The organism is Agrobacterium tumefaciens (genome assembly GCF_031801495.1).
Lineage (GTDB): Bacteria > Pseudomonadota > Alphaproteobacteria > Rhizobiales > Rhizobiaceae > Agrobacterium > Agrobacterium tumefaciens_K.
Map to the genome: position 1 here is coordinate 1,073,940 of NZ_JAOEGC010000002.1, position 54,892 is coordinate 1,128,831.

At 57.7% G+C, this 54,892-nt stretch carries 59 protein-coding genes and 5 tRNA genes (2 of these 64 only partly in view); 34 read left to right on the top strand and 30 right to left on the bottom strand.

All coding sequences use genetic code 11. The features are described 5' to 3' along the window. The 3 genes from N7578_RS14655 to N7578_RS14665 all read right to left on the bottom strand — a co-directional run. Nucleotides 1-194: the start of a bifunctional 2',3'-cyclic-nucleotide 2'-phosphodiesterase/3'-nucleotidase gene (locus N7578_RS14655; protein WP_311111034.1), read on the bottom strand. It extends 1,795 nt beyond the left edge of the window; 194 of the gene's 1,989 nt are visible here — the first part of the coding sequence; the start codon lies at nt 192-194; its stop codon lies beyond the left edge, outside the window. A gap of 263 nt (nt 195-457) precedes the next feature. After that, entirely contained in the window at nt 458-793 is a 336-nt protein-coding gene (locus N7578_RS14660; protein WP_311111035.1) for a PilZ domain-containing protein, read from the bottom strand. A 97-nt stretch (nt 794-890) separates the two neighbouring features. Continuing rightward, the gene (locus tag N7578_RS14665) at nt 891-1,358 is read right to left on the bottom strand and encodes a DUF1203 domain-containing protein (protein ID WP_311111036.1); all 468 of its coding nucleotides are present in this window, start codon (nt 1,356-1,358) and stop codon (nt 891-893) included. Nucleotides 1,359-1,516: 158 nt separating this feature from the next. On the opposite strand from N7578_RS14665, the gene N7578_RS14670 reads away from it, so the two are divergent. Continuing rightward, nucleotides 1,517-2,404, top strand: a complete 888-nt coding sequence (locus N7578_RS14670; RefSeq protein ID WP_311111037.1) for a DUF4344 domain-containing metallopeptidase — start codon at nt 1,517-1,519, stop codon at nt 2,402-2,404. 48 nt (nt 2,405-2,452) lie between these two features. Further along, nucleotides 2,453-3,100, top strand: coding sequence for a dihydrofolate reductase family protein (locus N7578_RS14675; RefSeq protein ID WP_311111038.1), 648 nt, complete (start codon nt 2,453-2,455; stop codon nt 3,098-3,100). Nucleotides 3,101-3,149: 49 nt separating this feature from the next. On the opposite strand, the gene sseA is transcribed toward N7578_RS14675, so the two are convergent. From sseA to N7578_RS14695, 4 genes are all read right to left on the bottom strand, one after another. After that, nucleotides 3,150-4,571 (bottom strand): 3-mercaptopyruvate sulfurtransferase, encoded by a 1,422-nt coding sequence (gene sseA / locus N7578_RS14680; protein ID WP_311111039.1) that lies wholly within the window; start codon nt 4,569-4,571, stop codon nt 3,150-3,152. A gap of 16 nt (nt 4,572-4,587) precedes the next feature. Next, nucleotides 4,588-5,325, bottom strand: a complete 738-nt coding sequence (locus N7578_RS14685) for an alanyl-tRNA editing protein (protein WP_311111040.1) — start codon at nt 5,323-5,325, stop codon at nt 4,588-4,590. Between the two features lie 12 nt (nt 5,326-5,337). After that, the gene (locus N7578_RS14690; protein ID WP_311111041.1) at nt 5,338-6,375 is read right to left on the bottom strand and encodes a cysteine synthase A; all 1,038 of its coding nucleotides are present in this window, start codon (nt 6,373-6,375) and stop codon (nt 5,338-5,340) included. A gap of 121 nt (nt 6,376-6,496) precedes the next feature. Beyond that, a complete protein-coding gene (locus N7578_RS14695; protein WP_311111042.1) occupies nt 6,497-7,945 on the bottom strand; it encodes a deoxyribodipyrimidine photo-lyase in 1,449 nt (482 codons plus the stop codon). A gap of 188 nt (nt 7,946-8,133) precedes the next feature. On the opposite strand from N7578_RS14695, the gene N7578_RS14700 reads away from it, so the two are divergent. The 4 genes from N7578_RS14700 (at nt 8,134) to N7578_RS14715 (ending at nt 10,183) form a co-directional block, all read left to right on the top strand. Beyond that, the gene (locus N7578_RS14700; protein WP_311111043.1) at nt 8,134-8,400 is read left to right on the top strand and encodes a DUF982 domain-containing protein; all 267 of its coding nucleotides are present in this window, start codon (nt 8,134-8,136) and stop codon (nt 8,398-8,400) included. Between the two features lie 141 nt (nt 8,401-8,541). Further along, on the top strand, nt 8,542-9,096 hold the full coding sequence (locus tag N7578_RS14705) for a methylated-DNA--[protein]-cysteine S-methyltransferase (protein WP_311111044.1): 555 nt from the start codon (nt 8,542-8,544) through the stop codon (nt 9,094-9,096). A gap of 111 nt (nt 9,097-9,207) precedes the next feature. Continuing rightward, nucleotides 9,208-9,651 (top strand): TIGR02594 family protein, encoded by a 444-nt coding sequence (locus N7578_RS14710; protein WP_311111045.1) that lies wholly within the window; start codon nt 9,208-9,210, stop codon nt 9,649-9,651. 202 nt (nt 9,652-9,853) lie between these two features. Next, nucleotides 9,854-10,183, top strand: coding sequence for a DUF2934 domain-containing protein (locus N7578_RS14715; protein WP_311111046.1), 330 nt, complete (start codon nt 9,854-9,856; stop codon nt 10,181-10,183). An 84-nt stretch (nt 10,184-10,267) separates the two neighbouring features. Here N7578_RS14715 and N7578_RS14720 read toward each other — a convergent pair. Further along, nucleotides 10,268-10,342: transfer RNA gene (locus N7578_RS14720), tRNA-Asn, on the bottom strand. A gap of 180 nt (nt 10,343-10,522) precedes the next feature. On the opposite strand from N7578_RS14720, the gene N7578_RS14725 reads away from it, so the two are divergent. Then, nucleotides 10,523-10,816 (top strand): hypothetical protein, encoded by a 294-nt coding sequence (locus N7578_RS14725; protein WP_311111047.1) that lies wholly within the window; start codon nt 10,523-10,525, stop codon nt 10,814-10,816. Here N7578_RS14725 and N7578_RS14730 read toward each other — a convergent pair. Continuing rightward, complete coding sequence (locus N7578_RS14730; protein ID WP_311111048.1) at nt 10,802-11,446, bottom strand: exopolysaccharide biosynthesis protein; 645 nt, start codon at nt 11,444-11,446, stop codon at nt 10,802-10,804. The two genes, N7578_RS14725 and N7578_RS14730, sit on opposite strands and share 15 nt — an antisense overlap. A gap of 471 nt (nt 11,447-11,917) precedes the next feature. On the opposite strand from N7578_RS14730, the gene N7578_RS14735 reads away from it, so the two are divergent. Further along, entirely contained in the window at nt 11,918-12,505 is a 588-nt protein-coding gene (locus tag N7578_RS14735) for a YqaA family protein (protein ID WP_311111049.1), read from the top strand. Nucleotides 12,506-12,722: 217 nt separating this feature from the next. Continuing rightward, nucleotides 12,723-13,310, top strand: coding sequence for a dual specificity protein phosphatase family protein (locus N7578_RS14740; RefSeq protein ID WP_422646706.1), 588 nt, complete (start codon nt 12,723-12,725; stop codon nt 13,308-13,310). Nucleotides 13,311-13,387: 77 nt separating this feature from the next. Here N7578_RS14740 and N7578_RS14745 read toward each other — a convergent pair. Beyond that, nucleotides 13,388-13,464, bottom strand: a tRNA-Pro gene (locus tag N7578_RS14745). Between the two features lie 281 nt (nt 13,465-13,745). Here N7578_RS14745 and N7578_RS14750 point away from each other — a divergent pair. The 3 genes from N7578_RS14750 (at nt 13,746) to N7578_RS14760 (ending at nt 15,046) form a co-directional block, all read left to right on the top strand. After that, on the top strand, nt 13,746-14,069 hold the full coding sequence (locus N7578_RS14750) for a helix-turn-helix transcriptional regulator (protein WP_311111050.1): 324 nt from the start codon (nt 13,746-13,748) through the stop codon (nt 14,067-14,069). Between the two features lies 1 nt (nt 14,070). Then, entirely contained in the window at nt 14,071-14,331 is a 261-nt protein-coding gene (locus tag N7578_RS14755) for a hypothetical protein (protein ID WP_311111051.1), read from the top strand. A 178-nt stretch (nt 14,332-14,509) separates the two neighbouring features. Then, complete coding sequence (locus N7578_RS14760) at nt 14,510-15,046, top strand: DUF1269 domain-containing protein (protein ID WP_311111052.1); 537 nt, start codon at nt 14,510-14,512, stop codon at nt 15,044-15,046. A 56-nt stretch (nt 15,047-15,102) separates the two neighbouring features. Here N7578_RS14760 and N7578_RS14765 read toward each other — a convergent pair whose 3' ends face one another. The 6 genes from N7578_RS14765 to uppC all read right to left on the bottom strand — a co-directional run bounded on the left by N7578_RS14765 (nt 15,103) and on the right by uppC (nt 20,774). Beyond that, nucleotides 15,103-15,738, bottom strand: coding sequence for a hypothetical protein (locus N7578_RS14765; RefSeq protein ID WP_311111053.1), 636 nt, complete (start codon nt 15,736-15,738; stop codon nt 15,103-15,105). A 165-nt stretch (nt 15,739-15,903) separates the two neighbouring features. Next, nucleotides 15,904-16,053, bottom strand: a complete 150-nt coding sequence (locus N7578_RS14770) for a hypothetical protein (protein WP_311111054.1) — start codon at nt 16,051-16,053, stop codon at nt 15,904-15,906. Nucleotides 16,054-16,116: 63 nt separating this feature from the next. Then, nucleotides 16,117-17,376 (bottom strand): polysaccharide biosynthesis O-antigen ligase family protein UppF, encoded by a 1,260-nt coding sequence (uppF, locus tag N7578_RS14775; RefSeq protein ID WP_311111055.1) that lies wholly within the window; start codon nt 17,374-17,376, stop codon nt 16,117-16,119. Then, entirely contained in the window at nt 17,373-18,929 is a 1,557-nt protein-coding gene (gene uppE, locus N7578_RS14780; protein WP_311111056.1) for a polysaccharide biosynthesis glycosyltransferase UppE, read from the bottom strand. The genes uppF and uppE overlap by 4 nt, the downstream gene beginning before the upstream one ends. 118 nt (nt 18,930-19,047) lie before the next feature. Next, nucleotides 19,048-20,184: a polysaccharide biosynthesis type 4 glycosyltransferase UppD gene (gene uppD, locus N7578_RS14785; RefSeq protein ID WP_311111057.1), complete on the bottom strand. Its 1,137-nt coding sequence runs from the start codon at nt 20,182-20,184 to the stop codon at nt 19,048-19,050. A 17-nt stretch (nt 20,185-20,201) separates the two neighbouring features. Next, nucleotides 20,202-20,774, bottom strand: a complete 573-nt coding sequence (gene uppC / locus N7578_RS14790) for a polysaccharide export protein UppC (RefSeq protein WP_311112517.1) — start codon at nt 20,772-20,774, stop codon at nt 20,202-20,204. A gap of 221 nt (nt 20,775-20,995) precedes the next feature. Between uppC and N7578_RS14795 the strand changes: the two genes are divergently transcribed. Continuing rightward, nucleotides 20,996-23,266: an exopolysaccharide transport family protein gene (locus tag N7578_RS14795; RefSeq protein WP_311111058.1), complete on the top strand. Its 2,271-nt coding sequence runs from the start codon at nt 20,996-20,998 to the stop codon at nt 23,264-23,266. A 39-nt stretch (nt 23,267-23,305) separates the two neighbouring features. Here N7578_RS14795 and N7578_RS14800 read toward each other — a convergent pair whose 3' ends face one another. Both N7578_RS14800 and N7578_RS14805 read right to left on the bottom strand, forming a co-directional pair. Further along, nucleotides 23,306-24,562, bottom strand: coding sequence for a GNAT family N-acetyltransferase (locus N7578_RS14800; protein ID WP_311111059.1), 1,257 nt, complete (start codon nt 24,560-24,562; stop codon nt 23,306-23,308). Nucleotides 24,563-24,663: 101 nt separating this feature from the next. Further along, nucleotides 24,664-24,876 (bottom strand): DUF2842 domain-containing protein, encoded by a 213-nt coding sequence (locus tag N7578_RS14805; protein WP_311112518.1) that lies wholly within the window; start codon nt 24,874-24,876, stop codon nt 24,664-24,666. A 129-nt stretch (nt 24,877-25,005) separates the two neighbouring features. Here N7578_RS14805 and N7578_RS14810 point away from each other — a divergent pair, with 129 nt between their 5' ends. Next, complete coding sequence (locus N7578_RS14810; RefSeq protein WP_311111060.1) at nt 25,006-26,124, top strand: COX15/CtaA family protein; 1,119 nt, start codon at nt 25,006-25,008, stop codon at nt 26,122-26,124. Here the strand turns inward: N7578_RS14810 and N7578_RS14815 are convergent. The 5 genes from N7578_RS14815 to rplM all read right to left on the bottom strand — a co-directional run bounded on the left by N7578_RS14815 (nt 26,114) and on the right by rplM (nt 29,968). After that, the gene (locus N7578_RS14815) at nt 26,114-26,929 is read right to left on the bottom strand and encodes an aminoglycoside phosphotransferase family protein (protein WP_311111061.1); all 816 of its coding nucleotides are present in this window, start codon (nt 26,927-26,929) and stop codon (nt 26,114-26,116) included. The two genes, N7578_RS14810 and N7578_RS14815, sit on opposite strands and share 11 nt — an antisense overlap. 50 nt (nt 26,930-26,979) lie before the next feature. Further along, entirely contained in the window at nt 26,980-27,906 is a 927-nt protein-coding gene (gene argC / locus N7578_RS14820; protein ID WP_311111062.1) for an N-acetyl-gamma-glutamyl-phosphate reductase, read from the bottom strand. 51 nt (nt 27,907-27,957) lie between these two features. Continuing rightward, complete coding sequence (speB, locus tag N7578_RS14825) at nt 27,958-28,911, bottom strand: agmatinase (protein ID WP_311111063.1); 954 nt, start codon at nt 28,909-28,911, stop codon at nt 27,958-27,960. Between the two features lie 122 nt (nt 28,912-29,033). Further along, nucleotides 29,034-29,501, bottom strand: coding sequence for a 30S ribosomal protein S9 (gene rpsI / locus N7578_RS14830; protein WP_311111064.1), 468 nt, complete (start codon nt 29,499-29,501; stop codon nt 29,034-29,036). 2 nt (nt 29,502-29,503) lie between these two features. Next, complete coding sequence (gene rplM / locus N7578_RS14835) at nt 29,504-29,968, bottom strand: 50S ribosomal protein L13 (RefSeq protein WP_311111065.1); 465 nt, start codon at nt 29,966-29,968, stop codon at nt 29,504-29,506. Between rplM and N7578_RS14840 the strand changes: the two genes are divergently transcribed. Next, on the top strand, nt 29,967-30,161 hold the full coding sequence (locus N7578_RS14840) for a hypothetical protein (protein WP_311111066.1): 195 nt from the start codon (nt 29,967-29,969) through the stop codon (nt 30,159-30,161). The genes rplM and N7578_RS14840 overlap by 2 nt on opposite strands. A 51-nt stretch (nt 30,162-30,212) precedes the next feature. Here N7578_RS14840 and N7578_RS14845 read toward each other — a convergent pair whose 3' ends face one another. After that, a complete protein-coding gene (locus N7578_RS14845) occupies nt 30,213-31,049 on the bottom strand; it encodes an EamA family transporter (RefSeq protein WP_311111067.1) in 837 nt (278 codons plus the stop codon). 834 nt (nt 31,050-31,883) lie between these two features. On the opposite strand from N7578_RS14845, the gene N7578_RS14850 reads away from it, so the two are divergent. The 3 genes from N7578_RS14850 to N7578_RS14860 all read left to right on the top strand — a co-directional run bounded on the left by N7578_RS14850 (nt 31,884) and on the right by N7578_RS14860 (nt 34,061). Next, entirely contained in the window at nt 31,884-32,318 is a 435-nt protein-coding gene (locus N7578_RS14850) for a CoA-binding protein (RefSeq protein ID WP_311111068.1), read from the top strand. 84 nt (nt 32,319-32,402) lie between these two features. Further along, nucleotides 32,403-33,686 carry an O-acetylhomoserine aminocarboxypropyltransferase gene (locus tag N7578_RS14855; RefSeq protein WP_311111069.1) on the top strand — a complete coding sequence of 428 codons (1,284 nt, stop codon included), beginning with the start codon at nt 32,403-32,405 and terminating at the stop codon, nt 33,684-33,686. A gap of 18 nt (nt 33,687-33,704) precedes the next feature. After that, nucleotides 33,705-34,061: a cupin domain-containing protein gene (locus N7578_RS14860; protein ID WP_311111070.1), complete on the top strand. Its 357-nt coding sequence runs from the start codon at nt 33,705-33,707 to the stop codon at nt 34,059-34,061. A 27-nt stretch (nt 34,062-34,088) separates the two neighbouring features. Here the strand turns inward: N7578_RS14860 and N7578_RS14865 are convergent, their stop codons facing one another. Together N7578_RS14865 and N7578_RS14870 are read right to left on the bottom strand one after the other, a co-directional pair. Then, on the bottom strand, nt 34,089-34,790 hold the full coding sequence (locus tag N7578_RS14865; protein ID WP_311111071.1) for an LrgB family protein: 702 nt from the start codon (nt 34,788-34,790) through the stop codon (nt 34,089-34,091). Further along, nucleotides 34,777-35,190 carry a CidA/LrgA family protein gene (locus N7578_RS14870; protein ID WP_311111072.1) on the bottom strand — a complete coding sequence of 138 codons (414 nt, stop codon included), beginning with the start codon at nt 35,188-35,190 and terminating at the stop codon, nt 34,777-34,779. Before N7578_RS14870 ends, N7578_RS14865 begins: the two co-directional genes overlap by 14 nt. 107 nt (nt 35,191-35,297) lie before the next feature. Here N7578_RS14870 and N7578_RS14875 point away from each other — a divergent pair, with 107 nt between their 5' ends. Further along, the gene (locus N7578_RS14875; protein ID WP_311111073.1) at nt 35,298-36,179 is read left to right on the top strand and encodes a LysR family transcriptional regulator; all 882 of its coding nucleotides are present in this window, start codon (nt 35,298-35,300) and stop codon (nt 36,177-36,179) included. A gap of 10 nt (nt 36,180-36,189) precedes the next feature. Here the strand turns inward: N7578_RS14875 and N7578_RS14880 are convergent, their stop codons facing one another. Continuing rightward, nucleotides 36,190-37,437, bottom strand: a complete 1,248-nt coding sequence (locus N7578_RS14880; protein ID WP_311111074.1) for a cytochrome P450 — start codon at nt 37,435-37,437, stop codon at nt 36,190-36,192. Nucleotides 37,438-37,528: 91 nt separating this feature from the next. Beyond that, nucleotides 37,529-38,776, bottom strand: a complete 1,248-nt coding sequence (locus N7578_RS14885) for a GGDEF domain-containing protein (RefSeq protein ID WP_311111075.1) — start codon at nt 38,774-38,776, stop codon at nt 37,529-37,531. Between the two features lie 456 nt (nt 38,777-39,232). Between N7578_RS14885 and clpP the strand changes: the two genes are divergently transcribed. The 5 genes from clpP to N7578_RS14910 all read left to right on the top strand — a co-directional run bounded on the left by clpP (nt 39,233) and on the right by N7578_RS14910 (nt 47,538). Then, entirely contained in the window at nt 39,233-39,865 is a 633-nt protein-coding gene (clpP, locus tag N7578_RS14890) for an ATP-dependent Clp endopeptidase proteolytic subunit ClpP (protein ID WP_311111076.1), read from the top strand. Between the two features lie 292 nt (nt 39,866-40,157). Further along, a complete protein-coding gene (clpX, locus tag N7578_RS14895) occupies nt 40,158-41,435 on the top strand; it encodes an ATP-dependent Clp protease ATP-binding subunit ClpX (protein ID WP_311111077.1) in 1,278 nt (425 codons plus the stop codon). A 725-nt stretch (nt 41,436-42,160) separates the two neighbouring features. Continuing rightward, the gene (gene lon, locus N7578_RS14900) at nt 42,161-44,578 is read left to right on the top strand and encodes an endopeptidase La (protein WP_311111078.1); all 2,418 of its coding nucleotides are present in this window, start codon (nt 42,161-42,163) and stop codon (nt 44,576-44,578) included. Between the two features lie 204 nt (nt 44,579-44,782). Continuing rightward, nucleotides 44,783-45,058, top strand: coding sequence for a DNA-binding protein HupB (gene hupB, locus N7578_RS14905; protein WP_138795572.1), 276 nt, complete (start codon nt 44,783-44,785; stop codon nt 45,056-45,058). 281 nt (nt 45,059-45,339) lie between these two features. Beyond that, complete coding sequence (locus N7578_RS14910) at nt 45,340-47,538, top strand: esterase-like activity of phytase family protein (protein WP_311111079.1); 2,199 nt, start codon at nt 45,340-45,342, stop codon at nt 47,536-47,538. Between the two features lie 276 nt (nt 47,539-47,814). On the opposite strand, the gene N7578_RS14915 is transcribed toward N7578_RS14910, so the two are convergent. Further along, the gene (locus tag N7578_RS14915) at nt 47,815-47,940 is read right to left on the bottom strand and encodes a hypothetical protein (RefSeq protein WP_311112592.1); all 126 of its coding nucleotides are present in this window, start codon (nt 47,938-47,940) and stop codon (nt 47,815-47,817) included. 468 nt (nt 47,941-48,408) lie between these two features. Continuing rightward, nucleotides 48,409-48,484, bottom strand: a tRNA-Val gene (locus N7578_RS14920). A 450-nt stretch (nt 48,485-48,934) separates the two neighbouring features. On the opposite strand from N7578_RS14920, the gene N7578_RS14925 reads away from it, so the two are divergent. The 10 genes from N7578_RS14925 to nuoF all read left to right on the top strand — a co-directional run. Further along, nucleotides 48,935-49,011, top strand: a tRNA-Asp gene (locus tag N7578_RS14925). A 40-nt stretch (nt 49,012-49,051) separates the two neighbouring features. Next, nucleotides 49,052-49,128: transfer RNA gene (locus N7578_RS14930), tRNA-Asp, on the top strand. 431 nt (nt 49,129-49,559) lie between these two features. Beyond that, entirely contained in the window at nt 49,560-49,925 is a 366-nt protein-coding gene (locus N7578_RS14935) for an NADH-quinone oxidoreductase subunit A (protein WP_138795570.1), read from the top strand. Beyond that, nucleotides 49,916-50,500, top strand: a complete 585-nt coding sequence (locus N7578_RS14940) for an NADH-quinone oxidoreductase subunit B (protein WP_311111080.1) — start codon at nt 49,916-49,918, stop codon at nt 50,498-50,500. The genes N7578_RS14935 and N7578_RS14940 overlap by 10 nt, the downstream gene beginning before the upstream one ends. Nucleotides 50,501-50,517: 17 nt before the next feature. Further along, on the top strand, nt 50,518-51,120 hold the full coding sequence (locus N7578_RS14945) for an NADH-quinone oxidoreductase subunit C (RefSeq protein WP_311111081.1): 603 nt from the start codon (nt 50,518-50,520) through the stop codon (nt 51,118-51,120). Beyond that, nucleotides 51,117-51,545, top strand: a complete 429-nt coding sequence (locus N7578_RS14950; RefSeq protein ID WP_311111082.1) for a GFA family protein — start codon at nt 51,117-51,119, stop codon at nt 51,543-51,545. Before N7578_RS14945 ends, N7578_RS14950 begins: the two co-directional genes overlap by 4 nt. Before the next feature lie 2 nt (nt 51,546-51,547). Further along, nucleotides 51,548-52,738, top strand: a complete 1,191-nt coding sequence (locus N7578_RS14955; RefSeq protein WP_311111083.1) for an NADH-quinone oxidoreductase subunit D — start codon at nt 51,548-51,550, stop codon at nt 52,736-52,738. Beyond that, the gene (locus N7578_RS14960) at nt 52,738-52,998 is read left to right on the top strand and encodes a hypothetical protein (RefSeq protein ID WP_311111084.1); all 261 of its coding nucleotides are present in this window, start codon (nt 52,738-52,740) and stop codon (nt 52,996-52,998) included. Before N7578_RS14955 ends, N7578_RS14960 begins: the two co-directional genes overlap by 1 nt. Nucleotides 52,999-53,015: 17 nt before the next feature. After that, entirely contained in the window at nt 53,016-54,122 is a 1,107-nt protein-coding gene (nuoE, locus tag N7578_RS14965; RefSeq protein WP_311111085.1) for an NADH-quinone oxidoreductase subunit NuoE, read from the top strand. 10 nt (nt 54,123-54,132) lie between these two features. Beyond that, on the top strand, nt 54,133-54,892 hold the 5' portion of the coding sequence (nuoF, locus tag N7578_RS14970) for an NADH-quinone oxidoreductase subunit NuoF (protein ID WP_311111086.1). The gene runs 545 nt beyond the window's last position; only the first 760 of its 1,305 coding nucleotides appear in the window; its start codon is at nt 54,133-54,135; its stop codon lies off the right edge, out of view.

The following is a 54,892-nucleotide window of genomic DNA, read 5'->3' on the forward strand; positions in this document are numbered from 1 at the left end:
TTGGGCTTGTCGGCATAATAGTCATAGGGGAAGACGTGAACATGGATGTCCGTCGTTTCCATGATGCGCAGATGCGCCTGATTGCCTGAGGCGCGCGCCGCGAAGGGGTGCAGCACGACCAGTGCGGAGGAGGCTGCGATGCCCCCGAGCAGCGAGCGTCTGGTGATTGGATGGAGGGCAAGGTGCGACGACATGGGAACTCCTTCAGTGGAAGCGTGCATTGTCATGAAAATGACAACCTAGAAGCAATCGCAGAGGAGTCCATCACCAAAATGACAGGGCGGTGACAGTTGGTGGTTTTTTCAACCGTTTGATAAATTTTTTCTCGATTGGCCTTGGATTTTGCGGACCAGCGATGAGGATCGACATATTTGCGACACTACGGACGCACGACTGCCGGTCGTCCCGTTACGGGCCGGAAACGGGACGATTTTTTGCGCTTGTCTGCCTGACATTCCTAGCGGGCCAGGGTCGGTTTGACCTCTTCGTGGAAGAAACGGAAGTACGAGGAAAGCTGTGCCAGCGTGTTGGTCGAAAGTTTCAGCTGAAGCCCCAGACGGTTCATGTGCTGCCATTGAACGATGCCCTCGATATAACCGAGGTCTTCGCTCTCGACTTTCACCCGGCTACCCTTTTGGGCTGAGAACGCGCCCTCCAGTTCCAGCGCCATGCCGGTTTCCGAAAGATCGATCACGCGTGCCTTGATCGAATGATTGACATAGCGCACCGTAGCATAGATCCGTGTTCTGCTACGCTGCGCGCCACGCGTCGGCATGTTGAGGTTGTTCGCCATTTTCTGCTCACGCAATTGTTGTCGATTGTCCTAAGCTGGCACACAAAGCTTGAACCCCGTTTAGCACTATCCTTAAAATTGCAGTGAATTCGCGAATTCACGCGGCGTCGATGCGGCACTGGTAGCAGTTGTTGCGGGCGGAACGGACGTGCACATAGGCCACGTCGTCGCGCTGCAGAAGCTCGCTTGCACGCGAGACGATATTGCCCGTCGTAGTCACGGCACCGGTACCGTAGACGATGCGCTCGTCCTTGCCATATCCGCGAACGATGTAGTCCGGACTGTCGAGCATGGGCGGCAGGGCATCCGTTTCGGGGTAACGCGTGCAGGCATCCGCATGTAAAAACACCGGCCCGGTTTCCGCGTAGGGCTGAAGCGATGTGAAAGGCCTGTAGGCGAGGATCAGCATGCTGTCACCTTCGCCGATCTGGCCGAGGCAATGGCGGCAGGGCATTCCGCCAGGCGACACAACTCTTTCCGGGGCGTTGCCGTAGGCATCGCGCTCCCCATGCCGAAAAGCGGCGGCTTCTTGTTCTGACATGGCGGTGAAAACGACGTCGGTCATTATGGGCTCCTGTGCGTTAGGCGTTGCTACTTTGTCGCTATCGTCCCGAAACGAGCCACTATCCACCCGATTCTTGCGAGGGGACGCAACCACCCCATTGCGAGATGCGTTGGCTTGGGGAATCACTTGTGCTTCTCGATTCCGGAAGGTCTGATTTCATGTTCCGTCGTTTTCTGGTTGCCGTGCCGATGGCATTCGTCTCGCTGACGGCTCCGATGCAGGCGCAGGCGCAATTCGCGTCCGGCCTGGATGGCCTGTCTGACGACCAGCTCCAGCAGGCCGTCAACTTCGTCATCGGAAACGCGATCTTCTCGCTCTATCATGAGAGCGCCAGGATGCTGATTTCCGATTTTGGCGCGGCGGTTACACAGAGCACGCAGGAGCCCGCTGACCAGCTGGCCGGAACGATGATCCTCCAGGCAAATGAGGAATGGCTCGATACGGCGCTCGTGAATGCGACGGACAGCTGGTATCTGGCCCGTGAAGCGGAAACGCTGCCCTTGCACGATCAACCCGTCCATTCCGCCCTCGTGCCGAACAAGTCACGCGACCGTGACATGGCCTGCCTGATGGTCGGTCGCGACAAGGACGGTTACGGTGATCTCGCTGCCATGATGGGGCTTGAAGGCGACGAATTCGAAAAATGCGAGGCTTCCTATCCCTCAGTTGCTTCTGCGTGGGAAAATTTCCTTCGCGGATATCAGGCAGAGAAGCCGGTCGGCAAATTCACGATCAGCTATCAGCCTGCGCGTGATCCGGCGCTGGAATCCTATGCGATCATGATCCGGGAATCGAAGGTTCTCGATCTCATCAGCCGCGGTTTTGGCAATTACGCCTTGAATGGCGACGTCAAGCTGACGGCAAAATCCTGCGGGCGACCGGATGTCTACTGGTCGGCGGAAAATCGGGAGATCACCTATTGCTATGAACTTGGAAAGTTCCAGGCCGAACTGATCTCCGCTCACCTTTCCGAGGTTGGAAGCGAGAAGGAAAGCGAAACCGGACAGGAAATCCCGACAGCCGTGAATCTGGGACAGGAATTGTAACCGTACCAAACTCTGCTACCTTTTTATTGAGATCATGAGGAGGAGCAGATGTCTCGGCTGATTGTTCGCAGTTTTTCCATCTCGCTGGACGGGTACGGCGCAGGCCCGGAACAAAGCCTTGAAAGTCCCCTCGGCGTAAACGGCGAAACACTCCATAACTGGGCTTTCAGCACCCGGACATTTCGAAAGATGTTCGGTCAGGATGGCGGTTCAACCGGCATAGACGATGAATTTGCGGCTGGCGGTTTCGAGAATATCGGCGCGTGGATATTGGGGCGAAACATGTTCGGCCCCGTCCGCGGTCCATGGCCGGACGAAGACTGGAAGGGCTGGTGGGGTGAAGAGCCGCCTTATCATGTCCCGGTCTTCGTTCTGACGAACCATCCTCGTGCGTCTTTCGACATGAAGGGCGGCACGACGTTTCATTTCATCACCCATGGTATCGACGAGGCACTCGACGCGGCCAAGGCCGCGGCAGGTGGTAAAGATGTCAGATTGGGTGGCGGTGTGTCGACAATACGCCAGTATATGCAGGCGCAGCTGATCGATGACCTGCATCTCGCGCAGTCACCGGTGTTTCTGGGCAAGGGTGAGAACCTGTTCGCAGGACTCGATCTTCCCGCGCTCGGGTATCAGTGCCGTGAGACGGTGCGCGGCGAAAACGCCACGCACCTGATGGTCAGGAAAGCCGTATAGGGCATTATGCCCGTACCGTTGGTGTGCCCAAGCTGGGCCAGCGCCTCGTTCAGCTCTTTCTCGATATTTCAAGAAGTTCGGTTTCGGTCAGTGGCTCGACCCAGGCTTCATAGGTTCCAACCGGCGAGAAGCCCATCATCTGGTACAGTTGCAGGGCGCGCGGATGATCGAGTGTATTTGTCGTGACCGTCACGCGCTTCGGGTTGTCCTGCCATGCGGCATACAGTGCTTGCAGCAGGAACCACTTGCCGACACCAGCGCCGATCGCCTCTTCCAGAAGACCGAAATAGGAAAGTTCGGTCACATCCTCGTCGACCTTGTGCAGCTCGAAGAAACCGGCGGGCGCACCGTTCATGTAAAGCACGGTCACGCTGTTGGCCGGATCCCGCAGGACGGCGGAAAGGGCAGCATCGCTCATACGCATGCGCTTTTGCCAGTGCCAGCGCTTGCCGACCCGCCAGTACAGATAGCGGTAGAAGTGCAGGGGAATGTTGTTGACGCGCATCAACGCCGTCTGGATGTTGACCGGGATCGGCAGGCTCACCTTCGGCGGCGCTGTCATTTCCAGCTGCGTCACATGCGCTTTCAGTGGGCCGTGCGACACGGTCGGTACGGCGTCGGCGGCCCCGGTCACGATTGGCGTATCCTGAAGCCCGCCCCATTCCGACCATGAGCCGTCATAGAGCGAGTTGTCCGAATGGCCGAGCGACTCGAGAGCGAGCGTGATGACCGCCGCGGTCACGCCGGAGCCGCAGCTCGTGACAACCGGCTTCGACAGGTCGATACCGGCATCACCGATCATCTTGCGAAGGGTGGCAAGATCCTTGAAGTGTCCGTTCTCGGAAAAGGCTGTGGCAGGCAGGCTGCGCGCACCCGGCATATGGCCGGAGCGCATACCGGCGCGTGGTTCGGCCTCATCGCCGGTAAAGCGGCCCGCGCCGCGTGCATCGGCGATCTGCTTCTCACCGCTGTCGACGATACTGCGCATGGTGGACAGAGACGTTACGCGGGTTTCATCGAAATGCGGTGTGAAGGTTGCGGCCGCAATCTCGGGCGTCCCCGTTTCAAGCGGACGACCTTCGCGCTTCCAGCCATCCAGACCGCCATCGAGGACGTAGGCTTGCCGTACGCCCATGACACGCAGCATCCACCACACGCGCGGCGCGGAAAAAAATCCGGGTCCATCGTAAACAACGATGGTGTCATGCTCGCTCAGGCCCAGCTCGCCAGCCTGTTCGGCAAAAAATTCCGGCGAGGGCAGGGAGTGCGGCAGGCCGGTGGTGTGGTCGGCGATCTTGTCCTGATCGAAGAACACGGCACCCGGCAGATGCCCGGCGACGAATTCCTCCGCTCCGTTACGCTTATGCGCAGGCAGATACCAGGAAGCGTCAACGATGCGGAAACCCGGCGTGCCGAGCTGTGCCTCTACCCAATCCGCAGAGACGACGAAGCGGCTTTTGTCCGTATTCACGATAATTCTCCTGACATCAGGCCATAGTCGCAGGCGTACCGAAGCGAATGCGGAAACGCCTGTTCTCCTTGCCCTTCTTTTCGATCTTGGCGATGTGGATATCGCCGACTTCCTGTGTTTCCGAAACATGCGTGCCGCCGCAGGGCTGGCTGTCGATGCTGGATGCTTCGCCGATGCAGACAAGGCTTACACGGCCGAGGCCAACGGGCGGGCGCACGTTTTTGGATTTGACGATGCCGGGATTGGCCAGAAGCTCCTCATCGGTGATCCACTGCAGGAACACCGGGTGATTGGCCTTAACCAGCTCCATCAGCTTGGCCGTTACATCGTCCTTGTCAATCGTTTCCGACATGTCGAAATCGACGCGCGACTCGTCCTCACCGACGGCGGCGCCGGTGATGGGCCACTGGCAGACGACGGACAGCAGATGGCAGGCGGTGTGCATGCGCATCAGCTTGTAGCGGCGCGGCCAGTCCACATGCAGCGTGAGTTTTTCGCCGACAGCGGGCGACGCCTGGCCATCCAGCGGCACATGGATGATGACGTTCTTGTCCGCTCCGTGTTTGGTGACACCCAGCTCGATCTTCGAGCCATCGGCGCGTTCAAGAACGCCGGTGTCGCCGGGCTGGCCGCCCGACGTGGCGTAAAAGCATGTCTGGTCTAGTTCTATGCCGCCATCTTCATGCACCACCGTAACGATCGCTTCTGCAGTTGAAAGATAGAAATCGTCACGAAACAGGGCATTCACAGGCATCTCGGCAAGTCCTCAAACGGTTTCATACGGAACCGCTATATCGACCTTCTCCGTCAGCCAGCCCGGAAGGGGAAGCCCCTTGGAGCGCAGGAAATCCGGATTGAAGAGCTTCGACTGGTAGCGGTTGCCGTAGTCGCAAAGAATGGTCACGATTGTATGCCCCGGACCGAGTTCGCGGGCAAGGCGAATTGCACCGGCGATGTTGATGCCGCTGGAGCCACCAAGGCACAGGCCTTCCTTCGTCACCAGATCGAACACGACCGGCAAAGCTTCCGCATCTGGAATACGATAGGAAAAGTCCGGGCGGAAACCTTCGAGGTTCGCCGTGATGCGCCCCTGACCGATACCTTCTGTGATGGACGAGCCTTCTGATTTCAGCGCGCCATTCGTGTAATATTCGTAGAGGGCGGCGCCGTCCGGATCGGCAAGGCCGATCTTGATATCGGGATTGAAGTCGCGAAGACCATCCGCTACGCCCGCGAGCGTGCCGCCGGAACCGACCGCGCAGATGAAGCCATCCACCTTGCCATCCGTCTGGTCCCAGATCTCGGGTGCAGTCGTCTCGATGTGCGCCTGTCGGTTGGCGATGTTGTCGAACTGGTTGGCCCAGATCGCGCCGTTGGGATCGGTCGCCGCAAGCTGCTTCGCAAGACGCCCGGAAACCTTCACGTAGTTGTTCGGATTGGAATAAGGAACGGCCGGAACTTCGACCAGCTTGGCGCCGAGCAGTTTCAGCGCGTCCTTCTTTTCCTGGCTCTGGGTTTCAGGGATGACGATGACCGTCCTGTATCCGAGGGCGTTGGCCACCAGTGCCAGACCGATACCGGTGTTGCCCGCCGTTCCCTCGACGATCGTCCCGCCCGGCCGCAATTGCCCACGGCGCTCCGCGTCACGGATGATGTAGAGCGCGGCGCGATCCTTCACCGACTGTCCGGGATTGAGAAACTCTGCCTTGCCGAGAATTTCGCAGCCCGTCGCTTCGGACGCGGCCTTGAGACGGATGAGCGGCGTGTTGCCGATGGCGGTGAGCGCAGAGGAATGAATGGTCATGGCGAGCCTTCTTGTCTGAGCGGAAACTAGGAGCCGTTATGTCCCGTTACAACCGCATCGTGACAAGAAATTATCTTCCCGGCTTTGCATTCGCCACGCAAAATTTTGCCGATCCCCGTTTTTATGCATCTTTCTTGAGGTTGGAATAGGCGTCTAACGCCCGCTGCCGTGCAAACTGGTGGTCGACGATGGGTTCCGGGTAGTTTGCGCCGAGCCGTATACCTGCTTTTTCGAGAACCTCCTTCGGCGCGGCGAAGGGCTTGTGGATGTATTTGCGGTCCAGTTTCTGAAGTTCGGGTACGAAGGTCCGAACATAGTCGCCATCCGCGTCGAATTTTTCGCCCTGTAGAATTGGGTTGAAGATGCGAAAGAACGGCGAGGCATCCGCGCCTGATCCTGCCACCCATTGCCAGTTGGCGGCATTCGATGCCGGGTCGGCATCCAACAGCGTATCGCGGAACCATTTTTCGCCCTTCCGCCAGTCGATCAGCAGGTGCTTGATGAGAAAGGACGCCGTAATCATCCGCACGCGGTTGTGCATGATGCCGTGTTTCCACAATTGCCGCATGCCCGCATCGACAATCGGGTAGCCCGTCATGCCGCGCGTCCACGCATCGAAGGACTTTTCGTCGTTTCGCCAGGGAAAAGGATCGAAGCTGTCGTTCCAGTTCTTCTCGTCCAGCGCCGGAAAATGAAACAGCAGATGATAGCAGAATTCGCGCCAGACGATCTCCTTGCGAAAGCGGCTGATATCCTGCGACGCGATATGGCTGGAAAGCCCTTTCGTCGCATGCCAGACCGCAGCGGGCGATATTTCGCCGAGTGCAAGGTGGGGAGATAGCAAAGAGGTAGCGTCTCTGGCCGGAAAATCACGACCCTCCTCATAGCCTTTCAGGGCGCCGTCGATGAAATCGTCGAGTTTCTCTCGTGCGCTTGCCTCGCCCGGCACCCAGATCTCCGAAAAGTCCTTCGCCCAATTCGGTCGGGTGGGCAGAAGTTTCCAGTCGGCCAGTTTTTCCGTTTTCGGCCATGTGTCCGGTGCCGCGAGCTTGTTCGGCGCGTCCAGTGGCGGGCGAGGTTCCTCGCTGCCCTCGATGGCGCGCCAGAATGGCGTGTACACGCGGTAGGGGCCTCCGCCTTTGGTCTTTACTCGCGATGGCTCGTGGATCAGGTGTCCGGCAAAACTCCGCACGGATAGACCCTCTTTCTGAAATGCCTCTTTCAGCTTGCTGTCCGTCGCGATGCCCTCCGGATCGTAGCGACGGTTCCAGTAAACTGTGTCCGCGCCCGTTTCGGAAATGATCGAGCGGAGAACATCCCCGGCATCGCCGATGCGTAGAAGGAGGCTGCTACCGCATTTTTCAAGCGAACCGGACAGGGCCGCCAGCGAATGATGCAGCCACCATTCCTGCGCACCGCCCAGCGGACCAGCCGATCCGGCTTCGACCTCACGGATGTAGACCGGGATCACCGGGCCACCGTGATCCTGTGCCGCGTGCATGGCGTGATTGTCGGAGAGCCTGAGATCTCTGCGGAACCAGACAATGACGGGAGAGGTTGTAGTCGACATGAAAGAACCCGGTTCACGTTCAATTCAACGAGTGTTGAAACGCTTTGTTCCGCAAATTGGCTAGAATGAAAAGATGGGGCAGATGGTTTCTCAATGGTTATTTTTTCGACATTGAAACCGCAGGCGAAGGGAACCAACTGGAGGAGCCGGCGTTTGTCGCGGGTTAATAGAGCATGGAAGTGCAATCAATGTTGCTAAATGACGTCAAGTGGGAAAAGCCCGTTACCATTTCCCTCCAGAACGGTTCACCCCGGATTTTCAACGGTGTTTACGAAGCCTTCGATTTCCTGCAGCATGAATGGACCGAGCGCAACGGACAGGCCTATGAGCAGGCCATCAGGCTGTGTCGCGCATCTCTCCTTGGAAGCGTGGACGGCGAAATCGCTAGAACAGCATTCGTGGCCGCCAGCAGACAGGCGGAATGCCTGATGGAAGATCGCCAGATCGCCTCCTGATTTCTGTACGAAAAGCCGTTCGAACCGGGCCGTCCGCGATGCTGCGGATGGCTTTTTTGTTGGAGCTGGCGCAAAACGGGTTGAAAATGTGGTCGACCGAAGCGACCCTTGCCAGATACAACAGGTGATCGGCACGTTACGATGCAAAACCAGGGTTATATCGTTTTTCCCACCGTGCTTGGACACTGTGGTCTGGCGTGGGGTGTAAAAGGGATCAGACGTCTGCAATTGCCCAGCGCAGATGCCGCCGAGACCGAGCGGTTGCTGGTGCGCCGCGTGCCTTCCCTTTCGGTTGCTGCCCCGGATGCCGAGCTGCGGTCGATCATCGACAGGATCGTGCGTTATTTCGCAGGTGAAGCGATGGACTTTTCGAAAATGCCCGTCGATGTGCCTGATGCAGAACCTTTCCATCGCGACGTTTACGAGGCCGTGCGTCTGATTGGTTGGGGCAGCACGACCACCTATGGGGCAATAGCCAGAGCACTGGGAAGCGGTCCTGAGAAGGCTCGCGACGTGGGGCAGGCCATGGCGAAAAATCCGGTGCCGCTCATCATTCCCTGCCATCGGGTTCTGGCCGCCGGAGGCAGGTTGGGCGGCTTTTCCGCCCCCGGCGGTGCAACAACGAAATTGCGGATGCTGGCGCTGGAAAATGCCGGACGAACCGCGGACGATGAGGCGCAAGGCAGCCTGTTTTGAAGAAACGACAGATTCGCTTCGTATAGAGCGTCCAAATTTTCGCCAATATCTCGTCAAATTGTCGTTGAATTGTCACAATACATGGGCGCCCTCTAACAAAGGGCGATAAATTTGAAAGTATCCGCGTTATTTCTGGCCGCTGTAGTGTCTTTAACAGCGGCGGCGTCAGCCTCTGCCGGAATGTTGAACCAGGCAGAGAAATATTCGGGTCTGCACGAGACCAAGAACAACAAGAGCCTGAAGAACATTCTGGGCGCCAACCCTCGCGTCACGCCGTGGTGTGGTCTTTTCCTGCACGCGGTCGCCAGCAAGGCAGGGCGGCAGTCTCCGAAATCCTACGGCTTTGCAAAATCCTGGACGTCTTTCGGTTATGCCGTGCCGGTAGGACAGGCGAAACCCGGTGATGTTGTCGTTATCCGCAACGGACGCGGTTATCACGCCGGTATCCTGAAAAGCATGAGCGGCAAGACGGCCAAGATTCTCGGCGGCAACCAGTCGGGTCGGGTGCAGGTTTCGAATTTCAGCCGCAAATCCATCGTTTCGGTTCGTCGTTAGTTTTTCCCGGACATCCTCCGGTGTTCTGACGGAATTTTCAAAAAGGCGGGTTTCCCGCCTTTTTTGTTGCCATGAACTCCATGCGTGAGCCGGAAGCGCACTCCATTCATCAGCGAAACGTAACTGCCTGCCAGAACAGAGGAACAAATGTCATCTTTCTCTGTTTTGTTGTCATATGGACAGTCACAAAGGGAGGTTGGTTATGACGGTTGATCGTGAAGGCGCAATACGCGCGAAAGCTCACGCCCTTTGGGAAAAGGAAGGCAGGCCAGAAGGAGCGCATGAGCGGCACTGGGCGGAAGCCGAGCGCGAAGTCGCGACGGAAACCGCGCTCAAACCCGTAAGGAAGCCCACTGAGCGCAAGCCGAAGTCGCCAGCCGTCAAATCGCTCCAGGATGAGCAAAAAGCATCTGCTGCGGATCAGACCGACGAACTGACGGAAGCTCTCGAAGAAAGTTTCCCCGCAAGCGATCCGCCAGCGGTGACGAATACGACGGTCGCAACGAAGCGCCCGAAAAGGAAGACGAGATAGGACTGGGAGAACAATAGCCTGTCATATGGCTAAGCAATCGTCAGTGTCAGCGGTATCGTTTGGAAATTCTCTTTAAGAGAAAAATGGCTCCCCGGGCCGGATTCGAACCGGCGACCTGTCGATTAACAGTCGAATGCTCTACCGCTGAGCTACCAGGGAACGTTGGCGCCGCTCTTTGCTGCGGCGTTGGCGGGGTAATACAAATGCTTTGCCGATTTGCCAAGCGGTTTTTTCAAAAAAAAAAGCATTCTTCTTGTTTTATCGCTCTAGAGCCCCGATTTTCAGGGCTTGTAGCGTGTAAAAAATTATCCACAGGGTGGATGAAAAGGGCAGCAGGAAATGAAATTCGGAGTCGATCCCAGAACAGGTCGCCTAAATCTCGGCAAATGGAGCGTTGCGATGCCCCGTTCCCGCACAGGCAGGATCGCGACAGGCTCGGTTCTGATCGTTTGTGGAACGCTTGGCTTTTTGCCGATCCTCGGATTCTGGATGATTCCGCTCGGACTCGTCGTGTTGTCTCACGACCTGCCAGTCGTACGCCGTCACAGGCGGCGTGTGACCGTTTGGTGGGCATCGCGGCAGAAGCGCCGCGATGATGCCGGCAAGAGGGACAGCGGATCAGCCGCCGAATGAGCTGGTGATGCCCTGACCGGCCCAGAAGGCGGCGTAGGCCAGAGCGGCAAAATAAATCGAGGTCAACACCAGGAAGAGATAACCGCCGATGACGGTCAGACCGTCACGCTGGATCATGCCTGCGGACAGAAGCAGGATCGCAACGCCGGGCAGGGTATTGGAAAAGGGGATAAAGCCGAGCGGCATCATCAACAGTACGCCCGATGTCATCAGCGCCAGACCGTTGATCCTGTTTGCGACGAGGCCGGTTGTCAGTACCGGAACGCGTGGCCGGATGAACCGGTCGAGTTTCGAAACGATTGCAACGCCCTTCTGAAGTGCTGGAACCAGCTTGGCGGTTTCCATCTGCCTGTCGAGGATTTTCTTCGGGAGCCACGGCAACCGGTTGAGCGTGATGGCAAGGCTCACAAGAATGATGGCCGCACCGAAGACCGTGCTGACGCCGGGAATGGATACGGGAATGAGAAAGGGCAGGGACGCGATCGCACAGATTAGCAAAAGCCCTTGCTCACCAATCGCTTCCATCAGTTCGCGCAGGGTGATCGTTTTGCCCCGAACCCTTCCGATCAGCTTTTCCAAGGTGCTGCTGAGTTTCTCGGACGTATCGGTAAATGCGAATTCATTCGTCATGCGGACTTCCCGGAAGTTGTTTTACTCCCGGAACTCATAGCATTCATGGGCCTGCATGCCTATCACCGATGGAAATCGGGCCTATGCGGAATGTGCCCGCAGCCTAGTGGGAAACCCAGTTGCTGTATGCGCCTGCCAGAAGCACGATAAACAGGATGACAAGGATGACCGGATTGATCGACGTAATGAAGCTCATATATTCCATGATGCGTTCCTCCAACTTCCTCCGGGAAATATTTTACAATAAAATCTGATATTTAGCTACCTTAAGTCGATATTTTTGCGGTGCGACACCCGTTTGCCGTTATTATCTGGAATCGTTTTATTTTAGCCGTTTCCGCATTGCGGAAATTCACCCGCCCATTTGCCGTGGTCTTGCATTGTCTCTATGCAAGGCGTGTAAGGCGCCAGAGAAACGCGCGCTCGCTCCACATGGCTCCCTGCCAAACAGATCTATTCCGGGATACCGAAATGCTCAAAAATCTTTACGCATGGACGATGGCTCTTGCGGCGCGCAAAACGGCTGTCTGGTGGCTCGCGGTGGTCGCATTCGTGGAAAGCTCCGTCTTCGTGGTTCCCGCCGATGTGCTGTTTCTGCCGATGGTGCTGGCGAAGCCGAAAAGGGCGATGTTCTACGCTCTGGTTGCCACGGCCGCTTCGGTTCTCGGGGGCATTGCCGGATGGTTCCTGGGGCATTACGCCTTCGAAAGCCTGGCCCGGCCCATTCTGGAGTTTTACGGCAAGCTCGACAGTTTCGAACATCTCAAGAACTCGGTCGACTATGAAACGATTGTTCTCCTGCTGGTGACGTCTGGTCTGGCGCATCTGCCGCCGATCAAGGTCGTGACGATTTTGTCGGGAGCGGCGAATATCAGCCTGGGTCTTTTTGTCTTTTCGGCCATCGTGGCGCGTGGTGCGCGCTTTTTCATACTCGCTGGCCTGCTGCAGAAATACGGCGAGCCGATCCGTCATTTCATCGAGAAACGCCTCACCGTGATCACCGCTGCCGCCGCCGGCGCGATGATCGCCATGTACGCCGCCTATATCTTCGTTCGGTGACATCGCCCGGCGTCGAGTGTTTGCATAGTCTTCCTGAGTCTTGCTGGACCACTTTCAGTCTGATGTCAGAAATCGTGAATATCCGCTGCCTTGACGAGCGCATTCGTGGCCCGAAAGCCCATTCCGGCTTTATTCCCACGATGCGCTGATTGAAAGAGATGGGGCATCGTTCATCTGTTCTCATGGACGCCCGCCCCTCTAACGAGGAAGCGTTGTCATGCGACGAATTTTCAAGGGCTGCTGTTGGGCTGTGGCGACACTCGTGCTTTCTGTGAGCCTGTACCTTTTCGGCATCCAGTATTTCGGCAACTTCCATGAGGTCGTGCCGGGACAGCTCTACCGTTCCAGCCAGCCGCAGACATCGCAACTGGACAGCTACGTCAAGCGATACGGAATAAGAACCGTCATCAACCTGCGCGGCGCCAATCCTGCGCAGGGCTGGTACCGGGACGAAACGTCCGAATCGACCAGGCTGGGTGTGACCCACATCGATTTCCGTATGTCGGCCAATGAACAGCTCAGCATGGAAAGGGTCGACGAGCTGGTCTCGATCATGCGCGATGCGCCAAAACCCATTCTCATCCACTGCAAGGCAGGGGCGGATCGAAGCGGCTTGGCCTCCGCTCTCTATCTAGCCCGCGTTATGGGCGCTGGCGAGGAAGTCGCCGAAAGCCAGCTGTCACTCCGCTTCGGCCACATAAGTCTGCCTCACCTGTCAAAGGCTTACGCCATGGATGAAACCTGGGAAACCGTTGAACAACGCTTGATACCACAAGACTGGATGTTTGCGTGGAAGGAGCCTTGAGAACAGGTGACTGACGCCGGACAAAACAGCTTAGGAAATTTTATCAATCACCAATGTGGGGGAAGTGATTGAAAGAATGGTCGGAGCGACAGGACTTGAACCTGCGACCCCTTGACCCCCAGTCAAGTGCGCTACCGGGCTGCGCTACGCTCCGAACCTGAAAAAGGGCTTTATATATATGGCGTTTGGAGGGCAAGCAGAAAATGACCTTTTTCGCTAAAAAGGAAGAAAGTGCGTGGAAATGCAGAATTGAAATGAAAAGGTGTGCCCGAGTGGTGCGGAGGATTTATTGGCACTTTGATCCCAGTTCCCATGCCCTTGCGAACCGCTGATGTCGAGCCGAGCGTATGTCTTGCCATTGATTGTGGTGGGGTGTGGACAGCGCCACACAGAATGCACTTTCTGGTTATTCTTCAAAAATTGCAGTAGCCTCTGATGATGCTGACACCTGAGCAATGCCGAGCCGCCAGAGCCCTCCTTGATTGGTCGCAACAGAAACTTGCCGACACGTCGAAGATCGCAGTTGTTACTGTTCATGCCTTTGAAGCCGGCCAGTCAACGCCAGACCAGGCCATCACGGCTCTAATGCAGGTACTTCAGGCGGGTGGTATCTCATTTATCGATGACAATGCGACGAGTGCCGCTGGAGGCCCCGGCGTGCGTCTTCTGAAATCGCCGAATCCGGAGATTGTAAGTCCCGAGACAGTGCAGTATCCCGAGCACATGGCGCCGGATGCGCCAACAGGCGCAGGAGGCTGACATGGCGAAGAAAGAGAAGATCGAACATTCCGAGTTTTCGGGTGAGTTCGAAGACGACGGTATCACGGTGCTCGTCGATATTTACCGGCCAGCCGGCACGCAGCAGGACTGGACCCTTGAGGTCATCAGCGAACAGGACGATGTGACGACCTGGGAGGAAAATTTCGCTACCGACAAGGATGCGTGGGAAGAATTCCTGGCCACCTGCGAAAAGGATGGGATTCGCAGCTTCCTCGACGGCGAGGAACCTTCCGTTCACTGAGGCTGAGGTTCGTCTCCACCACTGATATCGGAAGAGGTCAGGGCAGCCGCTGCTTTGGCCTTTTTTTGCGCCGTCTTTGCTGTCAAACGCCCGACACATCTTCTCTCCAGCATGAACGGGAACCTGCCGGAACGTGAAACGTTCAGTTGCAGGCAATCGAAACTCAGGGAGATAGCTTATGTCTGAATTGGTGGTCGTCGGTTTTGACGGGAAGGAAGAAGCGGACCGCGTTCTTCTCAAGCTCGCAGGTCTGAAAAAGGAATATCTTGTCGACCTCGAAGACGCAGTCGTTGTCGTTCGTGACGAAGTTGGCAAGGTGCATCTGAAGCAGAGCGTCAATCTGACGGCGCTCGGCGCTGGTTCCGGGTTTCTGTCCGGCAGTCTCTGGGGTGGCCTTGTCGGTCTGCTGTTCCTCAACCCGCTGGCGGGTTTCGCCATCGGCGGCGCGATTGGCGCGGGGACGGGCGCACTGGCCGGTTCGCTTGGCGATTATGGCATAGACGACGAATTCATCAAATCGCTGGGCGAAACCATTCCGAACGGGTCGTCCGCTTTGTTCGTGCTGATCCGCAAGGTGCAGCCGGAGAAGGTCATGGCCGAATTCGAAGGGTTGCGCGGTCGCGTTCTGAAAACGTCGCTTTCGCCTGATCAGGAAGCGCAGCTGCAGAAGGCGCTTTCGGGCAATTCGGTCGAAACACCGGCGGCCGCCGTCTGAGCCGAATAGGGAAGGCACGCCGCGACCTAAGCGGCGTGCCTTCCATTTACGTCATGTCAAACCGTAACGGTGTTTGTGTCTGCCTTGGGCCAGGTTAGATAATAATAGCGATCGCCGACGCTGCCGAAAAAGGCATTGGCGCCGGAGACGGTATCCGTATAGGCGCCGGTCGATGAGCGGACATAGCTGCCAGCCTCACGCTCAAGCCGTTGCTTCAGGAACTCGCTCCAGCCCATGGTTTCGATCTGTGTTTTCGCTTGCGTGGTGACGTCGTCCTCATCGGACGGATCCCAGGCGGTCATCTGAACGCCGTTCAGGGGATCGGAGACAGTTAGAGTTCCCTTTTCCAGCGCGGCAAGCATTTCCTTCGCCTGCACTGCCATGGTTGGGTCTTCCGCCAGCGACTCGATTTTTTTCTTCAGGCCTGCCATGAAATCCGCTGACGTGATGTCCGACGATATGGGTTTTGCTGCCTCGTCGGTGTCGGTGGTTTCTCCCGCCTGTTGCGCGAGGCGCGTCAGCAGGTTGTTCAACGTGGTGCTGGTGGAGGCGGTAGTATCGATGCCGTAGGATGAAAGCAGCTGCGTGCGCTGGTTGGATGCGCTCTCTGTCGTGTCTTCCTGTTCCTTGATGGCCTTGAGCGCCAGTTTCGTCGCGGTGAGGCGCGTGGAAAGGTCGATTGAGGAAACCATGTCTGTCTTGCGTCCTGTGCGGGCTCGACACGTTTCATGCGCATCGTTCCCATTGCGGCGGCGGTACGCCCTAGGGCTTCTCAACATAGGAAGACCGGTCACAGCGCTTGTCTGCGCCTGCAACCGGTCTAGTCAGGCAAGGTTGCCTGACGCTTGCGTGAGGGATTACTTCTGCTCCACCGAAACGCCGCCCGGACCGATATTCATTTCAATCCCCTTCGGCTTGCTTTCCTCATGCCACACATAAGCGCCAAGTCCTGCGATCACGACAATCAGTGCGCCGATGATGAGGTAAAGATTATTGGTCTGAGTCATACAAATTATCCCCGCATGATCGTGATATCGCGGGATAAACGCAGGATGCTGGCGAAAGTTCCGTTACGGCAGGCGAGCGGCGCCTGCCGGCGTTTTACGGCGTTTCAGGGTTTCACGCTTTTCAAGCGCCATGCATCCCCAAAGGATGCCGAGCAGCAGGAAGAAGTGGCGCCAGTGGTCCGTATCGATGACATTGCCGATCAGCACATGCCCAACGAAAGTTACCCACGAAATCATGAGGAACGGTTGCCATGGCCGCTCACGAAGCAGGTGCCTGAAACCAGCGGCGACCGTCCAGCAGATCATTACCACGTAGATCACGAAGCCGAACCAGCCATGCGTGGTAAGGCTCTTCAGCCAGATATTGTGTTCGGCAGCCGGAAAGATGTCATCGAACACCATCGGCCCGATGCCGAGCGGATGTTCCATCGCCATCAGGAAGCCGAGATAATGGCGGGCGAAGCGTCCGAGATGGCCGCCGTCATAGGATTGCACGGCCGAGGCGCGGTTTGAAAACAGGTCCGCGACCTGCTTGAACTGCAGCGCCACAAGGATCGCCGCAACCATGACGGCGACGGCGATCAGAAACAGCACGAGGATTTTCAGCCGGAACGCCGCAGTGCGCTCTTTGAGCAGCATGACGAAAACGAGCATGACCGTGGCAAAGAGAAACAATCCCCATGCCGCGCGCGAGAAGGACAGGAATACGCCGAGCGATAGCACCAGCAGGCCCGCAATGCGCCACGGCGCATGTATCGTCTTGCCGGTAAGCAGGCCGTAAATCAGATAGAGCGAAGGTGTCACCAGAAAGGGACCGAAGACGTTCGGATCCTGAAACGCACCCTTGGCGCGGTCGTAGAGCGTGAAGACCTCGAAGCCGGGCAGGGCGTGAAAATAGCCGAGGATGCCGAGCATCGAGGTAATCAATGCTGCGGCAAGCCAGGCGCGGAATATCAGCAGCAACCGTTGAAACTTGTCCTCGATGATCGCCGCATAGAAGACCGACGTCAGCGCGAGAAAGGTGGATACGGCAAGGTAAAGAGGTCCTTCATCCAGCTTTGCCATGGTGGTCAGCGAGAGATATCCTCCCACGTTGAAGGCCAGCAGCAGGCAAAGAAGGATGACGACCGTGCGTGACATCCGCAGTCCGAGCAGAAACCACAGCGCGACCTGACCCACCATCATCAGTTCGTATGGTGCAGGCTCCGATATCACGAAGCCGGACAGGAACACGCCGAAGGCGATAAAAAACGAGCCGATCAGCCGCATGGTCGCGAGCGGTGCGTCGAAATTCGGTGCGTGCTGGTAGTCGACCTGGGTCAATAGGCGTTTTCCGATTTGAGCAGGCGGATCGGTGTCATGAACAGGATCTTGAGATCGAAAAACAGTGACCAGTTCTCGATATAGTAGAGATCGTACTCGGTCCGGAACTTGATCTTGTCACCGTGATCGATCTCGCCACGCCAGCCATTGATCTGCGCCCAGCCGGTCACGCCGGGTTTCACCTTGTGCCGGGCAAAATAGTGTTCCACCACCTCGGTATATTTAAGGTCGCCTGTCTGAGCGTGGACGGCATGGGGGCGAGGGCCAACGAGGGACAGATCGCCTCGCAGCACATTGAACATCTGCGGCAGTTCGTCGATTGAGGTCTTGCGGATGAAACGGCCGACCGGCGTCACGCGCGGATCGTTTTTCGTCACGGCTTTCTTGGCGGTCGGATCGCTGAGCTCCGTATACATCGAGCGGAACTTCCAGACGTTGATCGTCTCGTTGTTGAAGCCGTGGCGCTTCTGCTTGAACAGGATTGGGCCCTTCGACGTCGTTTTGACGGCAATCGCGGTCCCCAGCATGAGGGGCCAGAGAAGGGCGATGGCGATCAGGCTGAAGACGATGTCGAAGATGCGCTTCCCGACCGAATCCCAATCGCGAATCGGCTTGTCCATCACGTCCAGCATCGGCACTTCACCGACATGGGAGTAGGAGCGTGGGCGGAAGCGCAGCTTGTTGGCGTGTGCGGCGATACGAATGTCCACCGGCAGCACCCACAGTTTCCGCAGCAGTTGCAGGATGCGGGCCTCCGCACTCAGCGGCAGGGCGATGATGAGCATGTCGAGCTTCGTCAGGCGCGCGAACTCCACCAGTTCAGCAAAGGTGCCGAGCTTGGGGTAACCCGCCACCACATCCGGCGAACGGCCACTGCTTTTACGGTCATCGAAGATGCCGCAGATTCGGATATCGTTGTCGGACTGCTGTTCAAGAGAGCGGATCAGATCCTTGGCCATGTCGCCGCCGCCGACGATGACGGCGCGTCGTTCCATGACTCCGTTCCGCCACCAGTGGCCGATGGCAAACCCCAGGATCGTTCGACCGGCAAAAAGTGCAATGGCGGCCAACGCATACCAGATGATGAACATTTCCCGGGAGCGTGGCTTGTCGGGAAACACGACGAGCGCGAAACCGGCAATCAGCGCGAATGACAGGATGACCGCACCCTGAACCCGGAAGAATACCTTGAATGGCGCGCGCATGGCCGGCAGCTGATAGCAGTCGCCAGCCTGCAAGAACAGGACGCAGGCCAGCGCGCCGAGCAGGCCGCCGACAAGCCAATACGCAAAACCATCCGCGCCTTCATAGGTGGCGACGCCATTGACCGCCGCAGCGATCGCCGCGAGAAGCGCGAACTCGAAAAGCCGCAGCTGTCCGATGACCATGTTCGGGGAGTGGTTTCCGGCACGGAGTTGACTGGCAACCTGCCGTGCAAGCGGATTGAGCTCGACGCTTTCGGAATGGGAAGCGTCTCTATTGTCGCGCTCGGACATTTTCTTGCGAAACGAAATCACATCGAATTCGTGTCGTTCTTCATTATCCTTGGTCATCGCCACAGCCCACACCCTTTACGAGCGTAAATCTAGTCTCAACTTGCTAAGAAACGTTTATGACGCCGTTTATCGTTACTGAATGCAGTCAGTACGTGTGCCGGCGTGGCAAGGTGTTTCAAAGCAGGGAGCGGTAGAGCTGCAGCATGTCCGCTGCCATCACGGGTGTGGAGAACCGAGCCTTGAAATTTTCGGGCTTGGGCATGACACGATCTGCCCAGACGGGATCCGTGGCATCCTGCACCATGATCTTGGCCAGCGCATTGGAATCTCCGGGGGGAACGAGCGCCTCGCTTTTTTCGCCCAGCACCTCGGGAATGCCGCCGACGCGTGAGGCGATGACGGTTTTTCCGGCCGCGAGGGCTTCCAGGACAATATAGGGCATGGCCTCGGCACGGGAGGGAACCACGACGGTTGAGGCCATTTCAAAGGCTTTTCTGGCAGGCATGGCCGCATGTATGGAGATGCGGCGGGCAAGCCCGGTGCGATCGATCATCGCGGCATATTTGTCCCGATCAGGGCCGTCGCCGACGATCACGCCCGACAGCGTTTTTCCCGTCATGCGTTCTGCCTTGGCAAAGGCGTCGATGAAGACGTCCGGTCCCTTGAGGTCACGAAGCATGCCGATATAGAGGAATTGCGCCGCTCCTTCCTTTGGCGGCGCTGCCTCGAACTCGTTTTCCTGAACGCCATTATAGATCATGGCCGTGCGGGTGCGCGGTTTGCCAACCTTGGCTTCATAGGTGTCCTGCTCAAACCGGCACACGAAACACAGTGCGTCGGTAAAGTGCTCCTGAAACCGTTCTATCCTGAGAAAGACCTGACCCTTGAGGCTGCGCCTGTCATAGTGCAGGCTGCCGCCGTGGGGCGAATAGAGGCGGGCGACGCGATACCTGTTTACCCGCAGCATCGAGCCGATCAAGCGTGCAAGCACGCCGCCCTTGGCGCTGTGCCCATGCAGAATGTCCGGCTGCAAACTTTTGATATGTTTATAGGAGCGCCACAGCGCCAGAATGTCTCCGGGGCTGATCGAGCGCCGGATCGGCAGCCTTGTCAGTCCGAGTTCGAGCATCGGCGCTATTTGCGCGAAGAGCTTGTCTTCATATGCGCCGCCTGTCGAGCTGTCGCAGACAATACCGACCTTGTGGCCTTGCCTGACATGTTCTTCGATCAAATCCCTCACGTGGCGGAAAACACCGCCAACCGGGGAGCGGAAGCAATGAATGATGCGTAGCGGAGGCCCGTCATTCGACATCGATACCGTCTCGTGCGTCAGAAGAAGCGTTCGCGAACGTAAACCGTATCACCGGCAAGGATCGGCGCGGTGATGCCTATGCGACCGGTTATCACATCCGTATTGATCTTGCGTGTGATGTCGACATCTGCCTGATTGGCGCGGGAGGTGAAGCCGCCTGCAATGGCGATGGCGTTCTGTGCGGTCATGCCGGGAACGTAGGAATATTGGCCCGGGCGGCCGACTTCACCCATGATGAAGACCGGACGGTAGCGGTCGATTTCGATTGTCACGTCAGGGTCGCGTAGATAGCCTTGCCGCAGCTTGGCGGCGATCGCGGCTTCAAGCTGCGGGAGTGTCTTTCCGCGTGCCGACACCTGTCCGACCAGCGGAAAGGCAATGTAGCCGGCCTGATCGACCGTGTATGTGTTTGTAAGGCCCGTCTGTTCGAAGACGTTGATACGCAGCCTGTCGCCGCTATCGACGTGATAGGGTTGCAGGGCAACCTCGTGGAATGCCTTCGGTGCGGGTTGATATGCCGTGCACCCCGACAGGGCCGACAGGGCGGCTAGGATGAGTGCTGTGACATGTCGTGATCCGGCGAGCGGCATTTCGTCAGGCTCCGAGTCGTTCAATGAGCACTCTTATCGGTCTGTTAGGGTTAATGGCCGGTAAACAGGGGGCGGCCAGACAGGGAAAATGGCGTTATTGCTGGTGATTTGTCCGGTTTAGTTTCCGGATTAACTGTTGTGTTACCGGCTACACTTAAACTTTGCGCCAAGTTGACGATCTATATTTGAAGAGGCGGGCTATCCCCGCATATGGAGCCCGGATGAACGGCGATCGCATGGATGACAGGGATGTGGATATAGATCTCGCCCGGCTGATGGCGGCAATATGGGAGCGCAAGCGGAGCATTGCTCTCATTACGCTTCTTGCCGGCGGCGGTGCCTTTGTCATGTCCAGCATGATGTCTCCCGCCTACAAGGGCGAGGCCCGTGTCCTCATCGAATCCCGTGCGGCATCCTTCGGGGCGTCGCCGCAGTCGAATACGCCTGCGGAACCAGCTCTCGACGAGCTGACAGTCTCCAGTCAGGTTCAGATCCTGCAATCGGTAGACCTCATCAAGCAGGTTGCCAGGGACATGAAGCTGCACGAACTCAACGAGTTCGATCCGGAGGCAAACCCGTCCTTCCTCTCGACGCTACTCGTCTCGGTAGGCGTCAAACGCGACCCGCTGCAGGTTGCACCCGAGGAGAGGGTTCTCAAGGCATTCCGGGAGAAGCTGCAGGTCTATCAGCTCGAAAGTTCGCGCGTTCTCGCTGTTGAATTCTCCTCGCAGGATCCGAAGCTCGCGGCCGCGATCCCGAACGAGATGATGAAGGTCTACATAGCGCTGCAGAGCGGCGCGAAACTGGACACGAGCACGGAAGCCGCTCGGTGGCTCGAGCCGGAAATTGCCAATCTTCGCGAGAAGGTTCGCGATGCCGATCGCAAGGTTGCCGCATATCGCGCATCCGCCGATCTTCTGTCGGCGGGGCAGGGCGAAACGCTGGCAACGCGGCAGCTTAGCGATGCGTCAACCGAACTCGCTCGTGTGCGAACGGAACGGGCCAACGCCGAAGCGCGTGCCGAAAGCGTGCGGAACGCTCTCTCAAGCGGTCGCCCGCTCGACACGTTCCCTGATGTTGTCGGGTCGCAGATGATCCAGCGCCTCAAGGAGAATGAGGCGGCGATCCGCAGCCAGATTTCGGATCTCTCGTCGTCGCTGCTCGAAGGCCACCCGCGCATCAAGGCGTTGCGCAGCCAGCTCGATGGCATCCAGAGCCAGATACAGGAAGAAACCCGCAAGGTTCTGGCGAGCCTTGAAAACGAGGCGAATGTCTCGCGTCTGCGCGAACGCCAGCTCGTCCAGCAGCTCAACATGCTCAAATCCGAAAGTGCGCGCGCCGGCGAACAGCAGGTCGGGCTGAACGATCTGGAGCGTGAAGCCACAGCCCAGCGTCAGCTGCTTGAAACCTATCTTGCCCGCTATCGCGAGGCGACCTCTCGCGCCGGTTCGGTAGAGTCGACGCCAGCCGATGCACGCGTCATTTCTACAGCGGTTGAGCCCCGCGAAGCTTATTTCCCCAAAACCGGGGCGATCACGATTGTCGTGACGCTGGCGGCATTCCTTCTTTCCTGCATCGTCGTGATGCTGCTGGAACTGTTCACCGGTCGCGCCTTGAAGCCCGTCGGTCGTTCTGCAGCCACGGCGGCTGCGGGCAACACGCCGAGCGTTTCCACCCTTGAAGATAGCGACGAGAGTGCCGATTACCCCGAGCCGACGCACGAGCCGAAGGCCGAGGAAAAGCGCCAGGCTGTTTTGTCGAAGCCTGACGTCGATCCAGCTCCCGCCGCCGCTGCATTGCTGCCCGTCGTGACACCCGCCGCGGTTTCCGAGGAAAAACCGCAGATCTTAGAGACTACGGCAGACGCAGCAGAAGACGCGGCCCAGGTGGGAGAGAATGATGCTCAGGACGATTTCTCCGTTCACGCCGTTGCCTCGTTTCTTGCAACGCGCATAGCAAAGCCCGTTGTTGCAGTCGTATCTCCGACTGGGGATAGCGGATCCACCACGACCGTCATGCTGGCGCGGGCGCTCTCTGAAATGGGTCGTTCCGTCGTTCTGGTCGATATGACGGCTTCGGCATGTCCAACGCGCCTTATGGCTGCGGACTCTGGCCTGCCGGGGATCATGGATCTTTTGGCCGGAGCGGCCGCCTTCGGCGAAACGATCCATAGCGACAGGCTCTCCGACGCTCACATCGTGCCGCAGGGTAATGCTCGGCCGCGTGAGGCGATGCGTGCCATCGACCGCCTGACCATGATCCTGAACGCGCTTTCCGATGCCTATGATACCGTTCTGGTGGAATGTGGTGCGGTCCAGATCCAGAGTCTTGAAAAGATGCTGCGGCGGATGCCTGCCGAAATCGTCGTCTCTGTGCCGGATACCAAAGATCCGGTGCTGGAAAAGACCCTCGGCGATCTGCTGGCGCATGGTTACGAGCAGGCTTTGCCGATGTCGGGCATACGCAAGCCCGATCACCTCAGCGCGGCGTGACCCACAGGCGACGCTTCCGATATCGGGTGGATCTTGATCCTAATCCTCGCTGGAGGCGGCCGAACCGCCTCCGTCCCACCGCCGGGCGCGTAGCCGCTGGATGAGGGCATAAAGCGTCGGGTTCGTTTTGATGGCGCTCTTGGTTCTGGCTATTGCCACGAAAGCGGCGGCAGCAAGTCGGCCCTTCAGTGTCAGCGGCAGGAATATGTCGTGCTGCACCGTCGTCAGCGGGCACCAGCTGCGTTTGTAAAGCTGGTCGCCGACCCCGAAATCGAAAAGAGCAGCCTTCTCCTCGCAAGCCCGCTCGATCATCAGCCAGAAGAGCAGTTCCCCGGGGCTGAGATCTTTGGCAACCGATTCATCGATCGAGCCGAACTGGCAGATAACGTGGTCCTGCTTTCGTGACAGACCCGCAACGGCAGCGATGACGCCCTCGTTGTCTCCATGAAGCCGGATGGCGTGCAGCTCCAGCGCGGCGTCCTTGCCAGCCGACTCCACGGATGCAAGATCGTAGAAGAAATCTTTGACGGATTGCTGCCGGAAGACGTCGGGGATGCCTTGCGCGGCAAAACGCATCGATTTCTGGCGAAAGAAGGTTTGTAGCAACTGGCATTTTTCGTCCGGAGTGCGGGCGATTACGTGGCTGTAGCCACCCAGTTCCTCGGCGCGGCGAATCTGTATCCGGAATTTCTTGCGCCGCCTTTTGGCGTTCAACTGCCTGATTGTCTCTTCCATGCTGCCCAGCAGCGGAAGCTGAAAGGCGGGATTCTGGTTTTCGACGGAGGCGAGATGCGCAAGCGCACTCGGGCGCCCGCGCCAGATAAGCGGCACATTTTGCAATGCCAGAACGTCGGCCTTTCCTCTCAGAAGCCTTTTCGATTCCCGCGCGATTGCGACAGCCGCAGTGGCTCCGGAGGTTTCGATGAACGAGGGATCGAAAAGCCCGGTATTGATGTTATTGAAGCGCCCGCCCGGAAAACATGCTTTTCTTATGCCGTTTTCCCGGACGATCTCAAGCGGCAGCAGAAAGACTGTTTTGTCGCCCTGGCGACCGCGAATGACATGAAGCGGACTGTTTTGCGTCTTTGCCCAGATGAAGCACCAGTCCAGTCCCTGATGCAGCGAGTTGAGTGCGTCATCATCCAGAAGGTTCCATTCGGCGCGGATGGTTTCGATATCATCCACGAGATCTACGGTCAGCCGATCGGTACGCCGCCGCTCGTGCAGAGCAGGGCCGTGCACCGAAGTAAACCTCGCATTGCCATCCTGGCTTTTGACCGGCCCCTCCGCCGTCATCCGTTCTCTCCGCTTGATCAAGCCGGACTATAGATGCCACCGGCAAACAATGTCTTTATACGCGACACGAAGCTGAGAACGATTACGCGGTTTTGTTCAGGCTATTTGATCGGTTTTGGTCCAGCCATCCAGCGAATGACGAGCATTGCGGGCAATATCCATAAAAGCCCGGTGAGGATGAAATAGACCAGATGCACCCACCATGGCGATTGCGCCAGCACGGCGGCCGCAACAGAGGTTGCCAGAACGGCGTAAACGACGACAAGACAGATGATAAAGATGGTGCCGATGAGCGATCTGAGGCGAGGGCGCATGAGGATATCCGTCATTGAATTCTTTGACGGAGTATAGCGCCGCGACGGGATGCCGCAAACCCATAGGTCTTGTTTTACAGTGCGGGTTGGGGCTAATCAGGCACAGGCTGAACAATGGAGATCGGCAAGATGCGATCAAGCGGCATGACGGTGGCAAACGGTTCTGTTGAACTGGCGGTTGGAACCGCCCTGCAGAAACAGGAGAAGGATCGCCGCCTGCTACGTGTCTGGCTGCGTGTTGTGCTTTTCACGCTCTTTTGTCTGGTCCTCGTCGGCGGCGCGACCCGTCTGACGGAATCTGGCCTCTCCATTACCGAGTGGAAGCCGATCCATGGCGCCATTCCGCCGCTTTCCGTTGCCGAATGGGAAGAGGAATTCCAGCTTTACAAGCGTATTCCGCAATACCAAGAAATCAATAAGGGCATGTCGCTCGATGAGTTCAAGACCATCTTCTGGTGGGAGTGGGCGCACCGGCTGCTGGCGCGGGCTATCGGCGTGATTTTCGCCTTGCCGCTCGCCTATTTCTGGCTGACGGGCCGGATCGAAAAACGCCTGCGCCTGCCGCTGGTCGGTCTTCTGGCGCTCGGAGGGTTTCAAGGGTTCATCGGCTGGTGGATGGTGTCTTCCGGTCTCGTCAACCGCACGGATGTTTCGCAATATCGTCTGGCAACGCACCTGACGATTGCCTGCCTGATTTTTGCGGGATGCATGTGGATATTGCGCGGGCTGTCCGTTCACTCACCGGATGCCGCCAACGAGCGCACGGGTAGGCGTTTCGCCATGGTGCTCGCGCTGCTCTGTCTGTTCCAGATTTATCTCGGTGCGCTTGTGGCGGGGCTGAATGCCGGACTTTCCTACAATACCTGGCCTTTGATGGATGGCTCGCTGGTGCCGGGCGATCTCTTCCTTCAGCAGCCATGGTGGATCAACCTGTTCGAGAACCCCAAGACGGTGCAGTTCGTGCATCGTCTCGGTGCCTACCTGCTGTTCGCCGCAGCACTCTGGCATATGGTGGCAATGGGACGCGCCTTGCCAGCCACCCCGCACGCGCGGCGCTCCGCCCTGTTTTTCGTGTTGATCTGCATTCAGGCTGCCCTCGGCGTCACGACGCTTCTCATGCATGTCGATATCCATGTCGCACTTGCACATCAGGGCATGGCGTTGATTGTGCTGGGCTTCGCCATTGCGCATTGGCGCGGGTTCATCGGTGAATATCGGCCAGCCGTTGCAGTGGAAGTCAGGGACTGAGCAGCAAAGGGCGAGCGACACGCAGGAATGAAAGGCGTTCCTGCGCGTTTACACTCTCGTCAAACGGTGTCCCGTCTTCCAGTGACCAGCAGATCGACAGGCCCGCATGGGCAATCGCATAACGCAGGATCTTGTCCTTCGGACAATTCAGGGCGGTCGAGAAGAGATCGATCAGCGTGCGAATGCGGTGCGGGTCGAGGATGTCCTGCAGCGCGTTGAGCGGATTGCCGAAAACATTCGCGACATCGTAGGCGGGGTCGCCCATCAATCCCAGCGGGTCGATGGCCAGCCAGCCACGCTCTCCGCCGCCGATGATGTTGTCGTGATGCAGGTCGCCATGCAGCGGGCGCGCATTTTCCTGAGAGTCCAGAAGCGACGCCGCAAAGTCGGCGCAGAACCGCAGCGGCTCGGCCAGCCGCTCGTCGGTTTCCTTGCTGGCGCGATCAAACAACGATTGGAAGTGCCTCAAAAGCGGCGTCAGATCGGTGGGCGCGGTCCCGCCGGTGCTGTGCAGCCTGCCAAGCAGATCGATGATGATCTCGTTGCTGGCCGCCTCACCATGCTGCAGGCGATGGTGCCTGAGCAGGATATCGCCTGCGTCTTCCAGCAGGCAGGCAGTGGCATGCTTTTCAAGAAGCCGCACAGCGCCATTGCCGTTACGCCATTCGAGAAATGCCATGCCCGGCAATTCGCCCACCCCGCGGGGCTTCAGCCGTTTCAGGACCGCTTTGCGGCCGTCTGCCAGGGTGACGCGGTGAATGATGCTGCCTGGCGTGTCGGCAAGAAGAAAGGCGGAGGATATCATCCACCGCCTCATCAGGTCTTCGGTTATAGAAACTGCGGCATCGCCGTTATTCATGCGGAGAGCATCAGTTCCATGTTCTGAACGGCGGCACCCGATGCACCCTTGCCGAGATTGTCGAGCACCGCAACGAGGTTGATATGCTCTGCCGTGCCGAACACGTAGAGCTTCATCGTGTCCTTGTTGACCAGCTCTTCGGCATCGATGCGGGCAATCGCCTTGCTTTCCTCAAGCGGAACGACTGTGACGATATCCTGGCCGGCATAGTGGGCGACCAGCGCTGCATGCACCGTTTCGATGCTCGCGCCATCCTTCAGATCGGCGACGAACAGCGGAACCTGCACGATCATGCCCTGCGCGAAACGGCCGACGGAGGGGGAGAACAGCGGCGAACGATCCAGAAGGCCATGCTGCTTCATTTCCGGCACGTGCTTGTGCTTGAGTGTCAGGCCGTACAGGAAGTTGTTGGCGCTGATGGCATCATCGCGGCTCTGGTCTTCCATCTGGCCGATAAGCTGCTTGCCGCCGCCGGTATAACCCGAAACGGCATTGACGCTCACCGGATACCCGTCCGGCAGGATGCCGGCAGCGCGCAACGGCCGGATAAGGCCGATCGCGCCCGTCGGGTAACAGCCGGGATTGGCCACGAAACGGGCGGACCGCACCCTGTCGGTCTGTTCCTTGTCCATTTCCGCAAAGCCATAGGCCCAGTCCTGATGGGTCCGGAACGCGGTGGAGGTGTCGATGATGCGGACGTTGTTGTTACCCGCGACCATGGCAACCGCTTCCCGCGAAGCATCGTCGGGAAGGCAGAGAATGGAAATATCGGCACCGTTGAGCAGGTCTCCGCGCATCGCTGCGTTGCGGCGCTCGGCCTCGGGAATGGACAGCAGCTCGATATCGCGGCGGCCGGCAAGGCGCGTGCGGATCTGCAGACCCGTGGTGCCGTGTTCGCCGTCGATGAAAATCTTCGCTGTCATGTCCTTGTCCTGACTTTTCAGTGTGTTGTATCGGTTTGCGGATTCATTGTCTCAAACGGCTTTCGCCAGCCGTTCGGCGCGCAGGCCAAGCATATACATTGCAACCGTCGCCCCGGCAATGGCGGTGACATCGGCATGGTCATAGGCAGGCGCGACTTCGACGACATCGGAGCCGCGAATATCCAGTTGACCCAATCCGCGAAGAACCGAGAGTACCTTGGCGCTGGTGGGGCCGCCCGCAACCGGAGTACCCGTACCCGGTGCAAAGGCAGGATCGAGGCAGTCGATATCGAAAGTCAGATAGACCGGCATGCCTGCCGTATGCCGGACGATCAGCGAGGCAATGTCACTTGCCCGCATCTCTTCCACCTCGTAGCCGTGCAGAATGTGGATGCCGAAATCGTCGGGCGCATGGGTGCGGATGCCGATCTGGATCGAGCGGTCCGGATCGATCAGGCCTTCACGCACCGCTCGCGCCACGAATGAACCGTGGTCGATACGCTTGCCGTCATCGAACCAGGTGTCCTGATGCGCATCGAACTGAACCAGCGCCAGCGGGCCGTGTTTGGCCACATGCGCTTTCAACAGCGGCCAGGTGACGAAGTGGTCGCCGCCGAGCGTCAGCAGGTAGTCCGTTTTGGAGATGATCCTGCGCGCTTCCTTTTCGATTGTCTCCGGCGTCTTCCAGTGGTTGCCGTAGTCGAGCAGGCAGTCGCCGTAATCGATTGTCGGCATATGCGCGAACAGATCGCGCCCGAACGGATATTGCGGATCGTTGTCGAAGATGGCGGAGGCGCGGCGGATGGCCTGCGGCCCGAAACGTGCGCCGGGGCGGTTGGAGGTCGCCGCATCGAACGGAATGCCCCAGACTGCCGTTGAAACGCCCTTGAGGTTCTTCGTGAACTTTCTTCGCATGAAAGACAGTGTACCCGCATGGGTCGGGTCGGTCGCGGCCGATGTAAGGGTCGTTGCGGTGAAGGCGTGGTCGATGGTTTTCGATGGCATGTGTTTCCCCGACAGTCTTTGCCGCAAGGTTGCGGTTTTATCGGGTCAAAGACAAGGGTGCATGACAAGGAAAAAGGCGGAGCCGAAGCCCCGCCTTTCGAAGTTCTGTATTCCGGAAGCGATTAACGCTTGGAGAACTGGAAGGAACGGCGAGCCTTGGCCTTACCGTACTTCTTACGCTCGACGACGCGGCTGTCGCGGGTCAGGAAGCCACCCTTCTTCAGAACGGAGCGCAGGCCCGGTTCGAAGTAGGTGAGAGCCTTGGACAGACCGTGACGAACTGCACCGGCCTGGCCGGACAGACCGCCGCCAGCAACCGTGGCAACGATGTCGAACTGGCCAGAGCGAGCAGCAGCAACGAGAGGCTGCTGAAGGATCATCTGGAGAACCGGACGTGCAAAATATGCAGAGAAGTCACGGCCGTTGATGATGATCTTGCCGGAGCCAGCCTTGACCCATACGCGGGCTACGGCGTTCTTGCGCTTGCCGGTCGCGTAGGAGCGGCCGAGGGTATCAACCTTGCGGACGTGCACGGGAGCCGAAGCTTCCGATGCCGGGGCGAGGTCTTTCAGAGAGGAAAGATCGGCCATTATCAGGCGCTCCTTACGTTCTTCTTGTTCAGCGATGCGACGTCGAGAGCGACGGGCTGCTGTGCTTCGTGCGGATGGTTCGAGCCGGCGTAAACGCGCAGGTTCTTCATCTGGCGACGGCCGAGCGGGCCGCGCGGAATCATGCGCTCGACGGCCTTCTCAACGACGCGCTCCGGGAAGCGGCCTTCGATGATCTGGCGAGCCGTACGCTCCTTGATGCCACCCGGGTAACCGGTGTGCCAGTAGTACTTCTTGTCGGAATACTTGTTGCCGGTGAAGACAGCCTTCTCAGCGTTGATGATGATGACGTTGTCGCCGTCATCGACGTGAGGGGTGTAGGTTGCCTTGTGCTTGCCGCGCAGGCGGGTTGCAACGATGGTGGCGAGACGACCAACAACGAGGCCTTCGGCGTCGATGATGATCCACTTCTTCTCCACCTCAGCGGGCTTCTGAACGAAAGTAGACATGTTTTCACTTTCTTTTGGACCCGTCATGCTCAAAAAAAACATGCAGGCGTTTCTTGTTGCTTGGGTTTGGTTGCCTTTTGAGCAACCGCAAATGACCGCTTTCCGGCAGGAATTCAGTCTGGGGCGCTTATACGGTGCGGCGGAAAAAGCGTCAATATCGTTGATTTTTGCAACTGTAAAAATAAAGCAGTAAAAACAATGGCTTATTTATGTGGTATTATTTTACCTCATCTGTTTGAGCCATTCAGCCCAGCCGCATGACCAGAACACCGGCCGCGATGATCGCTCCGGCGGCATAACGCCAGATGCTGGCCCGTTCCTTGAGCACGACGACCGAGATTACGATTGCAAACAGGATGGAGGTTTCGCGAAGCGCCGCTACCACGGCAACCGGGGCTTTTGTCATGGCGTAAAGGGCAAGGCCGTAAGAGAGAATGGAGCCGCCACCGCCAATCAGTCCTCGCCACCAGTTCCGCCTGACGTGCTGGACGACAGGCGTCACGCCGCGCTGACAGAAGGCGAATGCGAAGAGCAGGACGGGGGGCAGAAGCGACATCCATAACGTATAGGAAATCGCGTTGCCCGAAAGTCGTGCGCCGACGCCGTCCACAAAGGTGTAGGAGGCTATGACGAAAGCATTGATAAGAGCGACGGTAATGGCCCGTCCTCCACCGTGCCGGGCTTCGAAAGCAAGTGTCAGAATGCCGGCGGAAATCACCGCAATGCCGAGAAGCGCGACCGGGCTCAATAGCTCACTGAGAAACAGACTGCTCGATGCGGCAACGATCAAAGGCGCGACGCCACGCATGACGGGATAAACCAGACCGATATCGCCAATGGTGTATGCTTTGGCGACGAGACGGAAATAAGCGAACTGCAGGAAGGCCGAGGCGATCAGAAACGGCAGGGCTATAGGAGCGGGAAGTGGCAGGAACGGCAGGAACGGGATGGAGCATGCAGCCGCGCCGGCCGCAATCAGCGAAGCATCGAGCGATTTGTCTGATCCGGCTTTCACCAGTGCGTTCCAGCTCGCATGCAGCAATGCGCCCAGCAGAACCAGCAGGAATATCTCGATTGTCACGATAGATTCGCCCAAAATATTTTCACTTCATCTATCGTATTTCACGCGGGCGCGGTACTTTTATTGGCTATGATGGCGCGATGGTTATCTCGCTAAAGCGCCAATTCCCGCAGTCGGGGCGAGCCTAGTCCGATGCCGTCCCTGTCGTGCTCATTATTTAGCCTGCCTTTGCAAATTTGCTGCTCCAGCCGCACAGCTTTTGGTTTTGCTTCGGCACTGTTTTTCGGGTTGTTTTGATCGCGTGCCTTTTGCTCATGTTACGCATCAAATCGATTTGCATCTCCTCAAGGCGATCCATCGCTTGCAATGCTCAATTGAAGGGTGATGATGAAAAACAATTTCAGATTAGGCCTACTACACGAACTGAAACGTTTCAGTTGCGATAAATGCCGCCGCAGGCTCATGCGACTAAAGAATTAGATGTGACTAATATTCCTGTGAACGGAATGAAAACAAACAGGAGACGAATAGCGCATGTTATGCACGCTAATGGTGTTGGTTGGGATTTTTTTCGAGGCGCGTTGATTCGGCCGCAATCCTTGCGTGAGAAGTCTGCATTTGAAAACGCGACCGCTTGTGAAATCATTTTGCAAAAGTTGCGCGGCTGTACCGCAGGGTCGCAAATTTGCGGGTGTGCTCTTTATCACGTGCGTAGGGCAACCTAGATGGAAGAAGATCGTTGGGTCTGAAGTGCCTGTCGCGAAGCGCGAGCGCCTTGAAAAAGGCTATTCGGCAAATGCGGGGCTCGAAGCGCGACGGGTGGTGAGTGCATTGTTTCACGCGCAGTCCTGACCGATGGGATGGCAAGAAGAGTGTAAGAAAGGTACCGTTGGCATGCAACATGACCACTACAATCCGGACTACCTCCGCAAGATTCTGAAGGAAGTTGAAACGATTGCCCTCGTGGGCGCGTCTCCCAATCCGGCCCGACCGAGTTTTGGCGTGATGCGTTTTCTGCTCTCCATGGGGTACAGGGTGATACCGGTCAATCCGGGGCAGGCAGGCAAAGAAATTCTCGGGCAGAAAGTCTATGCCCGGCTTGCCGATATACCGGAGCCTGTAGACATGATCGACGTTTTTCGCGCGCCGGAATATCTGTCCGATGTTGTGGAGGAGGCGATTCTCCTGCCGGAGCGCCCGGCCGTGATCTGGGGGCAGCTTTCCGTTCGCGATGACAATGCTGCCGCCAAGGCCGAAGCCTACGGCATGGATGTCGTGATGGACCGTTGCCCTGCCATTGAGTATCCGCGTCTCAATATCGCACGATAGTTGGAATGCAACAGGCTTACCATTTGCCGTCAGGACGTTATTATTCCTCCAAAATTTCAAGTGATTTCAAATGGAGGAAACATCATGTCGAGCAGCAATCCCGGTTTCGCAACGCTAGCCGTTCATGCAGGTGCGCAGCCTGATCCGACGACAGGCGCCCGCGCAACGCCGATCTACCAGACAACGGCCTATGCGTTCCGGGATTCCGACCATGCCGCAGCCCTTTTCGGGCTGAAGGAGTTCGGGAATATCTACACGCGCATCATGAACCCGACGCAGGCGGTTCTGGAAGAACGCGTGGCGGCATTGGAGGGTGGCACGGCAGCACTCGCGGTTGCTTCCGGACATGCGGCCCAGATGCTTGTCTTCCATACGATTCTTCAGCCGGGTGACAACTTCGTCGCGGCACGCCAGCTTTACGGCGGTTCCGTCAATCAGTTCGGTCATGCATTCAAGAATTTCGGCTGGCAGGTCCGCTGGGCAGATGCGGCGGAGCCGGCAAGTTTTGAAAGCCAGATCGATGGGCGCACACGTGCGATCTTCATCGAGAGTCTCGCCAATCCCGGCGGCACTTTTGTCGACATCGCTGCCATCGCTGAAGTCGCGCACCGGCACGGTTTGCCACTGGTCGTCGACAACACCATGGCGAGCCCCTATCTCATCCGCCCGCTGGAGCATGGGGCGGATATCGTCGTTCATTCGTTGACGAAGTTCCTCGGCGGTCACGGCAATTCCATGGGTGGCATCATTGTCGATGGCGGCACGTTCGATTGGTCGGCGACGGACCGGTATCCCGCCCTTTCGCAGCCGCGTCCGGAGTATTCCGGTGTCGTGCTGCACCAGACCTTCGGTAACTTTGCCTTCGCCATCGCCTGCCGCGTGCTCGGGCTTCGCGATCTTGGCCCGTCGATTTCGCCATTCAACGCCTTCCTGATTCTTACGGGCATCGAAACACTGCCGCTGCGCGTTCAGCGCCATTCCGACAACGCGCTTGCTGTCGCCAAATGGTTGAAGGCGCATGCCCAGATCGGCTGGGTACACTACGCCGGACTGGAAGACAGCGACAATCATGCGATCCAGCAGCACTATTCGCCGAAAGGCGCAGGCTCTGTCTTCACCTTCGGCATCAAGGGTGGATATGAAGCCGGAAAGAAGCTGGTCGAGGGACTGCAGCTCTTCTCGCACCTCGCCAATATTGGCGATACACGCTCCCTGGTCATCCATCCGGCCTCCACCACCCACGCGCAGTTGACGCTGGAACAACAAAAGGCCGCGGGTGCTGGCCCCGATGTCGTTCGCCTTTCGATCGGCATCGAGGATGTGAACGACATCATCGCCGACATCGAACAGTCGCTCGCCAAGATCTGATCCCGCCGGAGCATGCCCATGACGAATTTTCTGACATTTGCGAGTGGCGGCGATATCGCTTCCGTTCAGCCGGAGGAGGGCGCGCCCGCGCCCGATCGGCTGATTTCCGGCGATCCCAGATTCACGACGTGGAATCTGGAAGAGGCCACAGGCGGCCTTTATGCCGGGATTTGGCAATCGACACCCGGAAAGTGGAGGGTGGTCTATGACGAATGGGAATATTTCAGCATCCTCGAAGGCCACTCGATCCTGACGGAAGAGGGTGGCGAGCCGATCCACCTCAAGACAGGGGACAGGCTCATCCTTCGGCCCGGTTTCAAGGGGACGTGGGAAGTCATCGAGACGACGCGCAAGGATTACGTCATCCGCCTGTAAGGGCGGATGATCCGCGGCCTGCGCCGCTCAGCGCAGCAACAATGCCAGAAGCGGCGCCATGAGAACATTCAGCAGTCCGACGATGACCATGACCAGCCCGGCAATGGAGCCTTCCTCCTGACCGATCTGGTGTGCCCGTGCGACACCGGCGCCATGCGCGCCCATGCCGAAGAGGGCACCGCGCGCCAGCGATGATTTGAGCGGAAGATAGCGCAGCAGGGTTTCGCCAAGTGCAGCGCCCAGAACGCCGGTCACAACGACGAAAACCGCGGTCAGGTCCGGCACGCCGCCAATATCCTGCGAAATCGTCATCGCGAAAGGTGTGCTGATCGAGCGTGGCAGGAGGCTGAGGCGCAATGCCCCGTCGATGCTGAGGAGGCTTGCCAAACCCCAAGCGGTCACCATTGCCGTTGTGCTGCCAACCGTTACGCCGAAGACCAGGACCGGCCAGTAACGACGGATCATCGCCCTCTGCTCATAGATGGGAAGGGCGAAGGCCACGGTCACCGGACCAAGCAGCAGCATCAGCCAGTGGGTCGCGTGGATATATTCCGCGTAACCGGTCTTCATGACGAGCGCGATGGCGATCAGTAGTAATGGCGCAAGCAGCAGCGGGGACAGGAACGGCTTCGGCCAGCGACGGTAAATCCGCTTTGCGACGTAATAGAGCAGAATTGTCGCGGCCGACCAGAACGCCGTCTGGAACAGGGCGCTGTCAGACGGAAACATGACGGTGCTCCAGCCGCATCATCATCCGGTAGCCGAAATCGACAGCGAGCGCCGTTGCGCACATCACAGCTGCCGTGCCGCCGAGAATGACGGCCAGGATCTTCAAGCCGACAATACCGAGAAATTCCTGGTGGTCGAGAACCGCCAGAACGGCGGGAACGAAAAAGAGCAGCATATCAGCGAGCAGCCATTGTGCGCCACCGCGCATCGTGGTCGGCTTGAGCTTGCCCGAGGCGAGCAGCAGAAGCACGAGAGCCAACCCGGCGACTGCGCCGGGAATCGGCAGATACGTCATACGAACGATGCCTTCGCCGAGCAGCCAGAACGCGCTGATAAGAATTATCTGGAAAAGTCGGCTGGTGACTATGCGGAGAGTGTGTGCTGCCCTGTTCATCGTCATCTGACTGACCCTTGCTGCGACAACCTCCCTTGACGTGCACTATAGTTTGCGCGTCTATATTCTCAAAATGAATTGATTGAATAATATCAAGTCCAGATTGGAATATTATGGAGTTGCGGACACTGAACGCCTTTGTGGAAGTCGTCCGGCAGGGCGGGTTCTCGCAGGCCACGAAGACGGTCTTCATGACGCAATCCGCCATCAGCAAGGCGGTGAAGCAGCTTGAGGACGAACTTGGCCTGGTCCTGCTGGATCGCATCGGTCATCGATCCACGCTGACGGAAGCCGGGAAAATCGTCTATGAGCGCGCAGTGAGAATGTTGACGGAACGGTGTGACCTGATTACCGAACTGTCGGACCTGCGTGGCCTGCAGCGTGGCAGCCTGCGTCTTGGTCTGCCGCCAATTGGCTCGGACATGCTGTTCGCACCTCTGTTCGCCATTTACCGCAGCCGTTATCCGGGCATCGAGATACAGCTTGTGGAACACGGCAGCAAACGTCTGGAGGAACTGGTGAGGGCGGGAGAGGTCGATCTCGGCGCATCGCTCCTGCCGGTGCCGGACGACTTCGAATGGCAGGATGTGCGCAAGGAGCCGCTCGAGGTGCTGATGCCCGGTAGCCACGCCTTGGCAGATCGCACCATTGTTGATCTGCACGAACTGCAGGATATCCCGTTCATTCTTTTTGATGCCGGGTTCGCGCTCAACCCGATCATTCTCGATGCCTGTCGACAGGCAGGTTTTTCACCGAACATTGCTGCCAGAAGCAGCCAGATCAATTTCATAGTGGAACTGGTGGGCGCCGGTCTGGGCGTCGGTTTCCTGCCGCGTATGATTGCGGAAAAACGCGTTCGCCCCGGCGTGGTGCATATCCCGGTGTCCACACCGGGAATGCAATGGCATATGGCCTGGATATCGAGAAAGGGCGCCTATCTGTCTCATGCTGCCCGCGCCTGGCTTGATCTTGCACGAAGCGAAAGCATGAGCTGAGTGAACTGCCTCACCAGGTCATGTCAAGCCGCTCCAGTCCATGGAACGGATAGACGTTCTTGACTTTGGGGGGGGAGGCAATCCGCAGGTTCGGCAGACGCTCGAAAAGAAGCGGCAGAACGAGGTTGAGTTCCAGTCGTGCCAAAGGCGCACCGATGCAGAAATGAATGCCTGCGCCGAAGGAGACGTTCGCGCCTTCGTCCCTGTCAGGCTTGAAGTCGAGAGGATCGCTGAATTTCAGCGGATCGAGATTAGCGGCCGCCAGAATGAGATTGATCCTGTCACCGCGCTCGAACCTGATGCCGTCGATTTCTGCCGATTCCAAGGCCCACCGCTGAAAAAGATGGACCGGGGCACAGATACGCATCGTCTCCTCGACGACACGTTCGGTGGCGGCCTCATCGCGAAACAGCCTCTCCGGCGCTATACCGCTTTCCAGTATCACGCGCACCGAGTTGCCGATCTGATGCACCGTTGCCTCATGGCCGGCATTCAGAAGAACGATCGTCGTGGAAACGAGTTCGTCGTCCGTCAGGTACTGGCCCTTATGTTCCGTATGAATCATGTGGCTCAGCAGATCGTCCTGCGGATTTGCCCTGCGCTCCGCGATCACGCCGCGCACATAGTCGGCAAACTCCCTTGCTGCCCCGTCCGCGGCCAGTTCGTCGTCGTAGGTACGCTTGAACATGTACATGCCGACATAGTCATGCGACCACTTGAGCAATTGCGGCCCCATCGCCTCGGGAATGCCGATCATGTTCGCGATCATCGTCACCGGAATGATATCGGCGAATGAGGAGAGCAGTTCCGTCTTGCCTTCCTTCTCGAAGGCGTCGATCAGCCGGTTGGTCAGCGCCAGTATTTCCGGTTTCATTTTTTCGACATGGCGGGACACGAAGGCACGGTTGACCAACGTGCGCAGTCGGGTGTGTTCCGGCGGCTCTATTTCGAGAAGCGAATGCTGCTCTGCCGCGTAGAAGTGTTTCACATGGTCGGACGGTTCAGGCAGTCCGAGTTCCTCGCGGCTGGCGACGTGGAGTATCTGTCGCCCGAAGCGGCGGTCGCGCAGCAGGCTGCTGACGTGATCGTATCCTGTGAAGAACCATTGTTTCTGCTCTTCCCAGTAAAAGGTGGGACAGTGCGCATGAAGCAGGGCATAGGCCGCGTTGGGATTGAGGTAAAATGCCGGATCGCGCGCATCGAAGGAAACGCGGCGTTCAACGGGATCTATTTTCAGGAAGGGCGATGATGCTGTCATGCCCTAGCTCTAGAACGGCTATCACGATTTGAAAAGTGCTCTGCGCCACCTCAATCCATTATCGGCTTCGGGGGCTCTCGACGGGGGAGTTTCAGCGCTGAGCTATTGCCGCTATCCGGTGCAGCGCCGCCACCTGCCGGTCGGCATAGTTGTCCATCGGGTCTTCCTGACGGTCAGCCGCAGGGACAACAATATTGGCCGATTCACGGCAGATGACGGTCCTGTTTCTGCCGGTCTTTTTCGCGGAATAGAGCGCACGGTCCGCCTCGGTCAGAAGCAGGTTCAGATTGGCGTCTTCGATCGGGGCGTCGGCGATACCCGCACTGGTCGTCACCTGAATATGCGTGCCGTCGGCGCGCACAGGTACTCTGCAGAGGGTGCTGCGGATGCATTCGGCGATTGCGATTGCCTGCGTCGTGTCGTCTGCGGCGGCGATCAGCGCGAATTCCTCGCCGCCCATTCGCACGAACAGTCCCTGGCCGTTGATGGTTTGGACGGCCATGCTGCAAAAATGCACGAGAACAGCGTCACCGGCCTGATGGCCGTATCTGTCGTTGATCTTCTTGAAGTGGTCGATGTCGAACACCGTCAGCACCACGCGGCTGGCTGGCGCTGGTGAGCATGACTTTATACGCTCGAACTCTTCTGCAAGACCGCGCCGGTTCAGGACGCCGGTCAGATGGTCGGTCATGGCGAGGCGGCTAAGGCGTCGTTCCGTCTCTTCCATCATGATCTTCGCACTGATCATGATGATGGCGGTGAAGCCGAGCGCGCTGGAAAACGCCAGAGGGACTGTCAAGGGAAGGGCATGCGGAGAGGTCATGTCCTTCGGCAGCACGAAGAACGCTGTGACGATACTTGAAACCGCCTGGAGCACGAGGATTGCAGCGAGCAGTTTGCGATTGCCCTGATTGTGCGCATCTTTTTTCAGGACGATGGAAGCCAGCATGAAGTAGCCTGCCGCCGCACAGAATTGATAGAGCAAGATGCGCGACACCATGTTGTGGCGGACAGGCTCCAGAAACATGCCTGCCACCCACAGCAGGGCGGGAATCGCGGTCCAGCCGCCGATCTTGCGCTGCTCGAAGGAAAGAAGGCCTGCCATCCAGAACCCGAATGCCGCGAGTGTCAGGGTGTTACCGACCTGTATCGAGAGGAAGCTGGCGATTTCTCCGCGCATCGCGATCAGGATGGTTCCAGTTCCGGTCGCGACGAAGCCCGCTGCAAAGTAGAGATTATGGCGCCGTGAAGGGCCGTGCAGCCAGAGTACACCGAGCAGGACGGCAAGGGTCAAAGTTTCGGCGGCCCACAGGAATAGGCCAGTCTTCGCATCCAGCATTGCAAAAAATTCCTACTCGCGCGATCGCGCCCAAAAAGGCAGGCTCCGGTGCCGGACAACGTGTCGCGGCGCCGGAAACCTATCAAGATGCCATTTCGTCCACGGTGGGTCGTTACCCCTGCGGGCGGCGAAATTCGACAGGCAGTATCACCATCAAATACCTAACGAGTTCTTGCCACTGATAAGTTACATCTGTGTATAACGAAATGATTTTATGTTTACCCGCCGGTTACCAAGAATTGCATCCTGCGTGGAAAACAGGTCTGGACCGCTTTTGCCGGTTTCAGGGACGCCCAGACCTGTTAAGGAGCAGGCCGAAACACGCTTCTGTCGTTAAGGATATGCGGCTTCGTGTCTTGAAGTACGGTGCAGGGACACTCTATGTAGAGAAATGAAGCCTAGAAGTGATTCCGAAGCGGGTTTCCGCAACGGCTAAGAGTTTGACAAAGGACGGACATGAAAAATCCAGTTGATACCGCCATGGCTCTGGTGCCGATGGTCGTAGAGCAGACCAATCGCGGCGAACGGTCCTATGACATCTACTCACGTCTTCTCAAGGAGCGCATCATCTTCCTCACCGGCCCGGTAGAGGATCACATGGCGTCTCTCGTTTGTGCGCAGCTTCTGTTCCTTGAGGCGGAAAACCCCAAGAAGGAAATCGCGCTTTACATCAATTCCCCCGGCGGCGTCGTCACGGCGGGAATGGCTATCTACGATACGATGCAGTTCATCCGTCCTGCCGTGTCGACGCTGTGCGTCGGTCAGGCTGCGTCGATGGGGTCGCTGCTTCTTGCCGCAGGTGAGAAGGGCATGCGCTTCGCAACGCCGAATGCGCGCATCATGGTTCACCAGCCTTCCGGCGGTTTCCAGGGGCAGGCATCCGACATCGAACGCCATGCTCGTGACATCATCAAGATGAAGCGTCGCCTGAATGAAGTTTATGTCAAGCACACCGGCCGCACGCTGGATGAAGTTGAAAAAACGCTCGATCGCGACCACTTCATGGATTCCGAGGAAGCAAAGGACTGGGGTGTGATCGACAGGATTCTCACCTCGCGTCAGGAAATCGAAGGCGCCTCCGCGAATTGAGACGCACGGCTTTTTGAAGGTTGAAAGCTCCGGCAAAAGTAATTTCGGGGCTTTCAAGCGGAAAAGAAAGCGCTAATAGTACATATTAAGGCTGTGTTGAATTTTTATGACGTAGCCTTTGGTTTGATGGGGAATTCGTTGCCGCCGGTTGTCAGGTCATGTATCTGATACGGTTAGTACCCCCGGGAAATAAGGCGGACACGGTAGTGCACTCAAGGGTGGCCGTGTCGGCGAGCGGTAAGTTGACCGCGATCCGTTTGACGGACCTGCGGCGTGCTGGAAGGAAAGAGATATGAGCAAAGTCAGCGGCAGCAACGGCGGCGACTCGAAAAATACACTCTATTGTTCATTCTGCGGCAAGAGCCAGCACGAAGTCCGGAAACTCATTGCCGGACCGACAGTATTCATCTGCGATGAATGCGTCGAATTGTGCATGGACATCATCCGCGAGGAGAACAAGACGTCGATGGTGAAGTCGCGTGAGGGTGTTCCCACCCCGCAGGACATCATCAAGATCCTCGACGAATACGTCATCGGCCAGAAACAGGCGAAGAAGATCCTGTCCGTGGCTGTTCACAACCATTACAAGCGCCTCGCACACGCCTCCAAGAACGGCGACGTGGAACTGGCGAAGTCGAACATCATGCTCGTTGGCCCGACCGGTTGCGGCAAGACCTATCTTGCCCAGACGCTCGCCCGCATCATCGACGTTCCCTTCACCATGGCGGACGCAACAACGCTGACCGAAGCCGGTTATGTCGGTGAGGATGTCGAAAACATCATCCTCAAGCTGCTCCAGTCTGCCGATTACAACGTCGAACGCGCTCAGCGCGGTATTGTCTACATCGACGAAGTGGACAAGATCTCGCGCAAGTCGGACAACCCGTCCATCACGCGCGACGTTTCCGGCGAGGGTGTTCAGCAGGCGCTTCTGAAGATCATGGAAGGCACGGTCGCTTCGGTTCCGCCGCAGGGTGGTCGCAAGCATCCGCAGCAGGAATTCCTGCAGGTGGATACGACCAACATTCTGTTCATTTGCGGCGGTGCCTTCGCCGGTCTGGACAAGATCATCTCGGCCCGTGGTGAAAAGACCTCCATCGGTTTCGGCGCGACGGTCAAGGCGGAAGACGATCGTCGTGTTGGCGAAGTGCTGCGCGAACTGGAGCCGGAAGATCTGGTGAAGTTCGGCCTCATTCCGGAATTCATCGGTCGTCTGCCGGTTCTGGCGACGCTGGAAGACCTTGATGAGGATGCGCTGATCCAGATTCTGTCGGAGCCGAAGAACGCGCTGGTCAAGCAGTATCAGCGCCTGTTCGAGATGGAAGATGTGGAGCTGACTTTCCAGGGCGATGCTCTGCGTGAAATCGCCCGCAAGGCGATCACCCGCAAGACCGGTGCCCGTGGTCTGCGCTCGATCATGGAAAAGATCCTGCTCGACACCATGTTCGAACTGCCGACGCTGGAAGGCGTTCGTGAAGTGGTGATCTCGGATGAGGTCGTCAGCGGCGTTGCCCGTCCGCTTTACATCTATGCCGATCGCAAGGACGAGAAGGCCAACGTTTCGGCCTGATCCGCGAGCTGAATGTTATCAAAGCCCCTCGCGGTTTCGGCCGCGGGGGGCTTTTTTGTGTCACGCGATATCTCAGGTGTCTTTATGGGCTTTGTCACTGCAACTCTGGTTCATGTCGACGATGTGGAGGAGGGGCGCCCCTAGTACGCGAAGGCCTTCCCCGAGGCCGTTCCCTCGGTCAGTCATCCCTCCCTTTTTGAATTTCTCAAGGTGGGCGACGTCCAGCTTGAGATCGTGGCCGCCGATGAGAATCGACGACAATCTCGGGATGTGCGAGTTTCGTGATCCCTGGGGCAATTGCGTCGGTCTTCGTGGCCCGATGGTAAAGACTTTGAATTGAACGCACATGTGTGTCGGATGCGCGGAGCGTCCATGGTAATAATACGTGGAGGGGAAGCGTCCGCCGTCATTTTGCGTTTTGAGCGGATTGCGCTTTACTGATAATGTCTTACAACTGATTTGCAGCGCGATATGACGGAAATGTGAATATCCGTCGGCGAAACGGTTCCTCCCTGCGGGACGGATAACCGGAAATGTTGAGAGTAGAGGCCTGCGCTGGGTTTTGTAGAATTTCACGGCTTTGTCGCTTCGCGAGGCCGTCTGTTCCGGCGACTTGAAATCGGTGTTCGCAAACTCCACTTTCAGTCTCGAGAAATGAATATGCCGGCTGCCTCCCAAGACATCCGGCAACATGTCCCGAAAAGGGACCATGGAAAGGAAATGATATGACGAACATCACGTCTGCGGCATCCGGCGGTACCTATCCCGTACTTCCCCTGCGCGACATCGTTGTTTTCCCGCATATGATCGTTCCCCTGTTCGTCGGGCGGGAAAAGTCCATCCGCGCTCTGGAGGAAGTCATGGGTTCCGACAAGCAGATCATGCTTGTCACCCAGATCAATGCCAGCGATGACGATCCCGAACCGGAAGCCATTCACAAGGTCGGCACGGTTGCCAATGTTCTTCAGCTGCTGAAGCTGCCCGATGGCACCGTCAAGGTGCTGGTCGAGGGCAAGGGCCGCGCGAAGATCGACACCTACACCGATCGCGAGGATTTCTACGAAGCAACGGCAACGCAGCTCGTGGAACCCGTCGAGGACGCCGTCGAGATCGAGGCGCTGTCGCGCTCCGTCGTGTCGGAGTTCGAAAGCTATGTGAAGCTCAACAAGAAGATTTCTCCGGAAGTGGTTGGCGCTGCCGGCCAGATCGATGATTATTCGAAGCTTGCCGATACGGTTGCGTCGCACCTGTCGATCAAGATCACCGAAAAGCAGGAAATGCTGGAAACCGTCAGCGTGAAGCAGCGGCTTGAAAAGGCGCTCGGCTTCATGGAAGGCGAGATTTCCGTTCTTCAGGTCGAGAAGCGTATCCGCTCGCGCGTCAAGCGCCAGATGGAGAAGACCCAGCGCGAATATTACCTGAACGAGCAGATGAAGGCTATCCAGAAGGAGCTCGGCGACGGCGAGGACGGCCGTGACGAGATGGCCGAACTGGAAGAGCGCATCGCCAAGACGAAGCTTTCCAAGGAGGCCAAGGAAAAGGCCGAGGCGGAAATGAAGAAGCTTCGGCAGATGAGCCCGATGTCGGCCGAAGCCACCGTCGTGCGCAATTATCTGGATTGGCTGCTCGGCCTGCCCTGGGGCAAGAAGTCGAAGATCAAGGCCGACCTGAACAATGCTGAGAAGATCCTCGATCAGGATCATTTCGGTCTGGACAAGGTCAAGGAACGTATCGTCGAGTACCTGGCCGTTCAGGCCCGAGCCACGAAGATCCGCGGCCCGATCCTTTGCCTCGTCGGCCCTCCCGGCGTCGGCAAGACCTCACTTGCCAAGTCGATCGCCAAGGCGACCGGTCGTGAATATGTACGCATGGCGCTGGGTGGCGTTCGTGATGAAGCGGAAATCCGCGGTCACCGCCGTACCTACATCGGCTCCATGCCGGGCAAGATCGTCCAGTCGATGAAGAAGGCCAAAAAGTCCAATCCGCTCTTCCTGCTCGACGAAATCGACAAGATGGGAATGGACTTCCGTGGCGATCCGTCGTCGGCTCTGCTCGAGGTGCTGGATCCGGAACAGAACTCCACCTTCATGGATCACTACCTTGAAGTGGAATATGATCTGTCGGACGTCATGTTCGTGACGACAGCCAATACGCTGAACATTCCCGGCCCTCTGATGGACCGTATGGAAGTCATCCGTATTGCCGGTTACACGGAAGACGAAAAGCGCGAAATCGCCAAGCGTCACCTGCTGCCGAAGGCGATCAAGGAGCATGCATTGCGTCCGGAGGAATTCTCCGTCACCGATGATGCGCTGATGATCGTGATCCAGCAGTATACCCGCGAGGCGGGCGTGCGCAGCTTCGAGCGCGAGCTGATGAAGCTGGCGCGCAAGGCCGTCACCGAGATCATCAAGGGCAAGGTCAAATCCGTCGAGGTAACCGCTGCCAACGTTCCGGATTACCTGGGCGTTCCGCGGTACCGTCACGGCGAAGCCGAGCGTGAAGATCAGGTCGGTGTCGTTACCGGTCTGGCCTGGACGGAAGTTGGCGGTGAGTTGCTCACCATCGAAGGCGTGATGATGCCGGGTAAGGGTCGCATGACCGTGACCGGCAACCTCAAGGATGTGATGAAGGAATCGATTTCCGCGGCGGCATCCTATGTCCGTTCGCGTGCGGTTGATTTCGGCATCGAGCCGCCGCGCTTCGACAAGAGCGACATTCACGTTCACGTTCCGGAAGGTGCAACCCCGAAGGACGGTCCGTCTGCCGGTGTGGCAATGGCAACCGCCATCGTTTCGATCATGACCGGTATTCCGGTGTCGAAGGATGTTGCCATGACGGGTGAAATCACGCTGCGTGGTCGCGTTCTGCCGATTGGTGGCCTGAAGGAGAAGCTGCTTGCGGCTCTTCGCGGCGGCATCAAGAAGGTGCTGATTCCGGAAGAAAACGCCAAGGATCTGGCGGAAATTCCGGACAACGTGAAAAACGAAATGGAAATCATTCCGGTTTCACGCATGGGCGAGGTCATCAAGCATGCTCTGATCCGCCAGCCGGAACCCATTGAGTGGGACGGCAGCATCGAGACGCCGGTCATTGCGACCGTCGAGGGTGTGGACGACACGAACACGACGATTGCGCATTGATGCGTTTCGCTCGGAACGAGTGATGCCAATTTGGCACGATTTATGGGAAAGGCCGGCATTTATGCCGGCCTTTTTTGTGAAAATGCCGCCAGACCTCTTGTTTTTCAGGCGATTCCAGCGCTTTTGGGTTGCTACGCGCGGATGCAAAAGTATTCTGCGCCGGCTTAATTTGAGTCGTTTCATACCGATGAAAGGGGTGGAAACATGAACAAGAACGAGCTCGTCTCTGCTGTTGCCGAAAAGGCTGGTCTCACGAAGGCAGACGCTGCTTCCGCTGTTGACGCAGTATTCGAAACTGTCCAGAACGAACTGAAGAACGGTGGCGACATTCGCCTCGCTGGCTTCGGCAGCTTCTCTGTCAGCCGCCGCGAAGCTTCCAAGGGTCGCAACCCGTCCACGGGTGCTGAAGTCGATATCCCGGCTCGCAACGTGCCGAAATTCTCTGCAGGCAAGGGCCTGAAGGACGCCGTCAACTCGTAAGGTTTCCGGAAGCCGTCTCGCCGTGCGGCGTGCGAACGGTTTCAGGTTCACGAGGAAACATGTTTTGACGCCTTGAAGCCTTATCAGCAGATTGTGCGATTGAACGAAAAGAAGCCCGGCCTTTTGGTCGGGCTTTTTGTTTTATCGAGGTCGTGTCCCCCTATGACTTTCAGGCTTGAAGCGATGAAACGTCGCTTTACACACATCCGTGTCATGCCACTGTCATGTCTCTCGCGCAGAAGCCTTTGGAACGAGTATCTGAACGCAAAGGGGGATTTACTATGGCGCTCCGATTTTCTCATGTGGCCTTGACTGCGGCATTGCTGACGTCAGTTGCCTTTCCTGCTGCCGCGGAGCAGGTCTTCAACCGCGTTGCTGCTTTTCCGGTGGCAAGCAATATTCCTGAAGGCAAAGACGCCAAGACAACGACGTCTTCCGAGATCATTGCTGCCAGCGAAGACGGCAACACGCTGATCTATTCCGATAGCCCGCTGGGCGGCATCGGTTTCGTCGATATCACCGATGCGAAAGCACCAAAAGCGCTCGGCGCCCTGATGATGGATGGCGAGCCGACCTCGGTTGCTGTTGCCGGCGCCAAGGTTCTGGCTGGCGTCAACACCTCGGAAAGCTATGTGAAGCCATCTGGAAAGCTGATGACGGTGGATATCGCCACCAAAAAGATCGAAGCAAGTTGCGACCTTGGTGGCCAGCCGGATTCTGTTGCGATTTCGCCCGACAAGACCTTCGCTGCGATCGCCATCGAAAACGAACGTGACGAAGATGTCAACGATGGCGCGCTGCCGCAGATGCCGGCCGGTTTTGTGGTGACCGTTGGCCTGAAAGACGGCGTAGCCGACTGCGCGACACTCAAGAAAATCGATCTGACCGGTCTTGCTGAAATCTCCCCTGAAGATCCGGAGCCGGAATTCGTCTCCATTAACGCCAATGGCGAAATTGCTGTCACTCTTCAGGAGAACAACCATATTGCCATCATTGACGGCAAGAGCGGTAAGGTTACGAGCCATTTTTCCGCCGGTTCGGTTGATCTCGAAGGCATCGACACGAAGAGCGATGGCCAGCTGAAGTTCACCGACAAGCAGGAAGCGCGCAAGCGGGAGCCGGACGCGATCAAGTGGCTCGGTACCGACCGGGTGGTGATCGCCAATGAGGGTGACTGGGAAGGAGGCTCGCGCGGCTTCACGATCTTCGACAAGACCGGCAAGCTGGTCTACGAATCGGGTGCAACACTCGAGCACGCCATTGCAGCAATCGGCCATTATCCCGAGAAGCGCTCCAAAGCCAAGGGCATCGAGCCGGAGGGACTGGAAACAGCGACGTTCGGCGGCGAGAATTACTTCTTCGTTCTCAGCGAACGCGCATCTGTCGTCGGCGTCTATAAGGACACGGGCGCAGAGCCGCAGCTCGTTCAGCTTCTGCCGTCAGGCGTTTCGCCGGAAGGTGCGGTTGCTATTCCGTCGCGCAACCTGCTGGTTACCGCCAATGAGGCCGATCTCGGCGAAGATGGCGGTGCGCGTTCGCACGTCATGATCTACGAGCGCAGCGAAGGCGAGGCGGCTTACCCGCAGCTCGTATCGGCAAAAATCGATGGACTGCCGATTGGCTGGGGTGCGCTTTCCGGCCTGACCGCCGATGCGCAAAAGCCCGGTATTCTCTATGCCGTCTCCGACTCGGTTTACGGCAACCAGCCGTCGATCTACACCATCGACGCCACGAAGAAGCCGGCCGTCATCACCAGCGCTCTGCGCGTCAAGCGTGACGGTATGGCTGCCCAGAAGCTCGATATCGAAGGCATCGCCCTCGATGGCAAGGGCGGTTTCTGGCTGGCATCGGAAGGCGACAGCAGCAAGCTCGTTCCGCACGCACTCTACAACGTCAACGCCAAGGGCGAGATCAAGGCCGAGATTGCTCTGCCGAAGGAACTCCTCAGTGGCGAAACGCGCTTCGGATTCGAAGGTGTGACCGTTGTGGGCGAAGGTGACGACGCCACCCTGTGGATGGCCGTGCAGCGCGAATGGGGAACCGACGAGAAGGGTACGGTCAAGCTCGTTTCCTACAAGCCGAAGTCGAAGGAATGGGGCGCAGTGCGTTATCCGCTCGAAAAGGCGGGTGAAGGCTGGGTTGGCTTGTCTGAAATCTCGGCCTTTGGCGATCACGTCTATATCGTGGAGCGCGACAACCAGATTGGTGACAAGGCGAAACACAAGAAACTGTATCGCGTTGCTCTTTCCGAGCTGAAGCCAGCCAAGATTGGTGGCGAACTGCCGCTGGTGAAGAAAGAGGAAGCCCACGACTTCCTGCCGGACCTGAAGGCGCAGACGAATGGTTACGTCGTTGACAAGCTGGAAGGCTTCACGTTCGACAAGGACGGGACCGCCTATGCCGTCACCGACAATGATGGCGTCGATGATTCCTCTGGCGAAACGCTGTTCTTCACGGTCAATCTGAAGGCGATCAATTGATCGCTTCGGTGAAAGAAAGAAAAGCCGGGGTTTGCGCCCCGGCTTTTTTGTCTTGTAGCGCCGTCGGGCGAAGAAAGGCTGGCTTTCCCGACCTCCGTTGATTTGGGGGCGCACAACGCAGGCCTGGCGCTGGTCTCATCGCATACCGGGAATCAGGCGCGGGGGGGGGCTGCCGGACACCGTCTGCGAGAATATCAGCGTGGGAAAGCCGCAACGCCATTCAAACGTCATGTGCCGTTTCAATGCCGATTGCCGATTTGATAGGTCGGGGAGGGGTTAACGGCCGGGAGAAATCTTTTTGCCCGGAGTGTCCTGCTTTTCGGAGTCCTGCTGGACCCAGCGAAAAAAAATATAAATAGGCAGCGCAATGAGCGCGAGTGTCACAAACGCGTCGATCGACATGGTTTCATCCATCATTAAAACCGCTCATCATGAGCCGGCAGGCTGACCATCCAACAAAACCGTTGAGAAAATCTGAATCACCTGCACCCCCGTTACACCACTTCGGACGGTGCTATTCAGCGCGGAGACGCTCGCCTGCGGCGAGTCATCTGCTGTTCGATGCGTTTCGACACATCAAGTGCCGAGTCGATACACGGCCCCCGATTTTGTCGTGCCAAATTGACTTTGACCGCCCGCCGGATCCTCGAAACTTTTTCTGAGGGAGATCGATTTATTTGCGCAAAGAATCTGCTTCGCGCCAGGCAGGTGCCGATAGGCGGGCAGGGGAGGTCGAATCTTCAGCGCAGAAAAAAGTCCAGCAAAGGGAAGCGAAGAATGAGGGGCAAAGGATCGGGCAAACAGCGAACGCTGAAAACCAGCGAAAACCACTCTAAGCGTTCAAGTCTCTGTATTCTCTTTGGGAAGTAATGGTGGGCGATGAGAGACTCGAACTCCCGACATCCTCGGTGTAAACGAGGCGCTCTACCAACTGAGCTAATCGCCCTTCGCGTCTTTCGGATCGTGTCCGCCGCGTCGGTGGCCGTGATGTATGCGGATCAGAAAAAAACCGCAAGTGCTTTTGTGAAGTTTTTTCGTTTTTTTTCGAGATTGTTTTGCCGGGTGAGGGGGCGGATTGGTGGAAAGCCCGGAAAAACGGGGTTTTGGCGTCATGTGCCCTGCTGGATCCGTATGATGCTGCGATGCAAAATCCCCCCGAAGCCGCGCAGGGTCTGTGGATAAAGTTTTTGCATGTGATGTAAAAGACTATATAAATCAGTTGATTAATGGGTTATCTCGGGTCTTTGGCGCGACTTTTTTTGATGCAAAATGCGCAAGCTTATTCTTTTGTCGTGAAACCTGCTTGACACCCCAGCACGAACGCCGTAGTTAGCCGCTCAACGAACAGCCGAGGCTGGTTCGCACAGTGAAACGAAAGCTTCACTGTTCAGGAGATGCGGGTGTAGCTCAGTCGGTTAGAGTGCCGGCCTGTCACGCCGGAGGTCGCGGGTTCGAGCCCCGTCACTCGCGCCATCCTGATCCTCGGAAACGCAGATAAATATCTGCAAAATGCGCGGGTGTAGCTCAGTCGGTTAGAGTGCCGGCCTGTCACGCCGGAGGTCGCGGGTTCGAGCCCCGTCACTCGCGCCATTCTTTTCTCCGAAGTAAAATCATTTCAGTCTTGATTGAGGTTGCTCCGGGCGATTTTTCGCCTCGATTCTCACCTCTGTCCGTGGCGTTTCCCTAGGTCAATTTCCTGTGTTTTGAAGTCAAGTTTCGTCCCTTGAAAATCGTCACTTTCACGGCTTTCGCGTGTAAAATTTGTGTGACTTTTTTACGGTTTGGGTCTTCAATCGATTATTATTTTATTTGAGTGACTTAGCGCCGACTGATGGCCCAATTTTGCGTCAATCTGGGCAATATTGTTGCCAATCAATCGGGCAGGCGTCTTGAAATGGAGCTGAAACTCTTGCAGAGAGAGTGCGGCTGCGCTAACGACTTTGGCGTTGCAACATATTTTTGCGCCTTGAGACTTTTGGTCGCAAGGAAGGTCCGGCACCCGGCCGGGCAGGGAAGAGACCATGACTGAACTCCTCAGTTCCTACATTCCGATCGCAATCTTCATCGGTATTGCCCTTGTTATCGGTCTGGCGCTTCTGATCGCGCCTTTCGCGGTTGCTTACAAAAACCCGGACCCTGAAAAGCTGTCTGCCTTCGAATGCGGTTTCAACGCCTTCGACGACGCCCGTATGAAGTTTGATATCCGCTTTTATCTGGTGTCGATTCTCTTCATTATCTTTGACCTTGAAGTCGCCTTCCTTTTCCCATGGGCGGTTTCGTTCGGAGAGATGGGCTGGTTCGGCTTCTGGTCGATGATGGTGTTCCTTCTGGTTCTCACCATCGGCTTCATTTATGAATGGAAGAAGGGAGCGCTGGAATGGGCATGAGCCAGAACGACACCACGCTCGTCGCGCCCAAGCCGCGCGGGATCATCGATCCCAACACCGGCAAGCCTGTTGGCAGCGATGACGCCTACTTCACCGAGATCAATGATGAGTTGGCCGACAAGGGTTTTCTCGTCACCTCGACCGACGAACTGATCACCTGGGCCCGTACGGGGTCGCTGATGTGGATGCAGTTCGGCCTGGCCTGCTGCGCCGTTGAAGGCCTGATGCAGGCGTCCGGTCCGCGTTACGACATGGAGCGCTTCGGTGTTGCGCCGCGCGCTTCACCGCGCCAGTCGGATGTCATGATCGTCGCTGGCACGCTGACCAACAAGATGGCGCCCGCGCTTCGCAAGGTCTACGATCAGATGCCTGAGCCGCGTTACGTCATTTCCATGGGCTCCTGTGCCAATGGCGGCGGCTACTATCACTACTCCTACGCCGTCGTTCGCGGCTGCGACCGAGTGGTGCCTGTCGATATCTATGTGCCGGGCTGTCCCCCCACGGCGGAGGCGCTGCTTTACGGCGTGCTTCTGCTGCAGAAGAAAATCCGGCGTACCGGAACGATCGAGCGTTAAGGGCAGAGGACTATAGAATGAGCGAAGCTCTCAACGATCTGGCCGCCTATGTGCAGGAAGCGCGCGGTTCTCTGGTCGAGTCTCACGCTATTGCATATGGCGAATTGACACTGAACACGACGCCTGAAAACGTCGTTGCGCTGCTGACCTTCCTGCGCGACGACGTGCAGTGCGGTTTCGTCAATATCATCGACATTTGCGGTGTGGACTGGCCTCAGCGCGAGAAGCGCTTCGATGTGGTCTATCACCTGCTGTCGCCGCGCCAGAACCTGCGCGTTCGCGTCAAGCTTCAGGTGGCGGAAGACGAGGGGGTCCCCTCCGCGACGTCCGTTTTTTACGGCGCGGAATGGTTCGAGCGCGAAGCCTGGGACATGTATGGCATTCCATTCGAGGGCCATTCGGACCTGCGCCGTATTCTCACGGACTACGGCTTTGAAGGCCATCCGTTGCGCAAGGACTTTCCGGTTACCGGCTTTGTCGAAGTGCGCTACGATGACGTTCTCAAGCGCGTTCTTTATGAACCCGTCGAATTGAAGCAGGAATTCCGTAGCTTCGATTTCCTTTCCCCATGGGAAGGCACCGACTACGTTCTTCCCGGCGACGAGAAGGCCAAGCAATGAGCGAAGCTGTCGCAACAGAGCAGGGGCAATGTCTTTGCGGCGCCGTTCGCTTCACAGCGAAGATCGGTGGCCGTGAATTCGGCGTTTGCCACTGCTCTATGTGCCGTCGCTGGTCCGGCGGAGCGTTCCTTGCTGTAGAATGCGCCGAGGTTGCTTTCGAAAACGAGCAGAATTTGGGCGTTTATTCTTCCTCGGAGTGGGGTGAGCGCTGTTTCTGCAAGAATTGCGGCAGCACGCTGATGTGGCGTTCAAAAGACGGTAATCATTTTGCCGTATCGCTTCAGGCCTTCGACAACCCTTCCAGTTTCAAGTTTGCGTCACAGATTTTCATCGATGAGAAGCCCTCGAGCTACTCCTTCGCTGAATCCACGCCAACCATGACCGGCCCCGAATTCATCGCCATGATTACCTCGGCGGAGCACTAAGCATGACAGAGCATAACGTCCGCAATTTCACGATCAACTTCGGCCCGGAACACCCTTCCGCGCACGGCGTGTTGCGTCTCGTTCTCGAACTCGATGGTGAAATCGTCGAGCGCGTGGATCCGCATATCGGCCTGCTGCACCGTGGCACCGAAAAGCTGATCGAAACGAAGACCTATCTCCAGGCAGTCCCGTATTTCGACCGTCTGGACTACGTTGCGCCGATGAACCAGGAGCATGCCTTCGCGCTAGGCGTTGAAAAGCTGCTCGGTCTAGAAATCCCGATGCGTGGCCAGCTGATCCGCGTTCTCTATTCGGAGATCGGCCGTATCCTGTCGCACATCATGAACGTGACGACGCAGGCCATGGACGTTGGCGCGATGACGCCGCCGGTCTGGGGCTTCGAAGAACGCGAAAAGCTGATGGTGTTCTACGAGCGTGCCTGTGGCGCGCGCATGCACTCGGCTTACGTCCGTCCGGGCGGTGTCCATCAGGATCTGCCGCCGGAACTCGTCGACGATATCGGCAAGTGGTGCGATCCGTTCCTGACCGTTCTCGACAATATCGAAGGTCTTCTGACCGACAACCGCATCTACAAGCAGCGTAACGTCGATATCGGCGTGGTGTCGCTGGAAGACGCGTTTGCCTGGGGTTTCACGGGCGTTATGGTGCGCGGTTCGGGCGCTGCCTGGGATCTGCGCCGTGCACAGCCTTATGAGTGTTATTCCGATCTGGAGTTCGATATTCCTGTCGGCAAGAACGGCGACTGCTACGACCGTTATCTGATCCGCATGCAGGAAATGCGTGAATCGGTGAAGATCATGAAGCAGTGCGTCGATCTGCTTTCGGGCAAGCATCGGATCGGTCCCGTGTCGTCTCTGGACGGCAAGGTGGTTCCGCCGAAGCGTGGCGAGATGAAGCGTTCGATGGAAGCGCTGATCCACCACTTCAAGCTCTACACCGAAGGTTATCACGTTCCGGCTGGTGAAGTGTATGCGGCTGTTGAAGCCCCGAAGGGCGAATTCGGCGTCTATCTGGTCGCCGACGGCTCCAACAAGCCTTACCGCTGCAAGATCCGCGCTCCGGGTTATGCGCATCTGCAAGCCATGGATTTCCTCTGCAAGGGACATCAGCTTGCCGACGTGACAGCAGTTCTCGGCTCTCTCGACATCGTGTTCGGGGAGGTCGATCGCTGATGCGTCTGCCGCTGGCCATTCTGGCTTTTCTTGCCGCGTTTGCCGCGCCTGTTTTCGCCCAGACTGCGGCGGATCAGGGCGTGTCTTCGAGGTCAAGCGGCGGCTCTTCGACCATCAAGCAGCTTCTGACGTTGGGATATGAGATCAAGGCCTCGGTTCCCAATGGCAGCAAGTTCATTGTGTTCATGCAGAAAGACAAGGCGGCTTACGCCTGCGAGTTCGTGACGGTCACGACATCGCGGTGTGAGACGTTAAATTGAAAAAGGCGTGAGGAAGTATGTCCGTTCGTCGACTAGCCGAAGATCAGTTCCAGCCCACGGGTTTCGCATTTAACGCGGACAATACCGCATGGGCGGAAAAGACGATCAAGAAATATCCGGAAGGACGCCAGCAGTCTGCGGTTATCCCGCTGCTGATGCGTGCTCAGGAACAGGATGGCTGGGTGACCCGCGCCTGTATCGAGAAAATCGCCGACATGCTGGATATGCCCTATATCCGCGTGCTCGAAGTCGCGACGTTCTATACCCAGTTCCAGCTGAAGCCGATCGGCACGAAGGCGCATATCCAGGTCTGTGGCACCACGCCCTGCATGCTGCGCGGTTCCGAAGCGCTGATGGACGTCTGCCGCCACAAGATTCACCATGATCCGCTTCACACCAACGAGAGCGGCACGCTGTCGTGGGAAGAAGTCGAATGTCAGGGCGCCTGCGTCAACGCGCCGATGGTCATCATCTTCAAGGATGCCTATGAGGATCTGACGCCCGAGCGTCTGGAAGAGATCATCGATGCGTTCGAAGCAGGCAAGGGCGATACCGTCAAGACCGGCCCGCAGATTGATCGCCACCTTTCGGTTCCTTTCGGTGGCCTCACCACGCTGACCGAAGAGATCAAGCCGGATCGTTCTAATCTGGACAAGCCTGCTGAAGCTCCTCCTGCTGCTCCGGCGCCTGCGCCGTCCGAAGCTGCGAAGCCGAAGACGACGGCTCCGGAAGCCGATGCCAAGCTGAAGACGCCTGTCACCGCGCCGAAGGCTGCGGAAGAAAACGTCAAGGCTGCCGAAAAGGAAGCCTCCGGCTCGGCAGAGGCCGCAAAGCCAGCGCTCGACAGCAAGGATCGCCCGGCTGCTATCGAAAAGCCTGCGACGATCGATGACCTGAAGCTGATCTCCGGCGTTGGCCCGAAGATCGAAGGCACGCTGCATGAACTCGGTATCTTCACCTTCGCGCAGATCGCCGCGTGGAAGAAGGCCGAATGCGATTGGGTCGATAGCTATTTGAATTTCAAGGGCCGTATCGAGCGTGACGAATGGCTCAAGCAGGCCGAGGCGCTCGCCAAGGGTGGCGAAGCCGAGTATATCAAGGTCTTCGGCAAGAAGCCGCGGTAAGAGGTGAAGTATGTTAAAAGATCAGGATCGCATCTTTACCAATCTCTACGGCCTCAAGGACAAGTCCCTGAAGGGCGTTCGTGCACGCGGCCATTGGGACGGCACCAAGCAGATCATCGAAAAGGGTCGTGACTGGATCATCAACGAGATGAAAGCATCCGGCCTGCGCGGCCGTGGTGGCGCTGGCTTCCCGACCGGTCTGAAGTGGTCCTTCATGCCGAAGGAAAGCGACGGCCGTCCGCATTATCTCGTCGTCAACGCCGACGAATCCGAGCCCGGCACGTGCAAGGACCGCGAAATCCTTCGCAACGATCCGCATACGCTGATCGAAGGCTGCGTGATTGCCGGTTTCGCCATGGGTGCGCACACGGCTTATATCTATGTTCGTGGCGAATACATGCGTGAGCGCGAAGCCCTCCAGGCCGCGATCGACGAATGCTACGACGCTGGCCTGCTCGGCAAGAACAACAAGAACGGCTGGGATTTCGACGTTTACGTCCATCACGGCGCTGGCGCTTATATCTGCGGTGAAGAAACCGCGCTGCTCGAAAGCCTTGAAGGCAAGAAGGGCCAGCCACGCCTGAAGCCGCCGTTCCCGGCGAACATGGGCCTTTACGGTTGCCCGACGACGGTCAACAACGTCGAGTCCATCGCCGTTGCCCCGACCATCCTGCGTCGCGGCGCTGCCTGGTTCTCGTCCATCGGCCGTCCGAACAACGTCGGCACGAAGCTGTTCATGGTTTCCGGCCACGTCGAGCGTCCGTGCACGT

Coding starts and splice junctions, on each gene's coding strand:
- N7578_RS14755 (WP_311111051.1), top strand. CDS start 14,071: ATGGCGAAGAAAGAGAAGATCGAACATTCCGAGTTTTCGGGTGAGTTC.
- N7578_RS14880 (WP_311111074.1), bottom strand. CDS start 37,437: ATGACAGCATCATCGCCCTTCCTGAAAATAGATCCCGTTGAACGCCGC.
- N7578_RS14815 (WP_311111061.1), bottom strand. CDS start 26,929: ATGATATCCTCCGCCTTTCTTCTTGCCGACACGCCAGGCAGCATCATT.
- N7578_RS14875 (WP_311111073.1), top strand. CDS start 35,298: ATGGAGTTGCGGACACTGAACGCCTTTGTGGAAGTCGTCCGGCAGGGC.
- rpsI (WP_311111064.1), bottom strand. CDS start 29,501: ATGGCCGATCTTTCCTCTCTGAAAGACCTCGCCCCGGCATCGGAAGCT.
- N7578_RS14750 (WP_311111050.1), top strand. CDS start 13,746: ATGATGCTGACACCTGAGCAATGCCGAGCCGCCAGAGCCCTCCTTGAT.
- N7578_RS14740 (WP_422646706.1), top strand. CDS start 12,723: ATGCGACGAATTTTCAAGGGCTGCTGTTGGGCTGTGGCGACACTCGTG.
- N7578_RS14910 (WP_311111079.1), top strand. CDS start 45,340: ATGGCGCTCCGATTTTCTCATGTGGCCTTGACTGCGGCATTGCTGACG.
- lon (WP_311111078.1), top strand. CDS start 42,161: ATGACGAACATCACGTCTGCGGCATCCGGCGGTACCTATCCCGTACTT.
- N7578_RS14800 (WP_311111059.1), bottom strand. CDS start 24,562: ATGACGGCGGAGGGGCCGGTCAAAAGCCAGGATGGCAATGCGAGGTTT.
- uppE (WP_311111056.1), bottom strand. CDS start 18,929: ATGACCAAGGATAATGAAGAACGACACGAATTCGATGTGATTTCGTTT.
- N7578_RS14935 (WP_138795570.1), top strand. CDS start 49,560: ATGACTGAACTCCTCAGTTCCTACATTCCGATCGCAATCTTCATCGGT.
- N7578_RS14865 (WP_311111071.1), bottom strand. CDS start 34,790: ATGTTTCCGTCTGACAGCGCCCTGTTCCAGACGGCGTTCTGGTCGGCC.
- N7578_RS14945 (WP_311111081.1), top strand. CDS start 50,518: ATGAGCGAAGCTCTCAACGATCTGGCCGCCTATGTGCAGGAAGCGCGC.
- N7578_RS14915 (WP_311112592.1), bottom strand. CDS start 47,940: ATGTCGATCGACGCGTTTGTGACACTCGCGCTCATTGCGCTGCCTATT.
- hupB (WP_138795572.1), top strand. CDS start 44,783: ATGAACAAGAACGAGCTCGTCTCTGCTGTTGCCGAAAAGGCTGGTCTC.
- N7578_RS14850 (WP_311111068.1), top strand. CDS start 31,884: ATGCAACATGACCACTACAATCCGGACTACCTCCGCAAGATTCTGAAG.
- N7578_RS14855 (WP_311111069.1), top strand. CDS start 32,403: ATGTCGAGCAGCAATCCCGGTTTCGCAACGCTAGCCGTTCATGCAGGT.
- N7578_RS14725 (WP_311111047.1), top strand. CDS start 10,523: ATGAAATTCGGAGTCGATCCCAGAACAGGTCGCCTAAATCTCGGCAAA.
- clpP (WP_311111076.1), top strand. CDS start 39,233: ATGAAAAATCCAGTTGATACCGCCATGGCTCTGGTGCCGATGGTCGTA.
- N7578_RS14685 (WP_311111040.1), bottom strand. CDS start 5,325: ATGCCTGTGAATGCCCTGTTTCGTGACGATTTCTATCTTTCAACTGCA.
- N7578_RS14675 (WP_311111038.1), top strand. CDS start 2,453: ATGTCTCGGCTGATTGTTCGCAGTTTTTCCATCTCGCTGGACGGGTAC.
- N7578_RS14700 (WP_311111043.1), top strand. CDS start 8,134: ATGTTGCTAAATGACGTCAAGTGGGAAAAGCCCGTTACCATTTCCCTC.
- N7578_RS14715 (WP_311111046.1), top strand. CDS start 9,854: ATGACGGTTGATCGTGAAGGCGCAATACGCGCGAAAGCTCACGCCCTT.
- argC (WP_311111062.1), bottom strand. CDS start 27,906: ATGACAGCGAAGATTTTCATCGACGGCGAACACGGCACCACGGGTCTG.
- N7578_RS14690 (WP_311111041.1), bottom strand. CDS start 6,375: ATGACCATTCATTCCTCTGCGCTCACCGCCATCGGCAACACGCCGCTC.
- N7578_RS14840 (WP_311111066.1), top strand. CDS start 29,967: ATGTTTTCACTTTCTTTTGGACCCGTCATGCTCAAAAAAAACATGCAG.
- N7578_RS14885 (WP_311111075.1), bottom strand. CDS start 38,776: ATGCTGGATGCGAAGACTGGCCTATTCCTGTGGGCCGCCGAAACTTTG.
- N7578_RS14955 (WP_311111083.1), top strand. CDS start 51,548: ATGACAGAGCATAACGTCCGCAATTTCACGATCAACTTCGGCCCGGAA.
- N7578_RS14730 (WP_311111048.1), bottom strand. CDS start 11,446: ATGACGAATGAATTCGCATTTACCGATACGTCCGAGAAACTCAGCAGC.
- speB (WP_311111063.1), bottom strand. CDS start 28,911: ATGCCATCGAAAACCATCGACCACGCCTTCACCGCAACGACCCTTACA.
- uppD (WP_311111057.1), bottom strand. CDS start 20,184: ATGTCGAATGACGGGCCTCCGCTACGCATCATTCATTGCTTCCGCTCC.
- N7578_RS14870 (WP_311111072.1), bottom strand. CDS start 35,190: ATGACGATGAACAGGGCAGCACACACTCTCCGCATAGTCACCAGCCGA.
- N7578_RS14765 (WP_311111053.1), bottom strand. CDS start 15,738: ATGGTTTCCTCAATCGACCTTTCCACGCGCCTCACCGCGACGAAACTG.
- N7578_RS14705 (WP_311111044.1), top strand. CDS start 8,542: ATGCAAAACCAGGGTTATATCGTTTTTCCCACCGTGCTTGGACACTGT.
- N7578_RS14665 (WP_311111036.1), bottom strand. CDS start 1,358: ATGACCGACGTCGTTTTCACCGCCATGTCAGAACAAGAAGCCGCCGCT.
- N7578_RS14940 (WP_311111080.1), top strand. CDS start 49,916: ATGGGCATGAGCCAGAACGACACCACGCTCGTCGCGCCCAAGCCGCGC.
- N7578_RS14660 (WP_311111035.1), bottom strand. CDS start 793: ATGGCGAACAACCTCAACATGCCGACGCGTGGCGCGCAGCGTAGCAGA.
- N7578_RS14760 (WP_311111052.1), top strand. CDS start 14,510: ATGTCTGAATTGGTGGTCGTCGGTTTTGACGGGAAGGAAGAAGCGGAC.
- N7578_RS14770 (WP_311111054.1), bottom strand. CDS start 16,053: ATGACTCAGACCAATAATCTTTACCTCATCATCGGCGCACTGATTGTC.
- N7578_RS14960 (WP_311111084.1), top strand. CDS start 52,738: ATGCGTCTGCCGCTGGCCATTCTGGCTTTTCTTGCCGCGTTTGCCGCG.
- nuoE (WP_311111085.1), top strand. CDS start 53,016: ATGTCCGTTCGTCGACTAGCCGAAGATCAGTTCCAGCCCACGGGTTTC.
- rplM (WP_311111065.1), bottom strand. CDS start 29,968: ATGTCTACTTTCGTTCAGAAGCCCGCTGAGGTGGAGAAGAAGTGGATC.
- N7578_RS14695 (WP_311111042.1), bottom strand. CDS start 7,945: ATGTCGACTACAACCTCTCCCGTCATTGTCTGGTTCCGCAGAGATCTC.
- N7578_RS14795 (WP_311111058.1), top strand. CDS start 20,996: ATGAACGGCGATCGCATGGATGACAGGGATGTGGATATAGATCTCGCC.
- N7578_RS14805 (WP_311112518.1), bottom strand. CDS start 24,876: ATGCGCCCTCGCCTCAGATCGCTCATCGGCACCATCTTTATCATCTGT.
- uppC (WP_311112517.1), bottom strand. CDS start 20,774: ATGCCGCTCGCCGGATCACGACATGTCACAGCACTCATCCTAGCCGCC.
- N7578_RS14860 (WP_311111070.1), top strand. CDS start 33,705: ATGACGAATTTTCTGACATTTGCGAGTGGCGGCGATATCGCTTCCGTT.
- clpX (WP_311111077.1), top strand. CDS start 40,158: ATGAGCAAAGTCAGCGGCAGCAACGGCGGCGACTCGAAAAATACACTC.
- N7578_RS14810 (WP_311111060.1), top strand. CDS start 25,006: ATGCGATCAAGCGGCATGACGGTGGCAAACGGTTCTGTTGAACTGGCG.
- N7578_RS14950 (WP_311111082.1), top strand. CDS start 51,117: ATGAGCGAAGCTGTCGCAACAGAGCAGGGGCAATGTCTTTGCGGCGCC.
- N7578_RS14670 (WP_311111037.1), top strand. CDS start 1,517: ATGTTCCGTCGTTTTCTGGTTGCCGTGCCGATGGCATTCGTCTCGCTG.
- N7578_RS14735 (WP_311111049.1), top strand. CDS start 11,918: ATGCTCAAAAATCTTTACGCATGGACGATGGCTCTTGCGGCGCGCAAA.